The sequence below is a fragment of the Streptomyces sp. SCPE 10 genome (genome assembly GCF_051980735.1).
Taxonomy (GTDB): Bacteria; Actinomycetota; Actinomycetes; order Streptomycetales; family Streptomycetaceae; genus Streptomyces; species Streptomyces misionensis.
This window is the reverse complement of record NZ_CP197069.1, coordinates 7,958,510-8,012,345: the sequence shown is the minus strand read 5'-3', so window position 1 is coordinate 8,012,345 and position 53,836 is coordinate 7,958,510. Positions and strand designations below refer to the sequence as shown.

The 53,836-nt window shown below is 70.8% G+C and carries 39 protein-coding genes and 10 pseudogenes (1 of these 49 only partly in view); 21 read left to right on the top strand and 28 right to left on the bottom strand.

Features of this window, described 5'->3' with window-relative positions:
- The first annotated feature begins 107 nt into the window (after positions 1-107).
- Entirely contained in the window at positions 108-506 is a 399-nt protein-coding gene (gene tpg / locus ACSP97_RS36330; protein WP_355155146.1) for a telomere-protecting terminal protein Tpg, read from the top strand.
- Between the two features lie 30 nt (positions 507-536).
- Here the strand turns inward: tpg and ACSP97_RS36325 are convergent, their stop codons facing one another.
- The 4 genes from ACSP97_RS36325 to ACSP97_RS36310 all read right to left on the bottom strand — a co-directional run bounded on the left by ACSP97_RS36325 (position 537) and on the right by ACSP97_RS36310 (position 5,406).
- Positions 537-1,646 (bottom strand): hypothetical protein, encoded by a 1,110-nt coding sequence (locus ACSP97_RS36325; protein WP_355155132.1) that lies wholly within the window; start codon positions 1,644-1,646, stop codon positions 537-539.
- A 13-nt stretch (positions 1,647-1,659) separates the two neighbouring features.
- Positions 1,660-2,403, bottom strand: a complete 744-nt coding sequence (locus ACSP97_RS36320; protein WP_440555993.1) for an AAA family ATPase — start codon at positions 2,401-2,403, stop codon at positions 1,660-1,662.
- Positions 2,400-4,013: a Mu transposase C-terminal domain-containing protein gene (locus ACSP97_RS36315; RefSeq protein ID WP_435886309.1), complete on the bottom strand. Its 1,614-nt coding sequence runs from the start codon at positions 4,011-4,013 to the stop codon at positions 2,400-2,402. The genes ACSP97_RS36320 and ACSP97_RS36315 overlap by 4 nt, the downstream gene beginning before the upstream one ends.
- Positions 4,014-4,179: 166 nt before the next feature.
- Complete coding sequence (locus tag ACSP97_RS36310; RefSeq protein WP_440555992.1) at positions 4,180-5,406, bottom strand: AAA family ATPase; 1,227 nt, start codon at positions 5,404-5,406, stop codon at positions 4,180-4,182.
- Between the two features lie 302 nt (positions 5,407-5,708).
- On the opposite strand from ACSP97_RS36310, the pseudogene ACSP97_RS36305 reads away from it, so the two are divergent.
- A pseudogene (locus ACSP97_RS36305) lies at positions 5,709-6,266 on the top strand (helicase associated domain-containing protein); the annotation flags it as partial.
- Positions 6,267-6,477: 211 nt separating this feature from the next.
- Here the strand turns inward: ACSP97_RS36305 and ACSP97_RS36300 are convergent.
- The 3 genes and pseudogenes from ACSP97_RS36300 to ACSP97_RS36290 all read right to left on the bottom strand — a co-directional run.
- Positions 6,478-6,592: pseudogene (locus ACSP97_RS36300) on the bottom strand (IS5/IS1182 family transposase); the annotation flags it as partial.
- Between the two features lie 28 nt (positions 6,593-6,620).
- The gene (locus ACSP97_RS36295; protein ID WP_355527338.1) at positions 6,621-7,022 is read right to left on the bottom strand and encodes a hypothetical protein; all 402 of its coding nucleotides are present in this window, start codon (positions 7,020-7,022) and stop codon (positions 6,621-6,623) included.
- Between the two features lie 531 nt (positions 7,023-7,553).
- Positions 7,554-8,494: pseudogene (locus ACSP97_RS36290) on the bottom strand (IS481 family transposase); the annotation flags it as partial.
- Between the two features lie 277 nt (positions 8,495-8,771).
- Here ACSP97_RS36290 and ACSP97_RS36285 point away from each other — a divergent pair.
- Positions 8,772-8,868 (top strand): annotated as a pseudogene (locus ACSP97_RS36285).
- A gap of 90 nt (positions 8,869-8,958) precedes the next feature.
- Here ACSP97_RS36285 and ACSP97_RS36280 read toward each other — a convergent pair.
- Positions 8,959-9,928 (bottom strand): annotated as a pseudogene (locus ACSP97_RS36280) (IS5 family transposase).
- Between the two features lie 177 nt (positions 9,929-10,105).
- On the opposite strand from ACSP97_RS36280, the gene ACSP97_RS36275 reads away from it, so the two are divergent.
- A complete protein-coding gene (locus ACSP97_RS36275) occupies positions 10,106-12,205 on the top strand; it encodes an RICIN domain-containing protein (RefSeq protein WP_440555991.1) in 2,100 nt (699 codons plus the stop codon).
- Positions 12,206-12,288: 83 nt separating this feature from the next.
- Here the strand turns inward: ACSP97_RS36275 and ACSP97_RS36270 are convergent, their stop codons facing one another.
- Positions 12,289-12,873, bottom strand: coding sequence for a TetR/AcrR family transcriptional regulator (locus ACSP97_RS36270; RefSeq protein ID WP_388311767.1), 585 nt, complete (start codon positions 12,871-12,873; stop codon positions 12,289-12,291).
- A 64-nt stretch (positions 12,874-12,937) separates the two neighbouring features.
- Between ACSP97_RS36270 and ACSP97_RS36265 the strand changes: the two genes are divergently transcribed.
- Positions 12,938-13,816: an oxidoreductase gene (locus tag ACSP97_RS36265; protein WP_440555990.1), complete on the top strand. Its 879-nt coding sequence runs from the start codon at positions 12,938-12,940 to the stop codon at positions 13,814-13,816.
- Positions 13,817-14,366: 550 nt separating this feature from the next.
- Here the strand turns inward: ACSP97_RS36265 and ACSP97_RS36260 are convergent.
- Positions 14,367-14,600: a hypothetical protein gene (locus ACSP97_RS36260; RefSeq protein ID WP_440555989.1), complete on the bottom strand. Its 234-nt coding sequence runs from the start codon at positions 14,598-14,600 to the stop codon at positions 14,367-14,369.
- 701 nt (positions 14,601-15,301) lie between these two features.
- Here ACSP97_RS36260 and ACSP97_RS36255 point away from each other — a divergent pair.
- Positions 15,302-16,099, top strand: coding sequence for a nucleotidyltransferase domain-containing protein (locus tag ACSP97_RS36255; RefSeq protein WP_440555988.1), 798 nt, complete (start codon positions 15,302-15,304; stop codon positions 16,097-16,099).
- A gap of 108 nt (positions 16,100-16,207) precedes the next feature.
- On the opposite strand, the pseudogene ACSP97_RS36250 reads toward ACSP97_RS36255, so the two are convergent.
- Positions 16,208-16,799, bottom strand: a pseudogene (locus ACSP97_RS36250) (TetR/AcrR family transcriptional regulator).
- An 89-nt stretch (positions 16,800-16,888) separates the two neighbouring features.
- On the opposite strand from ACSP97_RS36250, the gene ACSP97_RS36245 reads away from it, so the two are divergent.
- Entirely contained in the window at positions 16,889-18,139 is a 1,251-nt protein-coding gene (locus ACSP97_RS36245) for an MFS transporter (RefSeq protein WP_440555987.1), read from the top strand.
- Here ACSP97_RS36245 and ACSP97_RS36240 read toward each other — a convergent pair.
- Positions 18,105-18,868: pseudogene (locus ACSP97_RS36240) on the bottom strand (IS5 family transposase). The gene ACSP97_RS36245 and the pseudogene ACSP97_RS36240 sit on opposite strands and share 35 nt — an antisense overlap.
- Positions 18,869-19,063: 195 nt before the next feature.
- Here ACSP97_RS36240 and ACSP97_RS36235 point away from each other — a divergent pair.
- Positions 19,064-19,997, top strand: a pseudogene (locus ACSP97_RS36235) (alpha/beta fold hydrolase).
- Positions 19,998-20,376: 379 nt separating this feature from the next.
- Here ACSP97_RS36235 and ACSP97_RS36230 read toward each other — a convergent pair.
- Together ACSP97_RS36230 and ACSP97_RS36225 are read right to left on the bottom strand one after the other, a co-directional pair.
- Positions 20,377-21,840 carry an amidase gene (locus ACSP97_RS36230; RefSeq protein WP_440555986.1) on the bottom strand — a complete coding sequence of 488 codons (1,464 nt, stop codon included), beginning with the start codon at positions 21,838-21,840 and terminating at the stop codon, positions 20,377-20,379.
- Between the two features lie 680 nt (positions 21,841-22,520).
- Entirely contained in the window at positions 22,521-23,492 is a 972-nt protein-coding gene (locus ACSP97_RS36225; protein ID WP_440555985.1) for an aldo/keto reductase, read from the bottom strand.
- 148 nt (positions 23,493-23,640) lie between these two features.
- On the opposite strand from ACSP97_RS36225, the gene ACSP97_RS36220 reads away from it, so the two are divergent.
- Together ACSP97_RS36220 and ACSP97_RS36215 are read left to right on the top strand one after the other, a co-directional pair.
- Positions 23,641-24,246 carry a TetR/AcrR family transcriptional regulator gene (locus tag ACSP97_RS36220; RefSeq protein ID WP_355151763.1) on the top strand — a complete coding sequence of 202 codons (606 nt, stop codon included), beginning with the start codon at positions 23,641-23,643 and terminating at the stop codon, positions 24,244-24,246.
- Positions 24,247-24,450: 204 nt separating this feature from the next.
- Positions 24,451-24,843 carry an ester cyclase gene (locus ACSP97_RS36215; RefSeq protein ID WP_355151764.1) on the top strand — a complete coding sequence of 131 codons (393 nt, stop codon included), beginning with the start codon at positions 24,451-24,453 and terminating at the stop codon, positions 24,841-24,843.
- Between the two features lie 148 nt (positions 24,844-24,991).
- Here the strand turns inward: ACSP97_RS36215 and ACSP97_RS36210 are convergent, their stop codons facing one another.
- Positions 24,992-28,222 carry a TIM-barrel domain-containing protein gene (locus ACSP97_RS36210; RefSeq protein WP_440555984.1) on the bottom strand — a complete coding sequence of 1,077 codons (3,231 nt, stop codon included), beginning with the start codon at positions 28,220-28,222 and terminating at the stop codon, positions 24,992-24,994.
- Positions 28,223-28,523: 301 nt separating this feature from the next.
- Here ACSP97_RS36210 and ACSP97_RS36205 point away from each other — a divergent pair, with 301 nt between their 5' ends.
- A complete protein-coding gene (locus ACSP97_RS36205; protein WP_440555983.1) occupies positions 28,524-28,682 on the top strand; it encodes a hypothetical protein in 159 nt (52 codons plus the stop codon).
- A gap of 113 nt (positions 28,683-28,795) precedes the next feature.
- Here the strand turns inward: ACSP97_RS36205 and ACSP97_RS36200 are convergent, their stop codons facing one another.
- The 6 genes from ACSP97_RS36200 to ACSP97_RS36175 form a co-directional block, all read right to left on the bottom strand.
- Entirely contained in the window at positions 28,796-29,938 is a 1,143-nt protein-coding gene (locus ACSP97_RS36200; RefSeq protein WP_355151767.1) for an LLM class flavin-dependent oxidoreductase, read from the bottom strand.
- A gap of 41 nt (positions 29,939-29,979) precedes the next feature.
- Positions 29,980-31,164 (bottom strand): SfnB family sulfur acquisition oxidoreductase, encoded by a 1,185-nt coding sequence (locus ACSP97_RS36195; RefSeq protein WP_440555982.1) that lies wholly within the window; start codon positions 31,162-31,164, stop codon positions 29,980-29,982.
- Positions 31,165-31,169: 5 nt separating this feature from the next.
- Positions 31,170-31,724 carry an NADPH-dependent FMN reductase gene (gene ssuE / locus ACSP97_RS36190; RefSeq protein ID WP_440555981.1) on the bottom strand — a complete coding sequence of 185 codons (555 nt, stop codon included), beginning with the start codon at positions 31,722-31,724 and terminating at the stop codon, positions 31,170-31,172.
- Positions 31,725-31,778: 54 nt separating this feature from the next.
- Entirely contained in the window at positions 31,779-32,996 is a 1,218-nt protein-coding gene (locus tag ACSP97_RS36185) for an acyl-CoA dehydrogenase family protein (RefSeq protein WP_355329062.1), read from the bottom strand.
- 93 nt (positions 32,997-33,089) lie between these two features.
- Positions 33,090-34,208 (bottom strand): dimethylsulfone monooxygenase SfnG, encoded by a 1,119-nt coding sequence (gene sfnG / locus ACSP97_RS36180; RefSeq protein WP_440555980.1) that lies wholly within the window; start codon positions 34,206-34,208, stop codon positions 33,090-33,092.
- 188 nt (positions 34,209-34,396) lie between these two features.
- Complete coding sequence (locus ACSP97_RS36175) at positions 34,397-34,474, bottom strand: putative leader peptide (protein WP_352234107.1); 78 nt, start codon at positions 34,472-34,474, stop codon at positions 34,397-34,399.
- 143 nt (positions 34,475-34,617) lie between these two features.
- On the opposite strand from ACSP97_RS36175, the gene ACSP97_RS36170 reads away from it, so the two are divergent.
- A complete protein-coding gene (locus tag ACSP97_RS36170) occupies positions 34,618-35,562 on the top strand; it encodes a LysR family transcriptional regulator (RefSeq protein ID WP_355527366.1) in 945 nt (314 codons plus the stop codon).
- A gap of 54 nt (positions 35,563-35,616) precedes the next feature.
- Positions 35,617-35,934: pseudogene (locus tag ACSP97_RS36165) on the top strand (hypothetical protein); the annotation flags it as partial.
- A 41-nt stretch (positions 35,935-35,975) separates the two neighbouring features.
- Here the strand turns inward: ACSP97_RS36165 and ACSP97_RS36160 are convergent.
- Positions 35,976-36,569 carry a TetR/AcrR family transcriptional regulator gene (locus tag ACSP97_RS36160; protein ID WP_440555979.1) on the bottom strand — a complete coding sequence of 198 codons (594 nt, stop codon included), beginning with the start codon at positions 36,567-36,569 and terminating at the stop codon, positions 35,976-35,978.
- A 105-nt stretch (positions 36,570-36,674) separates the two neighbouring features.
- Here ACSP97_RS36160 and ACSP97_RS36155 point away from each other — a divergent pair, with 105 nt between their 5' ends.
- From ACSP97_RS36155 to ACSP97_RS36140, 4 genes are all read left to right on the top strand, one after another.
- Positions 36,675-37,520, top strand: coding sequence for an SDR family oxidoreductase (locus ACSP97_RS36155; protein ID WP_440555978.1), 846 nt, complete (start codon positions 36,675-36,677; stop codon positions 37,518-37,520).
- A gap of 1 nt (position 37,521) precedes the next feature.
- Positions 37,522-38,298, top strand: a complete 777-nt coding sequence (locus ACSP97_RS36150) for an SDR family NAD(P)-dependent oxidoreductase (protein WP_440555977.1) — start codon at positions 37,522-37,524, stop codon at positions 38,296-38,298.
- Positions 38,299-38,954: 656 nt separating this feature from the next.
- Positions 38,955-39,284: a hypothetical protein gene (locus ACSP97_RS36145; protein ID WP_440555976.1), complete on the top strand. Its 330-nt coding sequence runs from the start codon at positions 38,955-38,957 to the stop codon at positions 39,282-39,284.
- Complete coding sequence (locus ACSP97_RS36140) at positions 39,281-40,345, top strand: hypothetical protein (RefSeq protein ID WP_440555975.1); 1,065 nt, start codon at positions 39,281-39,283, stop codon at positions 40,343-40,345. The genes ACSP97_RS36145 and ACSP97_RS36140 overlap by 4 nt, the downstream gene beginning before the upstream one ends.
- Before the next feature lie 608 nt (positions 40,346-40,953).
- On the opposite strand, the gene ACSP97_RS36135 is transcribed toward ACSP97_RS36140, so the two are convergent.
- Positions 40,954-41,634: a class I SAM-dependent methyltransferase gene (locus tag ACSP97_RS36135; RefSeq protein WP_355151779.1), complete on the bottom strand. Its 681-nt coding sequence runs from the start codon at positions 41,632-41,634 to the stop codon at positions 40,954-40,956.
- A gap of 252 nt (positions 41,635-41,886) precedes the next feature.
- Between ACSP97_RS36135 and ACSP97_RS36130 the strand changes: the two genes are divergently transcribed.
- A complete protein-coding gene (locus ACSP97_RS36130; RefSeq protein ID WP_440555974.1) occupies positions 41,887-42,711 on the top strand; it encodes an SDR family NAD(P)-dependent oxidoreductase in 825 nt (274 codons plus the stop codon).
- 101 nt (positions 42,712-42,812) lie between these two features.
- A complete protein-coding gene (locus ACSP97_RS36125) occupies positions 42,813-44,417 on the top strand; it encodes a CocE/NonD family hydrolase (protein WP_440555973.1) in 1,605 nt (534 codons plus the stop codon).
- 188 nt (positions 44,418-44,605) lie between these two features.
- Here the strand turns inward: ACSP97_RS36125 and ACSP97_RS36120 are convergent, their stop codons facing one another.
- The 4 genes from ACSP97_RS36120 to ACSP97_RS36105 all read right to left on the bottom strand — a co-directional run bounded on the left by ACSP97_RS36120 (position 44,606) and on the right by ACSP97_RS36105 (position 50,376).
- Positions 44,606-45,694 (bottom strand): DUF1996 domain-containing protein, encoded by a 1,089-nt coding sequence (locus tag ACSP97_RS36120; RefSeq protein ID WP_440555972.1) that lies wholly within the window; start codon positions 45,692-45,694, stop codon positions 44,606-44,608.
- A 163-nt stretch (positions 45,695-45,857) separates the two neighbouring features.
- Positions 45,858-48,035: a discoidin domain-containing protein gene (locus tag ACSP97_RS36115; RefSeq protein WP_440555971.1), complete on the bottom strand. Its 2,178-nt coding sequence runs from the start codon at positions 48,033-48,035 to the stop codon at positions 45,858-45,860.
- A 758-nt stretch (positions 48,036-48,793) separates the two neighbouring features.
- The gene (locus ACSP97_RS36110; RefSeq protein WP_440555970.1) at positions 48,794-49,759 is read right to left on the bottom strand and encodes an amidohydrolase family protein; all 966 of its coding nucleotides are present in this window, start codon (positions 49,757-49,759) and stop codon (positions 48,794-48,796) included.
- Entirely contained in the window at positions 49,759-50,376 is a 618-nt protein-coding gene (locus ACSP97_RS36105) for an NAD(P)-dependent oxidoreductase (RefSeq protein WP_440555969.1), read from the bottom strand. The genes ACSP97_RS36110 and ACSP97_RS36105 overlap by 1 nt, the downstream gene beginning before the upstream one ends.
- Positions 50,377-50,531: 155 nt before the next feature.
- Here ACSP97_RS36105 and ACSP97_RS36100 point away from each other — a divergent pair, with 155 nt between their 5' ends.
- Both ACSP97_RS36100 and ACSP97_RS36095 read left to right on the top strand, forming a co-directional pair.
- On the top strand, positions 50,532-51,227 hold the full coding sequence (locus tag ACSP97_RS36100; RefSeq protein WP_355527390.1) for a TetR/AcrR family transcriptional regulator: 696 nt from the start codon (positions 50,532-50,534) through the stop codon (positions 51,225-51,227).
- A 502-nt stretch (positions 51,228-51,729) separates the two neighbouring features.
- Complete coding sequence (locus ACSP97_RS36095; protein WP_440555968.1) at positions 51,730-53,631, top strand: N-acetylmuramoyl-L-alanine amidase; 1,902 nt, start codon at positions 51,730-51,732, stop codon at positions 53,629-53,631.
- Between the two features lie 203 nt (positions 53,632-53,834).
- Here the strand turns inward: ACSP97_RS36095 and mhpA are convergent.
- A pseudogene (gene mhpA / locus ACSP97_RS36090) lies at positions 53,835-53,836 on the bottom strand (bifunctional 3-(3-hydroxy-phenyl)propionate/3-hydroxycinnamic acid hydroxylase MhpA); it runs 1,581 nt beyond the window's last position.

Below are 53,836 nucleotides of genomic sequence, written 5' to 3'. Positions count from 1 at the left end.
CCCTGAGCACCGACGCTCGCCTGCGGTTTCTGCTGGCGACGCATCGGTATTCCACCCAGAAGGTGGCCGCAGTCCTTGGGGTGTCACAGCGCACCGTGCAGAGGTGGGTGACAAAGAAGCCCGGAGCGCGTCGCCCGCCGGGCCCGCTGCATCTCCGGGCGATCGAGGAAGCAGTCCTGGCTCGGTGGCAGCCCCGAATACGAGCCCGCCGACGCGCCCAGGCCGAAGCGGAGGGCTTCGTCTTCCACACCAGGGCGCGATTCGGGTTCGCTGCTGCGGCCGGCTCCTCGGACGACCCGCGGGTGCGGTGGATCACCCAGTACCTGCCGGGAGAGGTAGCCCGGGAGTTGTTCGCCGCCCGGGACGCCGGCGCGGGCGAGCAGCAGCAGATGGTGATCCTCGCCCGCGCGCTGGGGCATGCCTACTTCCGCGATGGGGGCCGCCGCGCTCACGGCCTGCACATCGCCTTCAGCGACCTCGAGTTCGCTGACTTCTCAATCGGATGAGCGTGCCCTGATCGGACGCGTCAGGGGCCTTCAGCGCCGCGGAAGCTTGGCGCGTACGGCCAGCATCGCTTCGTACCTGTTGGCCTCCTGCCGCTCGCGCCAATCCCACTCAACACGGCCGGCCGGGCCTTGGCGGCGGGCCACAGGCGGCTGGGACGGGCGCAGCCTGGCCGTCTCGGCCACGCGCAGCAGGAGGGCACGGCCTCCTGGCGTGGCGAACAATTCGTGGTCCTCGCCGGATACGAGCCGGGCGAAGCAGGCCGCGGCCCGCAGGAAGACACCCGCCCAGGGCGGTACGGGGTAGGCGGCGCAGCCGTCGGTGTAGCGGGCGCGGTCGTGCAGGGCGAGTGTGGCCGCAGCGTCGTCGTAGTCGCGAGGTCGTGCGGTAGCAAGTTGCTGGAGGGACGCACCGGTGATCAGTGCAGCGGCAACGGTCGCGGCCAGGCGAGGGTGCGCGGTCACCCCATGAAGCCGATGAGCGACTTGCTGGGCAGCGTACGGGGTGAGAGGTGTGGGCGGTGGGCGGTGCCGCCAGACGATCGGCGGCGGCGTGCACGGGGCGGCACAGGGGCTGGGACTGTCGTAGGAGACGAGGCGGTCGAGTGCAGGCAGGGTGAGCCATCGGCTGCTTGGCCGGGCCGGTTGGTCTGCAGGCAGGGGCACGGGGGCGGTCGCGCCGTAGTAGTGGCGGCGGGCGGTCTGAAAGTCGGTAGTGATGATGTGGTCGGCCGCTTGCAGGGCTTGGTGCAGGACGGTGGGCAGGTGGGGGCGGTGGCAGACCAAGATCAGGTGGATACCGGTGAGCGTGCGCAGTTGCAGGAGGCGCATCGCGCGGCGGGCGGTGAGGCGGTGGGCGCGCAGGACGATCAGCCGGGTGACGGGAAGAGCAGTGATCCAGGCCGTGGCGGCTTCCCATGCGGGCTGACGGCCACCAGGGAAACGGCCTGGAAGCAGGGGCGGCTTTTCCAGAGCGGCGAGAAGGTCGTGGGCGAGGCCGGTTTCGCTGGTGGTGCCCGGGCCGGGGTGCAAAGTGATCCGGCCGGACGGCGGATGGTGGGCGGCCAGGGCGGTGTGCGTATGAATCACGTCGTCATGGCGGTCGATGACCACGGTGACGGGCGGTGGCGCGGCGAGCGGCATGGCGGCGTGGTAGTCAGGCGAGGCGGCTGAAGGCCCAGCGCAGCAACTCTTGGTCGACGCGTGGGCGGCCGGTGCGGACCAGGGCGGTGCGGGTGTGGGCGGTCAGCTGGGCCCAGGCGCGGAAGTTGCCGTGTGCGGCGTGGCTGTCGGCGAAGGTGATGTCGTCGAGGTCGGCGTCGGCCCAGATGGGGTGGAACAGGGGGATGGCTTCGAGGACTTCGCTGGGGGTGAGGCGGGTGAAGTGCTGCCAGATGAAGATCCGGGAGGACAGCATCGGCTCGCGACGCAGCACGGTGTGGCAGCCCTCCCCGCCGACGAAGATGATCGCCAGCTGGGTGGCCGGTTCGTCCCACAGATAGCGGAAATATTCGAACGCCTCCCCGTTGAGCCACTGGGCCTCATCCACCAGGAAGGTACGAGGGCGTTCAGCCAGAGCGGTCTTCAGTAGACGATCGAATTCACTGGGGTGGCGCGGCGGTTCACCGGCCAAGTCGAGCGCGGTGAACAACTCGTAGCGCACTGCGCGGGCGGTGGGCCGGGCACGGAAGGTGATCTTGCGGACGTCCTCGTGCGGTTCGAGTCCGCGCAGGCAGGTGTTGACGGCGAGGGTCTTGCCGAAGCCGGCCCCGCCGTGGATGCACATCATGGCCCGCGCGGCGACCGTGTCGGCGATGTTCTCCCGGGCGGTGAGCAGGGCGCGGGTGGTGACCACAGACGCATCGGGCAGGTCGACGTACTGGTAGGTGGCCGTGGTCACGAGGCGTCTCCGTCTTCATCGGTGGTGAGAGGTGTAGCCCGCCCGTCGCGGCCGTCCGGGACGGAAGCGCCACCACGGCCGGACGGGTGCAGGATGGGCGGGCTTGGCGTGGTCAGCGCGGCCAGGGAAGCAGGGGTGCGCCAGTCGGCCGGGGGCGCAGCGTGCGGGATGAGGTCCGGCATCGCGAGCTGCGCGAGGTCGGCGTCGGCAGTCCGGGCGAGTTCGGCCTCGGCCTGCACGGTAGTCAGCGCGCCGAGCCGCTGAGGTGCCTCGGGCTGGTTCACGGCGGCGTAGCGCTCGCGCTGCGAGGCCTCCAGGTCCTTCTTCAGACGGCGTGCACGGGCGGCCCGCGCCCTTCGTACGGCGCCGATCTGTTCGTCGGTGGCCTGATCGGCCAGGTCCGCAGGACCCAGGTAGCGGCCGGTGGCGGCGTGGTAGACCTCGATGCGGTGGTCGTGGTGGGGCATGAAGCGGACCCTGACCTGGATCCCGGCCTGGCCGGTCATCCACGGCCCCACGTAGTCGCGTTTCCTGAAGCGGATGCCGCGGGTGGTCAGCGTGCGGGTGCCGGCGTCCTCCAGGGTGAACGTCCACAGATCCGCGGCCGGCACGTCCCGCAGCGGGGTGGGATCGTCCTGCCACGCCTCAAGCGGAGTCCTGCCCCGCAACGGCGCCGGGCGGTGCTCGGTGTTCCACCAGAGCGTCCAGGCCAGAAGCTGGGTGGTGAAGTCCTCGAAGCCCAGCAGGACTTCGTCCTGCGGACGGGAGGAGCGTTTGCCGGGGCGCGGCTGGCGGGCGTAGCCGGGCAGCGAGGCCAGGAACATGCTCTCCACCGCCCGGTTCAGGCCCTCCACGGTGCCCTTGAGGTGGGGGGTGTAGGCGGGCAGGTCCTCCACGGTGACGTCGAGGAGATCGAACGCGGCGGTCACCGTCCTGGACAGGAAGTCCTTGCCACGGTCGACACGCACTTTCTCGGGCACGCCGCCGAACGGACCGTAGGGGTCATCGCGCAGGACCGCGGAACGCAGCGCGGCCAGCACCGACTCCCGCGACGGATCCCCCGGCGTGACCGCGACGCCGGTGATCGCGTTCGTCGCGCAGTCGGTGAACCAGGTGATCCACGGCCTGCGGGCCCTGCCCTCGACGTCGACCAGCACCGGGACCTGCATGTGGTCCGTCTCCCACACCTGGTTCCGCCAGCCCCGCGGCCGGGCCAGGAACACATCATGCCTGCGCGCCGCCCGCTCCCCACCCGCAAGCCCCGCCCGCTCCCCCAGCGTCAGATCACGGCGGATCGCCCGGTGCAGCGTCGTCAGCGACGGTGCATCCGCAGGCGGAGACCGCCTAGCAGCACGCAGGACCAGTTCGCGGTGGACCGCCCGCACGTTCCCCTTCCACAGCGCCAACAGCCCACGGACCTCGGGCGTGACCGTGAACCTCGCATCGACCCGGGAACGTGCGCCGGGGTTGGCGGCTGCGGTCTCATCGCTCTGAGCCGCGGCCAGCCAGCGCCACACCGTGCGCTCCGACACCCCCAGCGCGTCCGCGGCCACCCGTACATGGACTGCTGTCAGCTTCTTCCCTGCCCGCAGTGCGAGCAGCCGCCGCACGGCCGGACCGCGCAGCGCCGTCCTCGACGCCGCAGGCAGTCCGCCGTCTGGGCGGATGGCGTCGCCGTCCTTCATGTCAGCTCCCCTCACGCGGGCGGGACGTCGTGTGCTTGCCGGTGGCCGGGAGCATGCGATCGCCCTCCCGTCTCTTGCAGGAACGCTCCATTCACAATGGCGGCGCGACCCGCTGGAACAGCCGCCTCAGCAAGGCCCGGTCGACGGATGCGTCAGCGGCGGTGAGCAGCGCATTCTGCAGGTGCGCAGTCAAAGCGGCCCACGTACGGAACGTGCCGTGCGCGCACGACCGATCGATCCACGTCAGATCCGAGGCCGGGACGGTGTGCCACAGCGGATGGAAACCTGTCACCACGGTCGCCACTTCCGCTCCGGTCAAGCGTGGAACCTCCTGCCATGCGCCGATACGCGATGCCAGCTGCGGCAGCCGGGACAGCGCCCGCTCGCTGCCCGCCCCGCACAGCACCAGCGTGATCCGCGTGCCGGGGTGGTCCCACAGGCTCTGCAGGTACTCAAGGCACGGCACGGGCAGGCGCTGAGCCTCATCGACCACCAGCACCCGCGCCTCACTCAAGGCACCCGCGACCGCGGCGTCAGCCAGCGCCGACGTGTGCGGGAAGCGGCCCGCCAGCCCCAGAGCGTCGAACACCGCACGCCTCATGCCGGCCACCGACGGGCGCACCGGCACCGGCACCCACGTCACCTTCCAGCCCGGGGGCACTTCGCCAAGCGCCATCCGCACGGCCGCGGTCTTGCCCCGGCCCGGGTCGCCGAACACACACACCGCACCCTGAACCGCCATCGCCTGACCGACCGCCTCGGCCGCCGCCCGCACCGACGACGACCGCACCAGCTGCGCTCCCGCCGGTAACGCCACACCCGCCAGCGCGCCGCTCTCCCCCACCGGCAAGCTCCCGGTCGCCTCTGATACGCGACGCGGCAGCCGGCGCGCAGCCACTTTCGCCGCGCCGCCCCCCTGCGGCCCGGCCAGGGCGAGGTCAGCCAGTGCCTGCCGCCTTTGCTGCTCATCCCGCTCCCGCCGCACCACCGCACGATCCGGCAGGACCCTGCCGCCCTGAAGGTCCCGGCGCACCACCCGGTGCAACGACGCCAGCGAGGGCACCTCTCCCCCGGCCGCCTTCAGATGCCGGTGCAGCGCCGCCACATTCCCGCCCGCCTGCGCCAGCACCTCCCACATCTGGTCGGACAACTCCAGCCGGGCCCGCGACCTGCGCTCGACACGGCCCTCCGTCCGCGCCGCCTCCAGCCAGCGCCACACCGTGCGCACATTCACCCCGCCGACATGGGCGCCCGCACGCACATGCGCCGTCGTCAACGCCCCAGCCGCATCCAGCTCCAGCAGCCGCGCAACCAGCACCGGTCTGGACACCCTCAACCCCGCCACGACCTCACCCCACGCGCCCGGCTCCCCCACCCCGCCCCCCTCCGCGCGCAAAACCCACACCGACCACCGTGCCGCCGCGCAGCCTCAAAAGGATCAGAAGTGCCGTTCTCAAGACAGTGGAGCGGAGTGGGGTGTACCACCCCACGACAGCCACACCGCTACAGAAACCACTCCACGGCAATGACGCTGTCCGTCCTCAGCACCCCACCAGCGGAAGCACCTCGACCTGACATACCGTCACTGACATCTCCCACCGACACCAAACCGGCACATCGCAGCGCGCGGCGCAGCGCGCCGCGCAGCTTACGGAGATCGACCCGGACTGGAACTGCCCCTGGCCACTTAACTGGCAACGCCGCTACCGCGTCCTCGCCGACCTGGTTGACGACGACGGCAGCCTGCCTCACATCGCGCCCGGCGTGCTGATGGACGGGGATGATCTGGGGCGGTGGCTCCAACAGCAGAAACAACCCGGCACCTGGACACAACTGTCCGCCGAGCAGCAGGAACGGCTGGCCAAGCTGGGCGTGAAGCCCGCCGAGACGCCGCCTCCCGCCACGGTGGCCGCGCGCACGACGAAGGGCCCAAGCAAGGCCGGGAGCAAGGCGCAGCAGGCGTTCCAGCGCGGCCTGAGCGCCCTCGCGCAGTGGGTGGAGAAGGAGGGGCGGCGGCCCGTCCCGCGCAGCACGGTCGTCGAGATCACGGTCGACGGCGAGACGGAGCCGGTACCCGTACGGTTGGGGGTATGGCTCTCGAACACCAAGTCGAGGCGCGACAAGCTCACCCAAGACCAGCAGCACGCACTGCGGGAGCTCGGCATCGAGTGGGCGTAGAGCTGCTACGCGTACGGACTGCGTACGGAAAGCGCACGCATGGCGTACGAGACACCCTCATGCCCCAGCCCACCGACCAGGCGCCCTGCGGACGTCACTCGCCGCTGGGCAAGCAGATCCGCCCCGGGTCTCACCGATCGGGGGCCAATCCCCGCGAGCGCGAGGAGCAGGCGAGCGCCCGCCAAGCCGGGTCCGCTGATCCAGGGACCATCCCCGCGGGTGAGAACGAACGCGAGCGGTCGGCAGCGGGCATCGGCTGCGAGGTGGATCTTTGTGGTCAGTCCGCCGCGGGACTGGCCGAGGGCGTGGTCGGCCGGTTCGCCGGCTGGGGCCCCTTTTCGCGGGCCCCGGTGGTTAGATCCCAGGTCCGTAACCGGGGTCTGGCTGTCGGCGGGGGGTCCACCACTCGGTGAGCCCCCACACCGCAAGCGCGAGCGTGGCCAAGGCTACGAGTGCCGCGCCCCAGGGGCGGTGCACCCATCTGGCGGCCAACGCCCAGGCGAAGAGCGGAACCAGTGCGCCGCCGAGCACGATGAGCGGCAGATCGATGAAGAGTACGCTCAGATCGCGGGCATGGCCCTCGAGTCCTCCGTCGATACTGACCGCGGCGCGCGGTGCCCAGGCAAGCGGCGCGGCTGTCGCACCAAGGCCGGCGAGTAGGCATCCGGCGCCGCCCTCAGTCTTCGGGTTCATACCCGTGGCCCGTTCCGCGGTTCTCTCGCCCATGCCCGTGATAGACGCGGCGGCGTGGTGCACGGTTCCGACAGAGCGGCCGCGTGTTGTAACAGCGAACGTTTGGCGTGTTGTGATGTGACGCGCCGTCCGGGTGCTGTACCGGGTGGCAGGGGGCGGCCACTCGGGCACGGATCCATCCCCGCGGGCGCGGGGAGCAGACTTCCTGACCTGCGGCTTTATCGCTCCACGGACATATTTCCGTGGACTTTTGCAGATTCCGATAAAAGCGTCATACCGGCTCCTCTCCCCTAGCGGGGACAGCAAGCGAGCATCACAGTCCTCACTGTCTCGTACAAAACCTGTCCGGCCACGCCTACGCCGCCATCGCCGTAGACCCACCATGCGTCCTCGGCCATGACACCCCAGCACTGCGCGTAGAAGTCAGTGTTCTTCGGCAGGACGGTCAGCACGCGGGCACGCGCGCCACGATCCGCGCGCAGCCGGACGGCCTGGGTGGTGTGCGGCTGCACGCCGGCCGCCTTCGTGTTGCACGGCACCGCAGCCGGGCAGCCTGACGATCGTCCTGGAAGGTACTTTTCGATACACGCCCCAGGTGTGCTGTTCGGACAGGGTGGTGACGCGGCTGGCTGGTGGTTGGCCGCCGATGCCGGTGTGGGGTCGGTGGTAGCTGTACCAGTCCAGCCAGTCGGGAAACGCCGCTTGGCGTTCGGTGTCTGAGGTGTAGGACCGGATGTAGGCCCATTCGTCGAGCAGGGTGCGGTGGAAGCGTTCGACCTTGCCGTTGGTCTGGGGGGCCTCCAGGGCCTAATCCAGCGGGGGCTGATGCCCAGGTCTCGGCAGGTGTCGCGCCAGGTGTTCTTGGTGTAGGCCCGGGCGTTGTCGGTCAGGACCCGCTCGGTGACGATGCCCTGCCGGCCGAACCAGGCGGTCACCCGTCGCAGGAAGCCGGCGCAGGTGTCGGCCTTCTCGTCGGGCAGGTCTTCGGTGTAGGCCAGGCGGGAGTGGGCGTCCAGGGCGGTGCGCAGGTAGGCGTAGCCGGTGCCGCCCCGGCGGTCCTGGTTGGCCCGGCCGGCCGCGCGGCCCAGGACCTTGTGGCCGCCGCCGTCGGGGATGCGGCCGAGCTTCTTGACGTCGACGTGGATGAGTTCGCCGGGACGGGAGCGTTCGTAGCGGCGGATCGGCTCCCCGGTGGCCCGGTCGGTGGCCGCCAGAGTGGGCAGGTGGTGCCGGACGAGAATGCGGTGGGCGGTGGACGAGGCGATGCCGGTGCGGGCGGCCAGGCGGACGGGTCCGATCCGGTGTTCGTGTCGTAGGCGCACCACCCGCTGTTCGAGGGCGGTAGGCGTCCGGCGCGGGCTGCGGTGCGGGCGGCTGGAGCGGTCCTGCTTCCCGGCCTCGCCCAGCTGCCGGCAGCGGCCGGCCCAGCGTGCGGCGGTGGTGTGGCCGGCCTGGAAGCGCTCCGCGGCCCGCCGCAACGGCCGGCCGTCGTCCACGACACACCGGGCCAGACGCAGCCTCCCGGTCGGCGTCAGCGGGGCATTACGGTGGGAGTCAGCGGGGCATTACGGTGGGACACGAGGGCCTCCTGGACGTCGGTGCAGACTTCGCAATCCACACCGAACCCAGAAGGCCCTCACCTGTTCAAGCACCCAGCACGCATGTCACCAACGTCCCGGGACAGCACACCTAGGTGGACGGGCGGGCCCGCTGGTGCCCTCGGCCCGGACTTGAGATGTCAGTCCCGTGTCAGGGGCCCGTGCCATTCTCTTTCACGTGAACGACCCCGGGAATCACCGGAGTCGGGAGCGAGGAGAGGTGCCCGGAGTGGTTGATCGGGGACCGGCGAGCACGCCTCGAGGTCGGATCCTTTCGGGGGTCCACGCAGGTTCGAATCCTGCCCTCTCCGCAACGATCGGCACGCCGTGAGCGGGCCTGGCGCTGCAACGGCCCGGCACGTCACAGCCATTCTGAGCGGCGCCAGGACTTGTCCGGCCGATCATGCACGAAGCCAGATGACGAGGGCTGCGGCAGTCGCGGTCCCGAGGAGGAAGACGTAGCCGCGTTTGCCGTAGCGGGTGGCCACGGCCCTAGCGTGCTTGAGCCGGTTGATCGCCCGTTCGACGGTGTTGCGTTTCTCGTACCGCTCTTCGTCGAAGCCGGGTGGCCGTCCGCCGCGTGACCCTTTGCGCAGCCGGGCGGCCTGGCTGTCGGTCTTCTCCGGAGTCGTGTACCGGGTGCCCCGGCGCCGCAGGTACTCGCGGCAGGTCCGTAACTGGAAGCCTTGTCCGCCGCGAGGCTTTCAGGCCGCTTGCGCGGCCTGCTCGGCCCGATCCGCGGGACGTGGATCTTCTCCAGGCCCGGCTTGAACTGCGTGCAGTCCGCCTGCTGTCCCGGTGTGACGATCAAGGACAGCGGGCGGCAGCGGCCGTCCGCACTCAGGTGGACCTTGGTGGTGAACCCGCCGCGCGAGCGGCCCAGGCCCTCACCTCCTGCACCACCTCCACCAGGCGGGCGACAAGGCTCTGCCACGGCGCTTCGCCCTGGTGTTCTGCCGGTTCGGCCCCCTTTGAGGCGGGCGCCGGCGGTGGTTCGGTGCGGGCACCGGCAGCATGCCGATGTGCCCGCACCATGGTGGAGCCGACCGAGATGTCCCAGTCGATCTCCTCAGCCGCGCCGGCCTCGGCCCGGACCTGCTGGAGCAGGCCTTCCCACGTTCCGTCGGCCGACCACGGACGGTGACGTTCGTACACCGTCTTCCATGGGCCGAACCGTTCGGGCAGGTCACGCCACTGAACGCCGGTCCGCACCCGGTGCAGAATCCCGTCGATCACCTGCCGGTGATTCCGCCACCTGCCACAACGCCTGTTGCTGACCGGCGGGAACGGCCGCAGCCGTTCCCGCTCGGCATCCGTCGGATCGCCCCGCCCCGTGTCCGCACCAACGGCACGACTGCGGAGTAGACACATGATCGGCCGGACAAGACCCAAGTGCTTCATGAGCCGACCGGGGCGTGGCGTCGAAGAGTTGACGCGTTGACAGGTACACGACCCCTCCGTTACAACGTTGCAGAGATCGGGCCACACGGTGGTCGGCGAACGCCGCGCCGTGGCCGCCGTCAGCACGACTCCCTTCGAGGTGATGCCATGAGGCGCGTCCTGTCGGTGCTGTCCGTCCTGCTCGCCTTCACCGGCCTGGGGATCGCCGCCCCGGCCGCCCACGCCGTGCCGGGCGGCGGTACGCAGATGTGGTCCGGGTACGCGTACTACCCGCGGGTGGTCCGGCTGGAGCACAACGGATCGTCGAACGGCATGGTGGTGGCCGCGGTCGTCACCAACCAGAACGGCGACTGGGTCGGCGCCGTCTTCCACAGCACCGACAACGGCCGGTCGTACACGCAGGTCGGCGCCGTCGACGATCCCGTCAACTCCACCGGCATGTGCTGCCAGACCCTCTACGAACTCCCCAGCGCCGTGGGCGGCATGCCCGCCGGCACACTGCTGTGGGCGGCGTCGTTCGGCGCCGACGCGGGCAGCGGCAGGCGCATGTCGATCCGGGTGTGGCGCAGCAACGACCTGGGCGTGAGCTGGTCGTACCTGTCCACCGTGACCACGGCGCCGAGCGGTCTGGGCCTGTGGGAGCCGGAACTGACCGTCGCGTCCGACGGCCGGCTGGTGGTGTTCTACTCCGACGAGACCGATCCCGCGCACAGCCAGAAACTCGAACGGGCACATTCCGCCGACGGCGTCACCTGGACCGACTTCAGCGACACCGTCGCGCTCGGCGACTCCTCCGCCCGTCCCGGCATGGCCGTCGTGCGCCGCCTGCCCGGCGGTTCGTACCTCATGAGCTACGAGGTGTGCGGCGGCTCGCACGTCTGCGAGGTGTACGTCCGCAGCTCGCCGGACGGCTGGGACTGGGGCACCCCCTCCGACATCGGCACCCGGGTGCTCACCGCCGACGGCCGCTACCCGGCGAGCACCCCCACCATCACGGTCGCCGGCCACACCGTGCTGCTCACCGCGATGCGCCTGCGCAACCCGGACGGCAGCTTCGCCGCCGGTGACGGCAGAACGGTGCTCGGCAACGCCGCGGGCGGCCAGGGACCGTGGTTCGACGTCGCTTCGCCGGTGCCGCTGTCCGACGCCGGCGGCGGCCCGGCACCCACCTGCCCCGGCTACTCCTCGCCGCTGCTCGGTTCGGCGGACGGCAAGTCGTTCCTCCAGGTCACCACCGACCTCGACGCCTCCGGCCAGTGCCGCGCGTACGCGGGCCAGGCGTCGGCGCTGCCCAGCGGCAGCACCGGCTCCACCTGGACCGCCGAGGGCTCACAGGTCTACCTCTCGCCGAACCAGCAGCACTTCACCGACACCAACGCCGGCGGCGCGCTGCGCAACGTCTGGTGGGACGGCTCCACCGGATACGCGGCCGACACCTGGGCAACCGGGGTCACCGGCAACCCCGTCACCTTCGTCGACGGCACCCAGCAGCACGTGTTCGTCCGCGGTTCGAACGGTTCGCTGCAGCACTACTTCCGGGACTCGGCGACCGGCTCGACCACCCACGACACCTGGGCCGGCAGCGGCCTCGCGGGCGACCCGGCCGCGATGACGATCGGCGACGCGCAGCACGTGTGGTGGGTGGACAGTGCCGGCACGCTGGAGCACTCCTGGTGGGACCCGGCCGGCGGCTCCCACCACGACACCTGGGCCACAGGGGTCACCGGCCGGCCCAGCGCCATGCTCGTCGGCGACGTGCAGCACGTGTTCGTCCGCACGCCGACAGGCGCGATCCGGCACGTGTGGTGGGACGCGGCACAGGGCTCCCAGAGCGAGACCGTTCCGGCCGACGCGGCCGGCGACCTCGCGGTCGCCGAGATCGGGGACGCGCAGCACCTGTGGTTCACCGACAGTGCCGGCCGTCTCCAGCACTGGTGGTGGAGCCCCGCGGCAGGCTGGAGCAACGACACCTGGGGCAGCGGGGACACCGGCCGCCCCGCCTTCCTCCAGGACGGCGCCCAGCAGCACGTCTTCGTGCGCGGCAGCGGCGGAACGCTCGAGCACTACTTCTGGCAGCCCTCCGACGGCCTGCATCACGACACCTGGGGCACCGGCATCAGCGGCGACCCCACCGCCCTGCCGATCGGAGACGCCCAGCACGTGTGGGCGACCGACCCGAACGGGACCGTGCAGCACTGGTGGTGGAACCAGGCGGACGGACTGCGCCACGACTCCTGGGGCAGCTGACCACGGCGCCCCCGCCCGCACCACTGGTGCGGGCGGGGGCGGCCCGGCCGTGCACGGGGTGAACGCGCCGGGCCGTCCCTGCCTCATGCCCGCTCGACGGTGAAGAGCGCGGCCGCGCCGGCGACGAGTGCGTCCGTCTGCTCCGGGGGCACCCGGCCCGAGCTGACGAGTGCGGCGATGCCCTGGACCGTGGCGATGAGGAGCAGCCGCAGGCGGTCGGGGTCGTCCGGCGGGAGCAGACCCGCGCGCCGCCCCGCCTCGATCAGGTCCCCCACGGTGGCGAACAGCCGGCCGAAGCCCTCGCCGAGGCCGGCCGTCCCCCCGTCCGCCTTCGAGGCGAACATGAGGTCCAGCAGGGCCGCGTCGTGCACGGAAAAGCGCAGGTACGCGGCCGCCGCCGCACGGAGCTGCTCCCGGTAGTCCTCGCCGGCGCCCGCGACCGCCCCGCGGACCTCGTCGGCCAGACGCAGCGATCCCGCCTCCGCGAGGGCGTCCAGCAGCGCCTGGCGATCGGGGAAGTGATGGCGGGGCGCGGCATGGCTGACCCCGACCCGCCGCGCCAGTTCGCGCAGCGACAGGCTCTCCACGCCGTCCTCCCGCAGGGCGCGCTCGGCTTCGGCAAGCAGGGTGGCCCGCAGTTGGCCGTGGTGGTAGGGGCGCGTCGTCATGGGGATCAGTCTAGCCACCATGTTGCCATTGACAGGATACTTGTCAGTGCCTAGATTCTTGTCCATGACTACATGGAGTGTGCGCGACCTTCCCGGTCTCACCGGAATCACCGCCGTGGTCACCGGCGCGAACAGCGGCGTCGGCCGGTCCACCGCCCGCGCGCTGGCCGCCGCCGGAGCCCGCGTCGTCCTTGCCGTGCGCGACCCGGAAAAGGGCCGAAGGGCAGCCGCCGCCATGCCGGGAACGACCGAGGTACGGCACCTCGACCTCGCCGACCTGGCCTCCGTACGGGCCTTCGCCGCAGCCTGGAACGGCCCGATCGACCTGCTCGTCAACAACGCCGGCATCTCGGCGCACTCGCTCACCCGCACCGCCGACGGCTTCGAGGCGACCTTCGGCGTCAACCACCTCGGCCACTTCGCGCTGACCAACCTGCTGCTCGAACACCTCACCGGCCGGGTCGTGACGGTCGCCTCGCAGGCCGAACGCATGGCCCAGCTCGACCTCGACGACCTCGGCTGGGAGCACCGGCCCTTCCGGCAGTCCCGCGCCTACAACGACTCCAAACTGGCCAACCTGCTGTTCACCGCGGAACTCCAGCGCCGGCTCACCGCCGCCGGCTCCCCCGTCCTGGCGCACGCGGCACACCCCGGCCTGGTCGCCACCGGCATCTACCAGCCCGGCATCCGCCGCCTGGCCGACGTCCCCTGGAAAGCCGCCGTCGCCCTGCTCGCCCAGAAGCCCGACCAGGGAGCACTGCCCGTCCTCTACGCCGCCGTCGAGGACCTCCCCGGCAACAGCTTCACCGGACCGGGCCGCCTCGCCCACATGCGCGGCGCCCCCCGGCTCATCCCCCGCTCCGCCACCGCGCAGGACCCCGAACTCGCCGCCCGCCTCTGGGAGATCTCCGAACGGCTCACGCGAGCGACCAGCCCGGTGTGACCCACCCACGCCGCGACCCCGACCCCCGACAGCCGGCCGGCTCGCGTCGGGGCCCGGGGCCCGGGGCCCGGGCCAGCGGTCTGCGGTCTGCGGTCTGCGGCATCCGCGAGCGGACGGATACCGACGGACGGCTCAGCGCCGGCGCTTCGCCACCCAGGGAGAACCCCGCCCGCTCCTACGCGAGATCACCGTTTCCCTCCGGGGCCTTCCGCCGGGCCCGAGCCGTTCCCACCGGGGACACCGTGGCCTCGCCAGGAGAGAGCCGAGCCGCCGAATCTGCTCCACAACGGCCCCGCCGTGCTGCCGGACCCCCCCGATCAAGGTGAACTCCCGGATCACCAGCAGCGGTCCGCCGGCCCTGACGACGGCCATCACGGCGATGGCAGGCCGGCTGACGGCCTGCCGGACGACGCGCGTGCCGTGCGCGACGCCCGACGGCTCCACCAGTACGCCGAGGCAGCGACGCGGAACGATCCACCGAGCCTCCACAGGCAAATCCATTCACAGCGGCCGGCGGACCGCTGTTCTCCCTTCACCGCATCCCAGATGCTCAGGCGGCCCCGGCCGAAACCAGCCCCGGCCGGGCCGCTTCACACAGCAGCAGGACGGTGGCCACGCTGCCCACTCCGGTCACCGCGATCGCGACACCGACCGGCACGAACCCGGCGAACACACCGAACACCAGAGGGCCGACGCCCTGGATGCTCATGGCGGTGGTGTTCAGCAAAGCGAAGCCCTGGCCCTGGAGTTCGGCGGGAACCCCTTCCAGGAAGCGCCACTGCAAGACCGAACAGGCAGACGGAGCCGGTGCCGGTGACCACACAGGCGGCGGCGACCACCGGACAGGACGGGTCCAGGGCGAGCATGAGCGAGGGGGTGCCCATCACCAGCACCAGCAGCGGCAGCGGCAGCGGCAGCGGCAGCGGCAGCGGCAGGACCAGCCGTTCCCGGACGGCGGGCACGAACACCCGCCCGACAACGACGGCGCCGATCAGCATGCCGACCGAGACGGCGGCCAGCACGACGCCGGTCCGCCGGGGGCTGAACCCGCAGTGCGCGCCGCACGCGATGAGCAAACCGCCCGCCACGGCCAGGCAGACAGCGGACAGGCACCGCACCATGATCAGCTTGAGCACGCCGGGGCCGGCGACCAGCACCGCGTCGCCCCCGCAAAGTCCAGCGCACGATCGACCCGCCGCCCACCGCCGACGCACTCACGCGAGGCACCCGGGCACGCGACAAAAACAGTCCGCTGACCGCCCCGACGACCAAGCGCACCCCGGCAGTGAACAGCATCCTGCGCTCCACGCCCAGCCAGACCACCAGCGTCCCGCCGACAACCACGCCCACCACCCGCACGCACCCCCCATGCCGATCACCTGAACCGCCATCAAGTCGGACAGAACCTTCGAACGACGAAGCCCTGCGGACGGGGGCGATACCCACGTCCGGATACCGGCCGGCGCACGCGGGCATACTGGCCGGATGAGCACCGAACCCGAGCCGTCCCGTGCCGTCCCGTCCGAGGTACGGGCGTACCTGACGGAACTCGTGCGCCGCACGCGCGCGGTCTGCGGTCCCCGGCTGACCGGGATCGCCGCGGTCGGCTCCCTCGCCCTCGGCGACTACCGGCACGGGCGCAGCGACGTCGACGTCACGGTCATGGTGGAGAAGCTGCCGACGGCAGCCCTGCGGGAGTTGGCGCACGCCCTCGCCCACCCGCGGCTGCCGTGCCCGGCGGCGGGTCTTGAACTGGTCGTCTACACGGCCGACTTCGCCCGGACCCCGTCAGGCGAGGCCGGCTACCTGCTGGACCTCAACACCGGGGCGCAGTTGCCGGAACGGGCCGCCTTCGACCCGGCCGGCGGACCGTCGTTCTGGTACGTGATCGACCGCTCGGTGGCCCACCAGGCCGGGATCACCCTGTACGGGCCACCCGCGGCGGAAGTGATCGCGGCGCCCCGGCCGACGGACCTGACAGCCGCGATCCGCACCTCGCTGCGCGAGCACGCCGACGGCAAGGGGCATCTCGCCGACAACCGGGTCCTCAACGGCTGCCGATCCCTCGCGTACTGCCGCACCGGACGCTGGTCGGCCAAACGCGACGCCGCAGCGCAAGTAGCCGCCGCCGAGAAGGAGTTCCGCCCGCTGGTCGAAGCCGCCGTCCGCAGCTTCGAACGCCCCCGCGCGGCCGCGCTGCCACTGCCCGATCCGCAGGTCCGGGCGTTCCTCGCCTGGGTGCGGGGCCGCGTCGAGGAGTACGCCGGAACAGTCGGCGGCTGACCGGTCAGGCCCGGGGCGGGCGAGCCGTGCGGTGCGGGACCAGACCGAAACCAGAACGGACCGGACGGCACCGAGCCCTGACACACACCCTGACCGCCGCCCCTCCTCTCAACCGCTCACACCAACGGCCCGCCCGAGTACACCGAACATCACGTCGACGACAGCGCGCAGCCGCTCCATGCCCGCTCCGACTCTGCCCACGACAGCGAGAAACTGGCCCACGGCCGCGAAGCGAGCCGCGAAGATCTCGGCCCCCTCACCATCCAGCCAGCCAGCCTTCCAGCACAACGCACAGTCGGGTGTGCTGGGCGCCGATCGCCTCCCGTGCGCGCGCCGCGACGCTCGCGCTCAGCACCGGGGCCGCCATGACGGTCTGGGCCACCAGGCATCCGTCGGGCAGGCCGGGGTCCGCGATGCGCTCCAGCGTGACGTCGAAGAACGCCCGCGCGGCTGCCAGGGGCCGGCCGACGGCGCAGGACAGCGCGGCGTCGTACTTGTCTCCGTAGCGCGTGGCGTAGCGCTCCAGGCAACGGACGAAGAGCGTGTCCTTGTCGCCGAGGGAGGAGTAGATGGAGCTGCGGTTCAGTCCCGTCACCCGGGACAGGCCGTCCACGGAGGTGTCCGCGTAGCCGGCCCGCCAGAACTGGATCATCGCGGCATCGACCGCCGTGTCGACGTCGAACTGCTTCCTGCCTGCCATGCCCTGCGCCTCCCTCCTGCTCCGCCTCCCCGGTGGAGACCACCATCCCATCTTGAACCAATCAGTTCAAGATGGGTTAGAGTGCGGGCATGCTCACAGCCCGACACCCCCCAGACCTCACAGCGCGGCGACACGCGCACCGCCTGCTCGCGGTCGGCGCCATCGCGTTCGTCTACACCGTCGTCATGGCCGGCGGGACACTGACGATCCCGCTGTACGTGCTGTGGGCCTCGCGATACGGCTTCGGACCGCTCACCACCGTTGTCGTGTTCATCGCCTACGTCGTCGGAGTCGTCGGCACGCTGCTCGTGGCCGGTTCGCTGTCCGACGCCGTCGGCCGCCGTCCCGTCCTCGCGCTGTCGCTCGCCCTCACAGCGCTCAGCGCGCTGGGCTTCGCGCTGGCGGACGGCCTCACCGTCCTGCTGATCTCGCGGGTGCTGAGCGGCGTGGCGACCGGGCTCGTCACCGCGACGGCGACGTCGGCGATCGCGGAACTCGTGCGCGTGCGCAGGACCGCTGCCATGCTGGGCACCGCGGCCAACGTCGGCGGCCTGAGTCTCGGCGTCGTCGCCGCCGGCGTCCTGGCGCAGTGCGTCCCGGCGCCGACCCACACCGTGTTCTGGTGCTACCTGGCGACGTGCGCCGTCGCCGGCGTCTCCTGGCTGGGCATCCCCGAGACCGCGGACAAGAGCGCGGACAAGGGCGGCGACCGAACGACGCGCTGGCGGCCTCGTATCCGCCGCCCGGTCCTTCCCGACGGAGCAAGCCGGGTGCGCTCGTTCGTCGCCGCCGGTGTGCTCGTCGCGGCATCCTCGGGCGTCAACGGGTTCTTCTCCTCTCTGGCTCCGGCGTTCCTCCGCGACGACCTGGGCGTGTCGAACTTCGCCGTCATCGGCGTGGGTGTCGGTGCCCTGTTCCTCAGCGCCCTGCTGGCGCAGATCGCCATGCCGGCGGCCCTTTTGCGAAGCGACATCGGGACGGCCCTCCTGGCCGTGGGGATGATCGTCGTCGAGGCCGCGCTGTGGACCCGCTCCGCGCCGCTTTTCATCGTCGGCACCGTCTTCGCCGGCGCGGCGGTCGGAACGCTGTTCCGACACGGTCTGGCCGTGACCGCAGCACTGTGCGATCCCGGCAATCGAGCCGAACTCACCGCGACCTACTTCCTGTTCCTCTACTCCGGACTCGTCGTCCCGGTCCTGCTGCTCGGTTTCGCCGATCAGGCCGTCGGGACACGGGACTCCAGCGCCCTCCTCGCCGCTTTCGTCATGTCCACCGCGCTCGTGGGCCTAGGTCGTGTCCGTAAAGTCAGGGCAGCCAGAGCAGGAGGCAGGCGATGGTGACCATGGCCTGGTAGTGGCGGGCGCGTTTGTCGTAGCGGGTGGCCAGGGCCTTGTGGTGTTTGAGCTTGTTGAAGCAGCGCTCGACGACGTTGCGGCGCCGGTAGGCGGCCCGGTCGAGTCGGCAGAGGCTCTCGCCGCGGCGGAGGCGGCCGTTGATCTGGTCGATCCGTTCGGGGATCACGGCCTTGATGCCTCGGCGGCGGAGGTAGGAGCGGATCTTCGCGGACGAGTAGCCCTTGTCGGCGGCGACCCGCTCGGGCCGGGTCCTGGGCCGGCCGGGACCGCACCGCTGGACGCGGATGCGGGCCATGACCTGCTCGAACTGGGTGCAGTCGTTGACGTTCCCGGCCGTGACCGTGAAGGCGAGGGGCCGGCCCTGGCCGTCGCAGGCGAGGTGGATCTTCGTGGTCAGCCCGCCGCGGGACCGGCCGATCGCCTCGCCCGGCCAGGGCCCCCTTTTCGGGCCCCGGCCGCGTGCTGGTGGGCCCGCACGGTGGTGGAGTCGACGCACACGATGGTCCAGTCGACCGTGCCGACGGCATCCGAGTGCTGCTGGACGTGGGCCAGGAGCCGGTCCCAGGTTCCGTCGGCCGACCAGCGGCGGAAGCGCTCGTAGACCGTCTTCCACGGCCCGTACCGCTCGGGCAGGTCCCGCCAGGCCGCACCCGTGGACAGCTTCCACAGAATCCCGTTCACCACCTGACGGCGGTCCCGCACCGGCCTGCCCATCCGCGACGGAGCCAGCAACGGCTCGATCACCGCCCACGACTCATCAGTCAACTCATGACGACGCACCACGAACAGACCAACGAGCCCACCACTTTACGGACACGGCCTAGCCCTGGGCCGACACACCCAACCGACCAGCAACCCCTGACACCTTCGGCAGACCGTCAACACACCGCACACCACTGGAGAAGAACCATGAACGACCCCGCAAGCGCCCCCCCGCATCCCCGGCAACCCGGTCCGCGACCTGCCGCTGCCCGACCTGACCGGCTTCACCCACCGTTGGGTCGATGCGGACGGCGTCCGACTGCACGCGGCGGAAGGCGGCCGGACGGACGGTCAGGCCGTCGTGCTGCTCGCCGGGTTCCCGCAGACCTGGTGGGCATGGCGCAAGGTGATGCCGCGCCTGGCCGACCGGTTCCACGTCATCGCGATCGACCTGCCGGGCCAGGGCCACTCCGAACGCCCGGACATCAGCTACGACACGCACACGGTCGCCGCGCACGTCCACGCCGCGGTCAAGGCGCTCGGGGTCTCGACGTACTGGCTGGTCGCCCACGACATCGGCGCGTGGGTCGCCTTCTCCCTCGCCTTGACGCACCAGAGCCAGCTGCGTGGCCTGGCACTGCTCGACGCCGGCATCCCGGGCATCACACTCCCCGACGCCATTCCGACCAACCCCGAGCAGGCGTGGAAGACCTGGCACTTCGCCTTCCACCTCGTGCCCGACCTGCCCGAGACCCTGCTCGTCGGCCGTGAACGGGAGTACGTCGGCTGGTTCCTGAAGGCCAAGGCCCTCTCCCCCGACACCTTCGACGACGCCGAGATCGAGCACTACGCCGCGTCCGTGGCCGCCGACGGCGGTCTCCACGCGTCCCTGGCCTACTACCGGGACGCCGCCGAGTCGGCGCGGAAGAACCACGAGGCGCTGGCACAACAGCACCTGGACCTCCCGGTCCTCGGGATCTCCAGCAGCCACGGCTCCATCCCCGACATGGCGGCGTCCGTCAAGCCGTGGGCCGACGACACCACCGGCATCGTCGTGCCGGACGCGGGACACTTCATCCCCGACGAACAGCCCGGCACCGTCACCGCCGCGCTGACCGACTTCATCACCGAAGACGACTGAGCCCCCGACAGACCCGCTTCCCGTTCTGCACAAGCCTGTCCAAAAACGATCGCTCTGGCTGGTGTGTTGGTCAGCGGCGGCCGACGGAGAGTCAGCCACCGAAGGCCAAGTCGAAAGCCCGGAGGGCGTCCTTCGTACACCGTGAGGCGCTGTTGATTCGTATGGAGGTGAGAGACCACCATCGCCGGCCCGTCGCAGCAGCCCAGCACGAGCTGAGGACAACCCGTCCCGGCAGACGCCAGGTCGGACGGGAGCAGCCCTGACAAAGGTTCCAGCAGGCCACCCCACAACAAACATGTCTCCCGGACAGCCCTCCCCGGCACAAAGGGCCTGCGCTCACATGACGGAAAACAAAGAACAGCCAATGAGCTGGAAGCCCTCAAGCGGAGAACGGGGGGTGCACGCCTGACCACGGAGCGGCTCGCTCGAGCTGGGAGGCCAGTCGGATCAGCACGTCCTCCCGGCCGTACGCGGCCACGAGCTGCACCCCGATGGGGATTCCGTCGGAGGTGCGGTACAGGGGCAGGGAGACGGCGGGCTGGCCGGTGACATTGAACGGCAGGGTGAAGGCGATACTTCCTGCGACATCGGCCACCAGGTCCATCGGGGCTTTCGCGTCCGGGGCGAGCTCACCGAGGCGCGGCGGGGGGCTGGGCAGCGTCGGCGTGAGCAGGACGTCGACCTCGGTCTCCCACAAGCCGGCCACACCTCGTGCCCACTTCTGCCACGCCTGTATGCCAGAGAGCCACTGCGCGGCCGTGACAGAACGGCCCGCCTCCGCGAGCGCCCCGTTCATCGGCTCCAGGTCGGCGGGTTCGAGCTGTTCACCGAGACGCTGCGACCACTGCTCCAACTCCCAGGCGAGTAGGGCCGAGAAGAGGGTGGGCAGGGCCTGGAACAGCTCGGGTGCGTCCAGCGCCGCCGCCGGTGTCGGCTCGACGTGGTGGCCGAGGCGGTCGAGCAGCCGGGCCGCGTGCTCGACCGCCGCCACACATTCCTTGTGGGCCGGGTCGGTCGCTCCCGGCGGGATCGAGCGGAACCCGATCCGCAGCGCGCCCGGATCGACTCCGACCTCCTCGCGGTAGGGCCGCGTCGGGGGTGCCGCCGCGTACGGGTCACCGACTGCCGCACCGGCTGTCACGTCGAGCACGGCGGCGGTGTCACGCACCGACCGGGTCAGCACGTGCTCGTGCGTCACCCCTCCCCAGTACTCGCCGTACTGGGGCCCCAACGAGGACCGTGCCCGAGTGGGCTTCAGACCGACGACGCCGCAGGCACTGGCGGGCATCCGTATCGAGCCGGCCATGTCGTTGCCGTGCGCCACCGGAACCATGCCGGCGGCGACCGCCGCCGCCGACCCACCGCTCGAGCCGCCAGGCGATCGATCGAGGGCCCACGGGTTGCGCGTCGCCCCGTGGGCCAACGGCTCCGTGGTCACACTGGTAGCCAGCTCGGGAAGGTTCGTCCGGCCGCAGAAGACGAAACCGGCCGACCGGAACCGTGCCGCCAGGGTGGAGTCCTCGTGAGCCCGCCAGCCGCGGTCCCGCAGCGCGCGCATCCCCCCGTAGTACGGATCACCCGCGGTCTGGCACAGGGCATCCTTCAACAGCATCGGCACGCCGCGGAACGGGCCATGGGGCAGCCCGGACGCCTCCGCGTCGGCGAGGGCCTTCTCATGCAGGGGCGTGATGACGGCGTTGAGTGTGCCGTTGAGCCGCTCTATCCGTTCGATGGCGGCCTCGACGAGTTCACGCGGCGTCAGCAGACCGCGCCGCACCAGGTCGGCCTGCGCCGTCGCGTCCAGCCATGCGAGTTCCTCGCTCGACACGGGACTCTCCGTCATGTGCCCACCTTTCCTCGGTTCCGCCTTGGCCACGGAACATCACAAATCACTGTCGTGGCAACCGTGTTCGGAGCCCATTGTTCCTGAACCGGTGGGCAGCAGTCCGTCTTGTCAGCGATCATGTTGGTCCTGCCGGTGGACCGCGGCATGGAGACGCCGGCACCGGGGCTCCGTCCAAGCACAGCGCGCTGGTGTCCTCGGGATTGGAGTCCGGGGAGAAGCTGGGGTCGAGGATTCGGTCGCCGGTGGTGCAGCGCCAGGCGTCCGTGCGCATGGTGGATTCGGCGGTCCCGAAGCAGGAGCCGCCGGCCCGGTCGGTGATGGTGATGCCTCTCGCCGGGGTTCCGTCCCGGGACCAGGGGCTGAGCGTGCCCACCTGTGTCCGTGCCGCCTGCGCCGAGGAGACGGTGGTGGTAGGGGTCCGCGATGGAGGTGCCGGTGGCCGATGCGGCGAACACCGCGGCCGCGACGACGGTGAACCAGGCGCGTCTGCTGGAGTGGCGCATCGCAGGGGTGGGCCAGGCGCGGTCTGACGAAGCCCCCCCCCGGCCGTCGGCGTGTTGAGTGAGATCCCCACACCAACGACGAGGGGCTTCGCCACCTCACCCCCCTGACCAGCCTGTTTCACTCACTTCTCAGATTCCAGCCGGACCGTGGCGGGCATGTTGGTATGTCTTCGGTCAGCGGTTGATGGCGGCCATGTTGTCCGCGTCGTAGCGTTCGCCGGAGGCCCGGGGCAGGTCGTTCAGGCGGGCGAGGTGGCCGGCGGTGAGCTCGATGTGGTCGGCGGCGGCGTTTTCCTCCAGCCGGGTGACTCGCTTGGTGCCGGGGATGGGCGCGATGTCGTCGCCCTGGGCGAGCAGCCAGGCCAGGGCGAGTTGTGCGGGCGTGGTGTCGATTTCGGCGGCTACGGCCCGGACCTCGTCGACGATGCGCAGGTTGCGTTCCAGGTTGCCGTCGGCGAAGCGGTGGTTGGTGCGGCGCCAGTCGTCTGCGTCGAGATCGTTCAGGGACTGGATGCTGCCGGTCAGGAAGCCGCGGCCGAGCGGGGAGTAGGGCACGAAGCCGATACCCAGTTCGCGCAGGACGGGCAGGATCTCGGCCTCGGGGTCGCGGGTCCACAGGGAGTATTCGGACTGGACCGCGGTGATCGGGTGCACGGCGTGGGCGCGGCGGATCGTGGCGGGGCCGGCTTCCGACAGGCCGATGTGGCGGATCTTGCCTTCGGTCACCAGTTCGGCCAGCGCGCCGACGGTCTCTTCGATGGGCGTGCCGGGGTCGACCCGGTGCTGGTAGTAGAGGTCGATGCGGTCGGTGCCCAGGCGTTTGAGTGATCCCTCCACGGCCAGGCGGATGTTGGCCGGGGTGCTGTCCGCGGCCGTGCCACCGGTGTGGGAGATCAGTCCGAACTTGGTCGCCAGTACGACCTCGTCTCGGCGTCCCCGCAGGGCCCGGCCGACCAGTTCCTCGTTGACGAAGGGGCCGTAGGCCTCGGCGGTGTCGATGTGGGTGATCCCGAGGTCCACGGCGCGGTGGATCGTGCGGATGGACTCGTCGTCGAACTGGCCGGCGCCACTGTAGAAGGCGGACATTCCCATGGCTCCGAGGCCGATGCGCGAGACCGTGAGGCCGGCGAGCGAGAGGGTTTTCATGGCGCGGACTTTCCTTCCCAGCGGTTAAGTACCGATCGGTGCAGAACGCTAGCACATCTAGACCGGACGGTACTGAACTGCGTTCACCGCCTTGCGGGGGTGAAACCCCTGGACAACGGGGATCTGTACCGAGTGGTACGCTTATGGCATGGCTGACTCCCGTAGGGCCGTCATGGGCCGGCCTCGAGAATTCGACATCGACCAGGCGCTGGAACGTGCGATGCGGGTGTTCTGGGCCCAGGGGTACGAAGGGGCGAGCCTTGCCGAACTGACCAGCGCCATGGGGATCACCAAGACGAGCATGTACGCGGCCTTCGGCAACAAGGAGCAGTTGTTCCGCAAGGCCCTCCAGCGCTACGGCGCGGGGCCGGCCGCCTACGCCACGCGCGCCCTGGAGGAACCCACCGCACGGGCCGTGGCCTTGGCGTTCCTGCGGGGGGCGGTCCGCACCACGACCCCTCCCGACGGCCCCTGCGGGTGCCTGACCGTGCAGGGTGCGCTGGCGTCGAGCGAGGGGAGCCAGGCCGTCCACGACCTGCTTGTCGACTGGCGCAACGAGGCGGGGGTCCGCCTTGAGGAGCGTTTCCGGCGCGCTGTCAACGAGGGTGACCTTCCGCGCAACGCCGACCCCCGGCGTCTCGCCCGGTTCATCATGACGATGGGTTTCGGCATCGCAGTACAGGCCGCCAACGGCCTCGGTCCTGCCGAGCTCGACGAGATCGTCGACACGGCGTTGCTCGGCTGGCCCGCATAGCGGCTGCACCACCCCTTCACCCGCCCCGGTGGGAGAACTCTCCGCGCACGAGAGCCGTGACGGTGCGGCAAAACTTCGGTACCGTCCGGGACAGAAGTGTGGGGCAGCGGTTCCTCCCTGCCGACGATCACCGCGACGAAACAGTCAAGGGCCGTCGCGAAACACCGAGCATGACCCCCGCTCCGGGGGCCGAAGAAGGGGATCATGTCCGACACCGATCTGCGCGCGTTCTACCTGCGCTACATCGAGGCGCTCAACGCCCACGAGATCTCCCGCATGGACGAGTTCATCCACGACGAGACCACCCTGAACGGCGAGCCGGCCACCCGGGAGCAGGTCATCGCCGTGCTGAACGGCGCTATCGACGCGGTCCCGGACTTCCACTGGGAGCCCCGGGAGACCGCGGTCGATGGTGATCGCCTGGCCGCCCGTCTGACCAACACCGGCACGCCCGCCAAGGAATGGCTCGGCGTGGCTCCCACCGGCGCCTCCTTCGAGATCGTCGAGTACGCCATCTATCAGGTTCATGACGGACGGTTCGCGCACATGACCGCCCTGCACGACGCCGAAACCCTAAGGCGGCAGCTCGGCGCCTGACCCCCGTAAGCCGATCCCAACTGCTGCTCGACGGCTTCCTCTTGGCGGGGCGCCTTGGGCTTCGGCTTCGTCTTGGGCGGGGTGAGGGGCCGGCTGACCGGCCGCGCCGCCGAGCCCCGGCGCTACCGCCGGGGCTCGGCCGTCTGCCTCAGTGGTACCTGACCTCCAGCGGACGGTGCACCGACTGGGCCGGTGCGGTGACGGTCAGGGTCCGCGAGCCCGCGTCGAAGGACCAGTGGGCTGCGGAGACCCGCCGCCCGTTGACGAAGACCTGCTTCGGCGCGTGCGCGTTCATGAAGGAGACCGTCCACGCGCGGCGGGAGATCTGGCCTTCGAACGATCGCGACGCCGGGGCGATCGAGACCGTGTGGTTCGCGCCGTGCTCGGCGTAGCGGATCGCCGTCGTGGCGCTCTGCCTGCTGTCGGCCGTGGTGCCGTTGTCCTCGTACAGGCTCGTGGCCCCCGGCGCGCCCTGTGCGACGGTGACCGTCGCCTTGGTGAGGGGGTTCTGGACATCATTGGCGACGTTGCCGGTGCGCGTCGTCATGATGCCGCCCGACTTGATGAAGACGGGCATGGAGTCCAGACCCGTGGTGATCTTCTGCGTGGTGCCGCCCGCGTACGTCTTACCGGTGAAGTAGTCGGTCCACGAGGAGCCGGCCGGGAACCAGACGGACGTCGTGGCCGATTCGCCGGGCGTGGTCACCGGGGCGACCAGCACGTCGGGGCCGTAGAAGTACTCGCTGCCCGCCGTCGCGTACGCGTCCTGGCTCTCCGGGTACTGCACGTAGGTCGGCCGCACCACGGGGGTTCCTGTGCGGTTGGCCTGCTCGGAGAGGCTGTACGTGTACGGGACGAGGTCCTCCCGCAGGTTCAGGAACTTCTCGGCGGACGCGTCGGAGGCCGGGCCGTACTGCCAGGGCAGCCGGTCGGCGTGGTTGCCGTGCAGGCGGTCCACCGGCTGGAAGGTGCCCAGCTGCACCCAGCGGGCGTACAGGTCGTCGGGCAGCTTCGTGGTCCCGGGTTCCGCGCCCTTGGCCTGGGTGCCGTCGTTGTTGAACCCGCCGATGTCGTGCGACACGTTGGACAGGCCGGTGGACGCCGACTCGCCCGGGGTGTAGCCGACCTCGAACTTGAGGGTGGCCCAACTGGACGTGGAGTCACCCGTGAAGTGTGCGGTGGTGCGCTTGTCGGCCCACGGCCCTGTCGGCAGGCCGTGCGGGTTGTAGTTGCCCTGCGGCAGCGCCCCGAAGGCCCGGGAGAGCGCGAAGGAGCGCTGGCCGTTCTTCGCCGAGTCGTCGGCGTACTGCTGGTTGATCCAGGCGTCAGGCGTCACCCCGCCGAGGGACGAGACGGACGCGTCGCAGCACCAGTCGAGCCACCAGACGTCCGCGCCGGCCTTGTCCATGGGCTCGTGCAGATCGAAGTACGCTTTGAGCTGGTCGGGGTCGCCCCAGTCGAAGGTGTAGGTGTTGTTGCCGCTGTCCTTCAGCTTGCCCTTGGCCGTGGCCTGCGCCTGGGCGAACCTGGGATCGTCACCGGAGATGCTCGGGTGGATGTTGAGCGAGTTGTGCAGCCCCTGCGCGGCCGACCAGTCGAAGAACGCCTTGGGGTCGGGGAACTTCTTCGGGTCCATCTCCCAGCCGTCCCAGGTGCTGGGCGACTTGAAGTCCGTGTCGGTCACCAGGACGTCGAGCGGGACGCCGTCCTTGCGGAACTTGGGCAGGATGGTGTTCTCGTAGTCCGCGGCGCTGCGGTCGTAGTACTCGGAGTACCAGACGCCGTACGCCCAGCGCGGCAGCAGCGCGGAGGGCCCGGTCAGGGTGGCGAGGTCGGCCAGGCCCTGCTGGTAGTCGTGTCCGTAGCCGAACACGTACCCGTCCTGGTAGCCCTTCCCCGCGTGGTCGCCCCGCTGCGTGACCTTCCGGGTGGCGTTGTCGAAGATCGCCGAGGCCGTGTCGTCGAGCAGCGTCCAGCCGTCCTGGTAGAGCAGGCCCGGCGTCATGGGCGCCTCGCCGTTGACGCCGTCGAGGCTGCGGCGGTACCCGCCGAGCGGCGCGTGCGGGGAGAGCAGCGGCGAGGTGCGCGAGGTCACCGCTGCGGTGTCGAGGTTGACGCGGCAGCCGTCCTCCTCCGGGCAGCCGACGGTCACGTCGTCGGCCCCCGCGGCCAGGTGCACCGGCACGGTGACGGTGCGCCAGGCGTCCCAGTCGCTCGTAGCGGGCAGCGAGGCCTTCACGGGGACGCCCGCGCCGGCCTTGACGGAGATGTCACGGGCGGCGCCGCTCGCGTCGCCGTTGGAGTACCGAAGTTGGAGGGCGTAGTCGCCGGCCTTGGGCACGTCGACGACGTGCAGCGTGTCCCGCGCGCCCGAGGACTCGAGACCGGCCACGAACCCGCGGCCCGAGTAGCCGTTGTGGTCGGACTTGAGCGCGGCGGAACCGCCGAGGCCCGCGGTCTCGGCCTGGCAGACGGTGCCGAAGGAGCAGTCCTCGACCGGTGGCGTCACGGGGTCGGGGTAGGGCGCTCCCGGCGTCAGGACGGCAACGTTGTCAAGGTTGACGTTGCCGGAGTCGGCCGCGGAGCGTGCGAAGGTGACGGTGTGGGTGCCGGCCGACAGGTCGAGCGTGACCGACGCCGTGGACCAGGTGTCCCAGCTCGCGGTCTTCGGGAGCGTCAGCGTCTTCGCGGCGCCGCCGTCCGCCGACACGCTCAGGGTGCGGTCCTCGTCACCACCGTCGCCGCCGACGGCGTTCGCGTAGCGGGTGGCGACCTGGTAGGTGCCGGCCTTGGGGACGGTCACGGAGAACGACAGAGAGTTGCCCGTCGACTGGAAGCCCGCCGCGAAGCCGGAGCCGCTGTAACCGGAGTGGTCCGTGGCGACGCCGACGCCGTTGAGGGCCTGGTCCTCTGCCTCGCACCGCGTCCCGACGGCGCAGACCGGCGCGTTGGGCCAGGGAGCGGCGGTGACCGACTGCTTGCCGGCCTTCTCCGTCACCTTAAGGTTGTCCGCGGTGAACTTCCCTGAGCCGACCTTGTACGTCAGCGTCATGGCGCTCGTGCGGATCGTCAGCTCGCCGTGGCGCGTCGACGACGTGAACGGGGTCCTGCCGAACGTGTCGCGGCCGATGGCGTTGAAGGTCGCCGCGTCGACGAACTTCGCGTCCCCCGCGTACTCGGTGCGTATGAGCGTCGGGGAGAGGACCTCGAACCGGGCGTCGCCCGAGACGACCTCAGAACGCGCGGCGCTGTGACCGCGAGCCGCTTGCGCGCTTTGCGCCGCCTGGGCGGGGGACCCGGCGGCCCCCAGGGCCACCAGAACGCCGGTCGCGGCAGCGGCCGCCGTGAGTTTGCGACGTTGTCGCCATCTGTGAGTCATGGAACCCGGTACTCCTTCGGTATCCCCTGGAGGGGGTACTTCGCCTGTGCTGACAACGATGTCAAGAATCGGAGAAGCGGCAGCCGGGGCGCGCGCACCAGGGTGCGGGAAAGGGCGGGGGCGCGTCTCGAAGTGTGAGTACGAGTACGGCGGTTGCCGATGGGACACGTCGTCCGAGCCATCCGCGACCGCCTCTCGACCGGCACCGGTACCTCAGATCATGTTCCTTTCAATATCAACTCACCGCGCCGCACTTCGTCAATGCGTCGGCACGGCCGGGTACCGGGCGGATGACGTTGTCGTGCGGCACCGAGGTGTGGGGCACAACGGCGGCGTCCAGGGTTCCGTCTCGCAGACCATGGCGACGGCGGGCGGTGATCACCTGCTGTCGCTGAACCTCAACGGCGGCCGGAACGTCCACGAACAGCGGGTCGTCAACGGCGAGTTCCGCGGCGCCTGATCCGCGAGAACATCCCTTTCGACCGGATCGGCCGCGGTGGCTGCTTCGCCACCGCGGCCGATCCGGCGGATTCACCGGAGTACAGCGAGACCGGCCGAGGTCCCCGGCCTGCCTCAGCTCGCGAAGGGCACCTGTGCCGCCTGTTGTGGCCGGGGGGTGTGCGGGTGGCGCCACAGTCCCTGGGCCGCGAGCCGCGGCAGCACACCCTCCCCGAACCAGTACGCCTCCTCCAGGTGCGGATAACCGGAGAGCACGAACTCCTCGATGCCGAGGGTGTGGTACTCCCGGATCCGTTCGGCGACCTCCTCGTGGCTGCCCACCAGCGCGGTGCCCGCGCCGCCGCGGACCAGGCCGATGCCGGCCCAGAGATTGGGGTGGATCTCCAGACCGTCCCGGCTCCCTCCGTGCAGGGCGAGCATGCGCCGCTGCCCCTCCGACTCGCTGCGGGCGAGCCCGGCCTGCACGGATCGCACCGTCTGCGGGTCGAAGCCCGCCAGCAGACGGTCCGCCTCGGCCCACGCCTGTGCGGAGGTGTCGCGGGTGATGACGTGCAGGCGGATGCCGAAACGGACGGTACGGCCCTCCTCGGCGGCCAGTTCCCGGATCCAGGCGATCTTCTCGGCGACCTGGGCGGGCGGCTCGCCCCACGTGAGGTACACGTCGGCGTACCGGGCGGCGACCTCGCCCGCCACCGGGGAGGAGCCTCCGAAGTACACCTGCGGCACCGGGTCGGGCACCCGTGCGAGCCGGGCCTCCTCCACCCTCAGATGCTCGCCCGCCAGATCGACCGTCCCGCCCTCCCACAAGGCCCGCACGATGTGCAGGAACTCGCCGGTACGGCGGTAGCGGGCGTCCTTGTCGAGGAAGTCGCCGTAGGCGCGCTGTTCGTGGCTCTCGCCGCCCGTGACGACGTTGAGCAGGAGCCGTCCGCCGCTCTGCCGCTGGAAGGTGGCGGCCATCTGTGCGGCGAGCGTGGGGGAGACGAAGCCGGGGCGGAAGGCGACGAGGAATTTCAGGCGCTCGCTGTGCTGGGACACCATCGCCGTGGTCAGCCACGCGTCCTCGCACCAGGCGCCGGTCGGGGTGAGCGCACCGACGAACCCCAGATCCTCGGCCGCGCGGGCGATCTGGCTCAGGTAGGCCACCGTCGGCGGCCGGTCCCGTCCCGACGGGGTGGCCGGGGTGCCGTGGCCGCCGCCGACGACATGGCGGCTGTCGCCGTTGGTGGGGAGGAACCAGTGGAAGGTGAGGGACACGAAAACTCCGATCTGCAGGTCCGCCGCGGGCAGCCGGCTCGCTAGAGCAGGCCGTGGCGTGGCGGTCGGGTGCCGTTGAGCACGTATCGGCCGATGTGCTGGATCTTCCAGCGCGCCGGGTCGTGCAGGGTGTGGGTGCGGGCGTCGCGCCAGTGGCGGTGGAGGTTGAGCGAGTCGAGGGCGGCCCGGGTGCCGGCCACCTCGAACAGGGCGCCGGCCACTTCCACCGCGGTGTCGGCCGCGTGGGCCTTCGCGGCGGCCACGGCGATCGACGCCTCGGCCGCGGAGTCGTCGGTCAGGCCGGTGCGTGCCGCGTCCACCGTGCGGGCGGCTTCGCGCAGCAGCGCCTCGGACGCCCGCACCCGCAGGGCGAGTTCACCGAACCGCTGGATGAGCAGCAGGTCCTCGGCCGCCGTTTCGGTGCCGCTCTCGAACCAGGGCCGGCTCTTGGTGCGGACGAACGCGGCGGCTTCGGTCAGGGCGCCCCCGGCGATCCCCGTGTCGATCGCGGCGTGCAGCAACTGGGCCACCGCGCCGTGCAGCTGGGGTCCGCGGAAGGTGAGGTGATGGGGCAGGACACGGTCGGCCGGTACGGGCACGGCGTCGAGCCGCACGGTGCCGCTGGCCGTCGTGCGCTGGCCCATGCCGTCCCAGTCGTCGATCACGGTGAGGCCGGGCGCGTCCCGCGGGACGTACGCCACGTGCAGCTCGTCGTCCTCGGCGCGGGCGAGGACCGGGATCCAGTCGGCGAACAGCGCACCGGTGGCGTAGTGCTTGACGCCGGTGAGGACGTAGGAGCCGTCGGGGCGCGGTGTCAGGCGGGTGCGGATGTCCTGGACGTGCCGGGTGCCCGCCTCCGACTGGGCGTTGCCGAAGCGGCGCCCGGCGAGGACCTCGGCGAAGAAGAACTTCCGCTGTCCCTCGGTGCCCTGGCGGCGGACGACGTTGACGTAGACGAAGTGGCTCTGCGGGATCTGGGCGAGGCTGCCGTCGGCCGACGCCAGCAGCCGGAAGATCTCGGCGAGGGTGAGCGCGCCGACGTCGGCGCCGCCGTGTGCGGCGGGGACGGTGACGGCGAGCAGGCCCGACGCGGAGAGCTTGTCCACCTCGGCGCGCGGCAGGCGGCGTTCGGCGTCGCGGGCGGAGGCGCCGGCGCGGAACTCCTTCGCCAGGGCTGCGGCGACGGTGAGGGCTTCGGCGTCGTCGGCGATCACATGCGCGGTCATGGGGCTCAGCCCGCCGCCGCGAGGAGCGGGCTGCGGCCCAGCGCCGCCGAGAACTGGTCGACCACCCGGGCCAGGGCCTCGTCGGCTGGGGCGGCCACGGCGAGGGAGCCGTCGTCGCGGACGGTGATGTCCCGGTCGAGGGTGAACCAGCCCTGCACGATGTGCGCCGCGCCCATGGAGCTGAGGACGGGACGCAGCGCGTAGTCGATGGCCAGGACGTGCGCGGTCGATCCGCCGGTGGCCAGCGGCAGCACGGTCTTGTCGGCGAGGGCGTACTGCGGGAGCAGGTCGAGCAGTGCCTTGAGGACGCCGGAGTACGACGCCTTGTAGACGGGTGTGGCGACGACGACGCCGTCCGCGCGGGCGAACAGCTCGGCGGCCTCGACGATGGCGGGATGCCGGAAGTCGGCGCCCAGCAGGGCCTCGGCGGGAACGGTGCGCACGTCCAGCGCGATCACGTCGTGGCCCTGCGCGAGGAGCCGGTCGTCGAGGTGGCGCAGCAGGCGCTGGGTGCGGGAGGAGACGGAGGGGCTGCCGGAGACGGACAGGACGGTGGCCATGGGTCCTCTTTCTGGGCGGGCGGGGCGCCCGTGCGGCGGGCGCCCCCGGGGCGGTCAGGAGTACCAGGTCGGTTCGGGCAGTTCGCCCTCGAGGACCCAGCGGCCGACCTCGCGGCGCTTGTAGGCGACGGGGTCGTGCAGGGTGTGGGTGCGGACGTTGCGCCAGAAGCGGTCCAGCCCCTCGGCGGTGGTCGTGGAGCGGGCGCCCGTCACCTCGAAGATGCGGCTGGTGACTTCCAGGGCGACGTCGGTGGCGCGCGCCTTGACCGCGGCGACCCGCACCTCGAACTCGCCGCGCGCCTGCTCGGTGACGGCGTCGGGGTCGTCGTGCAGCTTCTGGCCCTCGGCGGCGACGGCGTCGGCGAGCGCCTCGGCCGCCCACAGCTTCGCGGTGAGATCGCCGTAGGTGTCGATGACGTACGGCTCGTCGACCGCCCGCTCGTGGCCGCCGTGCAGCCAGGGCCGGGTCTTGTTCCGGGTGTAGGTGGCCGCCGTCTCCAGCGCGCCCCCCGCGATGCCGAGGTAGAAGTTGACGAAGACGAGCTGGATGGTGGGCACGTTGAGGGTGTTGTAGGTGCGCGCCTGGAACTGCTTGTCGACGTAGCCGGCCGCCGAGGACCACGGGGTGCGCACGCCGTCGATGGTGACGCTTCCGCTCTCGGTCAGCCGCTGGCCGATGTTGTCCCAGTCGTCGTGGAAGGTCAGGCCCTCGCTGTCGGAGGGCACGATCGCGAAGACGTGCTGGTCGGTGCCCTCCAGGACGCCTTCGAGGACGGTGACGTCGGAGACCTTGCTGCCGGTGGAGAAGGTCTTGCGGCCGGTGAAGACGAGGTCGTCGCCGTCTTCCGTGACGACGACGTCGTTGTCGCGCGGGTTGACGGCCCCGCCGAAGAACCAGCGGTTGCGCGCGGCCTCGGCCTCGACGTGCTCCCACTGCTCGCGGGTGCCGACCAGGCGGGCGGCCCAGTTCCACAGGTAGTGGTAGCCGAGGAGCTGGCCGATGGAGCCGTCGGCCTTGGCGACCTCGCGGACGACGCGGTAGGCGGTGGGCCAGTCCTGGCCGGCGCCGCCGTGCTCGACGGGCCCGAGCAGAGTGACCAGGCCCGAGTCCTTCAGCAACTCCACCTCGGCGTACGGGGTGGCTCCGGCGCGGTCCCGGGCGGCGGCGTCGGTGGCGAGGACGGCGGCGACCTCGGCGGCGCGCGTGATCCAGTCCTGGGCGGTCGTCGGGGTGGGGCGGTTCTGCCAGGCGGTGGCCGTGGGGGTGCTCATGCGGGTGACCTCTTTCGTGGTGCGGTGGGGTGCGCGGCGGTGCGGGTGCGGTATCGGGGAAGGGGAGGGGGTGAGGCGGAGCCGGTCAGGAGATCAGGCATGCGCGGGCGCGGGGCGGGGCTCGTCCTCGGGGAGTTGCGCCTCCAGTTCGCGGACGAGGGGCAGCACGCGCTTGCCGAAGTAGGCGACCTCCTCGTGGTAGTGCAGGAAGCCGAGGAGCAGGAGGTCGACGCCGAGGCGGCGGTAGGCGACGATCCGTTCCGCGATCTGTTCGGGGGTGCCGATCAGGCCGGTGCGGAAACCGTCGTTGTACTGGACCAGGTCCTCGAAGGTGGAGTCCTGCCACATGCCCTTGCCGTCGGCGGTGGACCGGCCCGCCTGCCGTACGGCGGCGCCGAAGCCCTCGACGGCTTCGGAGTCGGCCTTGGCGACGATCTCGCGGAGGGTGTCGCGGGCCTCGGCCTCGGCGTCGCGGGCGATGAGGAAGCCGTTGAGGCCGAACCGGGGCGCCGTGCGGCCCGCCTGGTCTGCCGCGGCGCGTACGTCCTGGATCTGCTCGACGACTCCGTCGAAGTCCTTGCCGTTGGAGAAGTACCAGTCGGAGACCCGGCCGGCCATCCGGCGGGCGGCCATGGAGTTGCCGCCCTGGAAGATCTCCGGGTGCGGACGTCCGGGAGAGCTGAGGGGTTTCGGCTTGAGGGTGAAGTCCCGCAACCGGTAGAAGTCCCCGGCGAGTTCGGTGTGGTCCTCGGTCCAGATCTGGCGCAGGGCGCGAATGAACTCCTCGGAGCGGCGGTAGCGTTCGTCGTGCTCCAGCCAGGGCTCGCCGAGTGCGGTGAACTCGTCCTTGAACCAGCCGCTGACGACGTTGACGGCGAAACGACCGCCGGACAGGTGGTCGGCGGTGGCGCCCAGTTTGGCGAGGACGCCCGGGTGCCACAGGCCGGGATGAACGGCGGCGATCACCTTCAGGCGCTCGGTGGCGAGGAGCAGGGCGAGGCTGAAGCTGGTCGACTCGTGCTGGTACTCGGCACCGTAGCTGGCCATGTAGCGAACCTGGCTGAGCGCGTACTCGAAGCCGTTGTTCTCGGCGAGGACGGCGAGTTCGCGGTTGTAGTCGTACCCCCAGTCGGTGCGCTGTTCGATTGTGCTGGTGACCAGTCCCCCGCTGACATTGGGGACCCAATAGGCGAATTTCACGGGCGCGGGCATACGGAACTCCTGTTGCTGAATTCTGTGCGATCTGGGACGCCATATCCCGGTGAAAGGAAACGCCACATCACTCGCATGAGCAGGCGCGTACGAGCACCGCTTTGTCGCGACGGCGCCGACGGGAAAGCGGCAGCGAAGTGTGCGACGAAAGCCGTGGCGTGGACAGGGAGCGGCGGATCCCTCGGGGGTCAGGCCGCTGAGCGACAGGAGGCGCTGGAAACGCGCGCGAGGTCGACATGGCGTCGCCGCGTGAGGTCCAGTCGCATCGTCATGCCGCCGATCGTGGCAGCCGCCGGTCGAGGCCGTTAAGGGAAACCCGACCGGTTTCACGGCGGGCACCACTGAATTTCACGAAGGTGTGACAGGGAAACCCTTGAACAGCTCCTCACGCGAGGGGAATTCTGCTGCCGTGCGAACGGAACAGCTGGAATACATCGCCGCGGTGACCAGGCTGGGCTCGCTGCGCCGGGCCGCGGAGGAACTGCGCCTGTCCCAGCCTGCGTTGAGCGAGACCGTCAGGAACCTGGAACGCGAACTCGGCGTCGTCCTCCTGGAACGCAAACGCTCCGGGGCGACGATGAGCGCGGAGGGCCGCGAACTGCTGCCGCACATCGTCGGCGTCCTGGAGGCGGTGGACCGGCTGCGGGCCGCGGCGGGCGAGCAGCACCGCGTCAGCCGCATGGTGCGGGTGGCAACGGTGAACGCGGCGACCGTGCCGCTGCTCGTTCCGGTGGTGCGTGCCTTCCGCGCCGCACACCGCCTCACCCAGGTCGAGGTGGTCACCGCGCAGCAGACGGAGATCCACCGGGCCCTGACCGAGGGCGGCTTCGACCTCGGCCTGGTCAATCACCTGGAAGGCGACGACATGCCGGCCGCGCTGGAGTCGACGCAGCTCCTGCACGGTCGGCCGGTGGTGTGCGTACGGCCCGACAGCCCGCTCGCCTCCCACCCCGAGGTGACCGTGGACGACCTGCTGAGCCAGCCCCTGATCGCCATGCGCTCCGGTTACGTCATGCACCGGTACGTGCACCGGCTGCTGAACGGCCGTACCCCGTCCTTCTCGTACTCCACCGACGGGGCGGAGATGGGCAAGCTGATGGTGGCGGAGGGACTCGGGGCCACGGTGCTGCCGGACTTCAGCGTCGTCGGGGATCCGCTGGAGCGGCTGGGTCACATCACCTACCGGCCACTGGCGGGCGCCGGGACACGGGTGCTGCTGATGCTGCAACTGCGCAGGGCCGCGTCCGTACCGCGGGCGGCACGCGCACTGCGCGAGGAGTTCCTGCGCCGAGCACAGGAACTGGGCGGCACGCTGAGTCCGCCGGAGGGCCGGCCGTCCGACGGGGCGGACTGAGCGGCCCGTCGCCGCAAGGCGGAGATCTGTCAGACGAGCGGCCCTGTCCGCAGCCACGAGGCCCTCCTCGGCGAGCCCCGCGGCGCGAACGCCCTGGACTTCTCCCGCGTGGCGGTCGGCGGCTCCCATATCCGGGCATCAAAGGGGGAGCCAAGACCGGACGAAGGCCCGTTGACCGGGGCAGGAAGGCCCGTTGACCGGGGTAGGGCGGCCAGCAAGCATCATCTGATCACCGACGCCACGGGCATTGCGCTCGCCGCGACACTGACCAGCGGCAACCGCAATGACGCCACCCGGTCGGCCCCTCTCCCCCAAGCCGTACCGCCCCATGACGACCGCACCTCTACAGCAGCCGCCCCACGACGGTGGCCACACCCTCCTCAACGCCCGCCGGCTTCGGCACGTTGCCGGTGTCAGCCAGTCCGTAGACCGTCGAGGAGAACGGTCAGCACGGATTGGTGGCCGTGTGCGGGATCGGACTCAAGGCCCAGCACGCATCCCTGTACCGCGGGGGCGCCGGTCAGCCGCAGCACTTCCTGCCAGGCCAGATCCCGGCGGAGGCGTCCCTGGTCCTGAGCGCGCTCGATGACGCTGCGGGCGAGGCCGAGGAGTTCCTGGCGCTGCTCGGCGACGGCGGGGCCGCCGTGCTGGTCGAGAGAGCCGGACAGTCCCGCGTTCTGGGCGGTGTGCAGGGCCAGGCCGGTGAACAGCAGGGAGAAGCCCTCCCAGGCGTCATCGCAGTCCAGTGCCCGATGTGCGGTGTCGATCAGTTCGGTGAGGATGTCGCTCAGCACCGCCGCCATGAGCTGGTCGCGTTCGGGGTAGCGCCGGTAGACGGTGCCCACGCCGACGCCGGCTTCCCGCGCGATCTCGTGGTAGCTGACGTCCAGCCCGTGAGAGGCGACGGCACGTCGCGCTGCCGCCAGCACGCGGGCGGCGTTGCGCTGGGCGTCGGCGCGTACGGGCATCGCCGTCCCCTGGGTCGCTGCAGGCTGCTGCATGTTCATCACCCCATCCTATCCGCAAGTGGACAGCCTCTGTCCGCTTCCTCTACGCTCCAAAGAAACGGACAAGATTGGTCCGTTTGCTGGCTCGTGCGAGAGGTGTGTGGCATGGGATCCCGTGTATGGCTGGTCACCGGCGCGTCCGGCGGGCTGGGCCGGGCCGTGGTCGGTGAGGTTCTGAGTGCAGGTGAGCGAGTGATCGCGGTCACGCGTGACGATGGGCCGCTGCGACCGCTGACCGCCGCCTTTCCCGGGCGGCTGCGCACCGTGAGCGTGGACATCACCGACGCCGGTGCGCTGCGTGCGGTACTGGATGACGCGATCACCGGGTTCGGGCGCCTCGACGTCGTCGTCAACAACGCCGGCTACGCGCTGGCGGGTCCGTTCGAGGAACTGGACGACATGGAGCTGCGCGCCCAGTTCGAAGTGAACTTCTTCGCCGCCGCCAATGTCCTGCGTGCTGCTCTGCCCTACCTGCGCGCGGCGAAAGCGGGCCGTGTGCTGCAGATCAGCTCGCTGGCAGGGCAGATCGGCGCCCCGGGGATGAGTGCCTACACGGCCAGCAAGCACGCCCTCGAAGGTCTGAGCGTCTCACTGGCCGCCGAACTCGCGCCGCTGGGCATCCGGGTGACGATCGTGGAGCCCGGAGCAGCCCGCACCGACTTCCGCGCCAACTGGGCGAGCCGGCTGCCCAGCAGCGCCGCCCTCCCGGACTACCTCCCCGTGCACGAAGCACTGGCGCGCTCCGCCGGCGCCGTGGGAGGGCAGGTCGGCGACCCCGCCCGCATGGCCCAGGCCCTCGTCGCCCTCGCCGATATGCCGAGCCCCCCGCTGCGCCTTCCTCTCGGCAGCGATGCCCTCGCCGGCATCGACAACGCCCGCAGCGACCAACTCGAAGAGCTACGCCGGTTCGCGACCCTGAGTGCTTCCACCGACCACACGAAGGCGATCTGACATGTCCGAGCACCACACCACCAGCCGTTTCGCCGTCGTCACCGGCGGCAGCGGGGGCCTTGGCCTGGCCATCGCCGATGCCCTCGCCCACGACGGAGCGGACCTGATTCTTGTCGCCCGCAACCGCGACAGGCTCAAGGCCGCCGCCAAGGAACTCGGCCGGCACAGCACCGTCGTGCACACCGTGCCCGCGGACCTCTCCGCGCCCGATGCCCCCGCCCGGATCGCCGCGCACGTCAGAACCCTGACAGACCGGGTCGACACCCTCGTCAACAACGTCGGCACCGCACACTTCGCCTCCCTCGCCGACACCACGCTCGACGAGATGAACACCATGTGGTACCTCAACGTCCAGGTGCCGCTGCTGCTGAGCCAGCAGCTCCTGCCCGCTCTCCTGAACGCTCGGGGAAACATCATCAACATCAGCAGCTACTGGGCCCGCAAAATGGTCGCCGGCCGTCATTCGGCCGCTTACTCCGCCACCCGCGGAGCGCTCAACTCCATGACCCGGGCACTGGCCAGTGAACTCGGCCCCCGAGGCATCCGGGTCAATGCCATCGCTCCCGGCGCCGTCCGCACTCCCACGTACGAACGCTCCTACCTCTCCCCCATGACCGCAGAGGAACGCACCGCACACGACCAGCGGATCGAGCACTCCTATCCCCTGGGGCGCCTGGGCACTGCCGAGGACGTCGCCACCGCGGCCGCCTACCTGGCCTCCGCCCAGTGGACCACCGGCACCGTCCTCGCCGTCGACGGCGGCCTCACCACCCGCTGACTCCGGCAAGGTTGCTGAGGCCGTGTCAATCCAACGACCGGTCCTGCCTGTCGAGTGGCCAGTCGTCGCCCCGGGGCCAGACGCCCCCGAAGCCCTTCGCGACGATCCCTTTGGCCTGCGCGCCGCGAGCCGGGCGGCCAGGACCGCTGCCCAGCCGACGGGTGCCGGGTTCGCCGCCTTCGGCCCCTTCCACCAGGCGGACCCGGACCGGCTGCGCCGGGAGATCACGGTCGGCGTGACCGCGGTCGCCGACATCAGCTGTGCCTTCATCGGCCAACTGCGTGCCGCGGACCGGGGGGTACTGGTCAACGTGGCGAGCATGGCCGCCCACCCACTGCCGCAAGCGGTGTGGTGGCCACTGCTGGTGGGGTCGGCGCCGTTCATTCCGCAGAGCCATGGACATACTCTCCCGGCGGTTGCCGCGACACCCGGCCTTGCGCGGTGGCTTGTCGACCCAAAGCCCGCGAAGGTACATTCTTTCCGGGCGATCCACAGACATGGCTCCGGTATCGGCCGAAGCGTCGCGGCCCGGCCAGGGGGTCGGAACCGAACGGCCGGATACGGGCGTCGAGGCCACCATGAAGGACCACCCAGACGGCACTGATCTCCCAACGGATCCGCGGAGCAGCGCGGTTCCGCTCAAGGGCCGCGAAGAAATGCCAGCCGGCTGCCGCGGTCCGCTCCGCGCGGACAGCGAGCGCTGCCGGCCCCCGGCCCTCCCGCACAGCATCCTGGCGGGGTACGCGGCCGGACCGCGCGCCCCGCAGCCGGACGCCAACAGGGACGAGATCCATACGGCCACCACCCGCTGTCCCGCACCGGCGGGGACGGCGAGGAACATCGTGGGGACGGCCATCGGCCTGCCGGTCAGCTCCTCCCCCAAGTGGTGGCACCGGACCCACCCGGACCGCTCGCGGGCCTGGTCCACCGCCAACCACGAATCCGTGGAACGGGAACGTGCGGCACGACGAGCGGCAGCCCTGTGATCGGTCCGGACGACCACTGGGCCGGCAACTCCGTCATCGCCGAGGGCCTGAGGATCACCAGGGACAACCGGCGTCCCGTGTTCGGCTCCGCCTGCCTGGCCAGCGCGGCCGCGCTGCTCGTCGGCGGAGGAATCGTCGCAGGCGCGTTCGCCGCGTCATGGGGCCTCTTCCTGGAAGCCGGAAAAGCCGCCGAGCGCTCCATCGACTACGAGGAGTCCTACGTCGCGTACGCCGACCAGTGGGACGACCTCGTCAAGGTCGCGTTGTGCGTGTATCCGCTGCTTGTCCTGGTCGCGTTGGCCTTGATCGCCTGGTTGCTCACCGCCCAGGCCGTCACCGTCGCGCACGCGCGGGAACACCCGGCGGCGGGCACGGCCCCCGGCACGCTCACCCTCCGCACCCTATTGCGCCGCTCCCGCCCGCACCTCAAAGCCGCCCTCCGCATCCAGCTGCTCACCCTGCTGTGCGCCCTCCTGCCGGGGCTGGCGGGCCTGCTCGTCCTGGCCGCCGTCGCCATGGAGAAGGTGCCCGGCGTCGTGTGGCCCACGTACCACGAGCCCGCGACCGTGCAGTTCATCCTGGTGGGCCGGATCCTGCCTGCCGTGATCTGGGCACTCGGGCTCGTCCTCCTCTCCCGGTTCGCACTGGCCACCGCCGTACGGGTGGCGGACAACTCCACCGCGACGGCCGCGATGCGCCGTTCCTGGACGCTGACCCGTACGGCACGTCTCCACACCACCGCGATCTGCCTGCTGAACGCGGTCGCGGTCACCGTCGCCTTCACGCTGCTGAAGTGGCTCGGGACATACGTGGCGCACTGGGCCGGGCTGCTGATGCTGGCCACCACCGGGAACAACGTGTGGGTCACCGGCGTCCTCGTCATCATCACCCCGATCGCGGTCGCACTCGTACTGCTGCCCCTGGTCCTGGCACCGACAGGCGTCGTGCTCGCGTGCCTGCACCAGCGGCTCAACGGCAGCACGGGGAGAACCCGGGTGCCGTCCGGTGCCCCGAGCAGCAGCACAGCATCCCCACCACGGCCTCCGCGAACAAACTACTGACCGGCACGGCGCCTCTGCGGGCGCTACGTCACGCCGACGCGATCAGGGGGTGCGGCGCCGGCGCCGCATGCCCCCCGGGGGGCCGTGGGCAGTTCCTGGTGCCTTCCCCTCGGTGCGGGCGGCGGTCTCCGGTGGCTGCGCCGGCGCGACATCGGCGGGCCCGGCCGGCGCCGCTCCTGCACCGCGACGTCCTGGACCGCCGGGCAGGAGCCGGCGTGCGCAGAGCAGACGCCGCGGCCCGGGCGGAACCGCGACGGGCGGGAGACGCCGGCTGGGCCCGTGGATGTCCGAGGCGGCCACGAGAAGGCCGGGAGCGTCATCGGGCAACCGGCGCCGCGCCGGGTCCACCACCCCACCGGGGAGAGCAGACCACGGCACCCGGGCAGCGCGGAGCCGGAGCACGCCGGCTGACCTGTGACGGTGAGCCTTGACCGTTTGCCATCGGAGGCCGACCACGCCGAGGCGGACTCATCGGCACCCGAGCCGGAACGACTGCGCGATTTCGACGTAGCGAGAACACCCTTGGTCCATGAGAGGCCGCAAGCCCGTTCTCGGTGGCTCGGTCATCCAGCTTGCCCCGATGCCGGGCCTGCTGTGAGCGGAGGGGCTCAGCGCAGCCGTCGCGCACGCAGCACGAGGTCGTCGGTGTGATGCGCGCCGGCGCCGCCGGTGGGTGCCACGCGTGGCCGCTGCTCGTTCACCTCCACCTTCCAGTCGTCGGTGAGCAGGGCGGCGACCATCGAGGGCCAGACGTAGTCAGCCGGGTCGAAGCCGCTGTCGTGCGCCTGCTGGGTGTCCATCCCCGCGTGGTGTACGAGCAGCAGCACGCCGCCGGGCGCGACGGCGGCGAGCAGCGCTCGCTCGGCTGCGGCGTCGGGGGTGCGCAGCAGGGCCGGGTACTGCGCGGAGACCAGGTCGAAGGAGGCCCGCGGGAGCGCCGCTTCCGTCAGCGCGGCGTGTACCCAGCGGACGGCGACGCCTGCGTCCCGCGCGTGCCCGGCCGCCCGCTCAAGCGCCACGCCCGACACCTCGAGCGCGGTCACGTCCCAGCCGCCGCGCGCGAGCCAGACGGCGTCCGCGCCCTCGCCGCAGCCGACGTCGAGCACCCGTCCGGGCGTGAGCCCGGCGACCTCGGCGACGAGCGCACCGTTGGGCCGGCCGCTCCACAGCTGTTGCCGGTCGGCGTATCGGTTGTCCCACTCTGCCCGCACCGCGGGATCTCCCACGTATCCGTCGCCGGGCAAGGACGTGTCAGACGCGGGCGATCCCGCTGCGATGTTGTCGGCCACGGGCCCAACGTCCCTCATCGTGGCCCGGTCACGCCACTCCTGTTGCCGCTCCGGCAAAACGGCGTCCACGGGGCGAGGGACAGCCGGGCATGGTCGCACTGGACGTCATCGAAACAGACCGGCCGCGGCATCCGTGTCCACGTTACAGACCTTCGGTCTTTTGACATCAGACCAGCGGTACCTTAAGTTCCACTGCAAGAGCCCGCTGGTCTGTTAACACCGCGGGAACGTCCCGCAAGAGAGGGAAACCCCATGTCCAAGGTCTGGTTCGTCACCGGCAGCTCGCGTGGTCTGGGCCGCGCCGTCGTCGAGGCGGCGCTTGAGGCCGGCGACCAGGTGATCGCCACCGCCCGTAAGCCCGCCCAGCTCGACGACCTCGTCGCCCGCCACGGCGACCGCATCCGCCCCATCGCCCTCGACGTGACCGACCACGAGAACGTCCTCCAGGCCGTGCGGCAGGGCGCGGAAGCCTTCGGCCGCCTCGACGTCGTGGTCAACAACGCCGGCTACGCCAATCTCGCCGCCGTCGAGGACATCACGTTCGACGACTTCCGCGCCCAGGTCGACACCAACTTCTTCGGCGTCGTGCTGGTCACCAAGGCCGTCCTGCCCATCCTGCGGCAGCAGGGCTCGGGACACATCATCCAGATCTCCTCGGTCGGCGGCAGGATCGGCTCGGTGGGCCTGTCCGCCTACCAGAGCGCGAAGTGGGCCGTCGGTGGCTTCTCCACGGTCCTCTCCCAGGAGGTCGCCCCCCTGGGCATCAAGGTCACCGTCATCGAGCCGGGCGGCATGCGCACCGACTGGGCCGGCTCGTCCATGAGCATCGCGCCGGTCAGCGATCCCTACCAGCCCACCGTCGGCGCCTTCGCGGACATGCTGAGGAACGCCTCTGGCATAGAGGCCTCCGATCCGGCCAAGGTCGCCCAGGTGGTGCACGAGATCGCCGGCCGCGAGGACGCCCCGCTGCGGCTCCTGATCGGCGCGGACGCCTACCAGTACGCCACGGGCTTCGCACAGGCCCTCGCCGACTCCGATGCGCAGTGGCGCAACGTGAGTGAGTCCGTCTCCGCCTAGCCGGAACCGGCAGGCGCAACTCCTCGCCGCCGCACGCGAGGATTTCTCGTCCCACCGGCACGTGGCGATGGCGCCACGGTGGATTCAGGAGCAGCCAACCCATGACCAGCACCGCCCGCGCACCTCGGCTCACGTTCGCCGACCGCGTCACCAATCGTCGTTGGCGTCTTCGCCCGGCCTCCCCGCTGAGCGTCGAACCGATGCGGGTGCCGATGCGCGACGGCGTGACGTTGCGCGCCGACGTCTACCACCCGGCAGCCGAGGCGCACGGCACGATCCTGATCCGGACCCCCTACGGGCCGAAGACGCAGGTCGCAGTGCCCCGCCAGCTCGCCGCCCACGGCTACCGCACCGTCGTCACCTACAGCCGGGGCACCTTCGGTTCGGGCGGCAGCTTCGACCCGATGCGCACCGAAGCCCAGGACGGGCAGGACGTCGTCGCCTGGCTGCGTCTCCAGCCCTGGTACACCGGCAGCTTCGCGACCACCGGCGCCTCCTACATCGGCTACACGCAGTGGGCACTGTTCAACGAGCCGCCGGAGGATCTTCGGGCAGCGGTCATTTTCGTCGGTCCGCACGACTTCGCGGGCCACACCTGGTCGACCGGCACGTTCCGCAACGATCTCATCTCATGGTCGAACCTGATCGACATTCAGGAGACGGCCTCGATGCCCAAGCTCATGATCGACATGCTCGCGGGCAATCCGCGTGCGAAAAGGGCGATGAGGGCCACACCGGTCGTAGAGGGCGTCCGCAAGGAGTATCCGAAGCTTCCATGGCTCGTCGACCGCGTGTCCGACGGCGACCTCGCGTCGTCCCCATGGGCACCGACGCGGTTCGAGTCGGCGATCGAGAAGGTGGACATCCCCATCCTGCTCATCACCGGCTGGCAGGACATCTTCCGCGGGCAGAGCCACCTCCAATACCAGCGTCTCCGTCAGCGAGGAATCGACGTGGCGTTGTCGGTCGGGCCGTGGACGCATCTGCAAGCCGCCGGGAACGCGATGATGCACAACGAGATGCTGCAGTGGTTCGACACGAAGTACGGTCGGCTCGACGTTCCGGCCCGACAGGCGGCCGTCCACCTCGAAGTGACCGGCGGAGGCGGCTGGCGCTGGTTCGCATCGTGGCCCCCCGCCACCCGTACGCTGACCCTGCACCCGAACGCCTCGGGCCGCCTCGGCACAGAGCCGGCGGCCGGAGAGCGGACCTTCGTCTATTCCCCCGATGATCCAACGCCGAGCGTCGGCGGGAACGACTTCACGGCGGGCGGCTACAAGCGCGACGACCGTCTCGCCGCACGCTCCGACGTGCTGACGTTCGATTCTGATCCGATGACGGCCGACACCGAGGTCATGGGCGTGCCCGTGGCGACGATCGACGACCGGACCGAACATGCCGATGCCGACCTCTTCGTCCGGATCAGCGACGTCGCGCCAAACGGGCACTCGACGAATGTCACAGACGGCTACCTGCGCCTGCGGGAGGCGAGCGGCGCGACCACCATCGAGCTGGACGCGGTGGCGCACCGTTTCGCCACCGGTCACCGGATCCGCCTCATCGTCGCCGGCGGAGCCTTCCCGCTCTACGCGATCAACCCGGGCACCGGGGAGAATCCCACGACGGCGACCGTACGGGTCGCGAACCGTCACACCGTCTCGCTCGCCGGAACCAGGATCGACCTGCCCGTCGTCGGTGCGCGGTAGCCGCCTGCGCTCCCCCTTCGTGAGACAGGCGTCCCGAGCACCGTGCCGGCGGATGCGTGAACGGTCCGGCACTTTGCGACCATGCGTCACGCTCTCGTCCATCGCCCGCACGGTGACGGTCAATTGAGGGCCCGGTCGGCGCTGTGCAGGGTGTGGGACGCCGGCCGGGCCGAGCGTGACGAGCCGTGTCAGGGCAGGCGGTAGTCCTCGTTCAGGGCTGCGCCTGCCTCCGGGTGCGTCTGGTCGTACCCACGGGCGTCGCACTGGAGCCCGCCCACGATGCAGTGGTCGACCATGGCCTTGAGCGTGGCATCGTCCCAGCCGTTGAAGAAGTCGTAGTGGAAGGAGTAGCCGCGGCCACTGGCCAGGCGCACCTGGGACATGTCGCCGTTCACCGGGAACGCCATCTTGAACTCGATCATCGGCAGCGCCACCGGATGGTCGGCGGGACAGACGTTGTCGTTGGTGCCCGGCTTGACCACCGGATAGGCCATGTGGCTCTGGTGGTCCGGTGTGTCCAGGTACTTGCCGTCCCAGCAACTGGGCGCCTGGAAGCGGACGTTGAGCTGCACGGAGGCATTTGCCGGGCAGGCGGCCGGGAAGTCGACGTTGAAGTAGCTGTCGCCGCACTCCCAGCCCTCCACGAAGCCGGGGTGGTGGCGGAACTGGTCGGCGCTCTGCATGGGGTCGCCCACGACGAACCGCAGCCCCTTGGGGAAGGGGCGGACGCTCGTGTAGTCGGTGACGCCGGCCTTGTAGTAGATCGTCTGCGGACCGACCGGGAGGATCTTCTGCTCGCCGTTGAACAGCGAGGGCATCCAGTACGCCGAGGCGTCACCGGGCGCCTTGCAGGTGGTGGCGCCGCCGTCGAGGGAGGCCGTGGTGCTGTAGGCGTTGGTCGAGGTGTTGCCCATGAACGTGTGGTCGTGGGACTTGCCGGGCTGACCGGGGAAGACGATCGGGTCGTCCGCGGCGGTGTGCGTGACCGAGCAGTTGGCCTGGAACTCGTGGAAGTAGCGGTGTGGCGGGTCGGCCCAGGACGGCGTGACGCCGGTGACCTGTGGCACGGCCGGTATATAGCCGTCGCCGTCCGGGTCGTCGGCGGATGCCTGGGTGGACACGGCCATCGTGTGTCCCGCCCGGACGGCGCTCACTGCGGCCGGTGCGCTGTCGGCGGTGCCGGTGGCGGCGGAGGCGATGGTGCCGACACCGAGCACGCCGGCGAGGAGGGCGGTGCCGAGGAGGAGTGCGGGGAGCCTTTTCGGACTCGATCTCATGGGGTCTCCTGCCCGTGGGGGGAAGAGGGCCCGCGCACGTGTCCGTGACGCGGGTGGTGCGCTGGCGGCGGTGCCCTCCGCGGGTTCCTTCCTGGTAGGTTTCCGCGGGCCCTGTGCACGGGCGCCGCTTCGGGCTCCGCCACCGTCGTGTGGGGCACAGCGGTCAGCTGTAGACGCCCAGTTCGTGGAGCGAGTAGCCCCAACCGGTGCCGCGTGCGGTCAGTTGCAGACGCACGTACCGCGCGGTGGCCGACACGTCGATGGTGTCCACGTCGCCGTCGCCCGCGGTCGTGGAGTACACCGAGCGCCACGTGCTGCCGTCGTCGGAGACCTGCACCTCGTAGGACTTGGCGTAGGCGGGGTCCCAGACGAGCTGGAGCTTGTGCAGGGCCTTCGACGCGCCGAGGTCCACCTGGAACCACTGCGGGTCGCTCCAGTCGCTGGCCCAGCGGGTGTCGGTGTTGCCGTCGACGGCCAGCTGCGGGGTGCAGGGGCAGTCGCCGTAGGACTGCTGGAACGAGGAGGCGGTCGCGGGCCGGTTCAGCGCGACGTCGGTCCCGCTCACCCGCGGGGCGACGACCTTGACGGACCTGGTCTCGATGCCGGCGTTGCCGTGCCCGTCCTCCGCCTGGAGGTAGACCTTCCACACGCCGAGCTTCTGCGGTGCGGTGACGACGAAGGTGCCGTTGCCGATCGAGCGCCACTGCGCCTCGACGAGCCGCTTGTCGCCGCTGGCGTAGTTGCCGCTGAGGAACACCTTGTACGTGACCGGGTCGCCGTCGGGGTCACGGACGTCGGCGTGCACGGTGAACTCGCCGCCGGCCGGCGCGGAGGAGGCGGGGTCGGCGGTCATGTTGCTGATAACCGGGGGCGTGTTGTCGCCCGCTGTCGACCCCGTGTACGCCTTCTTGACGGCGTAGTAGGACAGCCGTTTCAAGCCGTCGGGCACGAGGTTGAACCACACCCCGCCGAAGTCGTGTTCGGTGCCGTAGTGAAAGAGAGTGGCGCCCAGGGCCACGCCCTGGTGGCCGGTCACACAATTCCACGCCTTGGTGTACCCGTCCGCCTTCTGGACATCGGTCGGCTCGTCGGGAATGCCGTTGACGTCGTCGGGCACCTCCCACTCGCCGGCCGGACCGGTCTCGGTGACGATGTACGGCTTGGTGTAGCCGCCGTCGAGCCAGTCCTGGCGGACCTGGCACACGTTGCTGTACGAGTTCACCGCGTACAGGTCGAGGTCGGGGGCGTTGCGCTTGTAGTACGGCCACGCGCCGGTCCAGGCGTCGGTGGAGGTGACCGGGTGGTCGGGATCGATGCTGTGGATCTTCTTGGCGACATCGTTGACGAAGCTGGTGTAGGCGTTGCGCTCCGCCTCCAACTGGCTGCCGCTGTAGCAGTTCTGCAGACCGAGCACCGACTCGTTGCCCACGTTCCACATCAGCGTCGCCGGATGGCTCTTGTAGGCGTCCACCCACTGGGCGAACTCGGTGAGCATGGCGTTCTTGTACGTGGTGTCGGTGACGTAGTCGACACAGCCGCCGGCTCCCGGCCCGCCGCCTGGCTGGAGCCAGAATCCGTTGATCACACGGATGCCGTTGGCCGCCGCGGCGTCCAGCAGAGCCTTGCTGGAACCGTCGGTGCCCCAGGTGCGGATCGTGTTGGCGCCCATGGCCTTGACACCCGGCAGGTAGGTGGACGCGTCGGAAGCGGCCGGGCCCCAGGTGACCCCCTTGACCGTGTACGGCTGGCCTCCCACGGTCAGGCGCCAGTTGCCCTGGGTTCCCTCGACTTTGACGGCGCCGGAGGCGGGCGGGGGCGTGGTGCCGGCCGGGGAACCGTAGACCTGGAACTCCCACAGCGAGTACCCGTACCCGCTGGAACGGGCCAGCCCCTGCATCCGGACATAGCGGCCGGTGCCGGACACCGCGAGGTCATCGGTGCCGCCGTCGCCGCCGGTCACCGTCTTCAGGACGTGCCAGTCGGTGCCGTTGTCGGACGCCTGTATCTCGTAGTCCTTGCCGTAGGCCGTCTCCCATGTCAGCACGACGCGAGTGAGGTCGGCCTCCTGGCCCAGGTCGACCTGGAGCCACTGCTGGTCGCTCCACTGACTGGCCCACCGGGTGCCGGTGAGGTCGCCGTCCACCGCGGCGGCGGCCGAGTAACCCTCCCCTTCCTGGGAGGAGGCGGTGGCCGTCTTGCCCTGGGACAGCAGGGTGTCGGCCGCGTGCGCGCTCGGTGCGAACGCGAGGGTGATCGAGGACGCGAGGAGGGCGCCGAGGGCGAGAAGAGACACGGCGGCCCGGGGTGCGGCAGGGACGGTCACGGAGGGCGGTCTGGACACGGGTGTGCTCCTGACAGTCGGTTCGGTGGGGGGTGTGGCCCCACCGGCCGGAGCGCTGGGCAGGCTCGGACCGGCCGGGGAGGGAGTCGTCACCGGGGCCGCTCGCGGAAGCGGGACAGCAGCACCGCGACCGTTACGCCGACAGCCCCGCGATTCTCACGGGGTTCGAAGTGTCGGTCGGAGCACCGCGCGGGCCGCGAGGCGCCGCCGCCGGATGGTTGCGCTTCGGACATATCAGTCGGGGACACGAAGTCGTCTCCTTCACAGGGACGTTGCCGACAGACGACGCTGAAGAGCCCTTTCCCGCACCATGCCCGTCCTGCATGTCCCGGTCAAGCGATCCGGCACACTTTTCTTTGACCTTGATTTAAGGACCTTGCTACTCGTTGCGGCACCCCACGAAGTCCCGACTGCGATCCCGGGCGCCGAGGATGATCAGCGGGATACGGCAGGGAATCCCGTGACGATCACGGGGTAACACCATCATCGACCGGCCGCCCTCCCAACGGCATCGAGGCACAGCGGGCGCCGGTAGCCGGGCGGGCCGAGCGGCCCGCCCGTGCGGCGACGCTCCCTTCGTGGTGACGCCTCGGCCCCTCATGCGACGAGAACGCCGCGACGCCCACCCCGCCCGGCTCCGGCACCGGCCATCACCCCCCGGACACACCGCGCCCGCAGGCGAGCCACCCGCGGACCGCGTCCCCGGCCTCACGGGACAGAACACCCGCAGGGCGCCCGGCAGTTGGCCCAGAAGACGGTCAAAGACACAGGAGCCGGCGGGCGTTGCCAGAGGCGATCTTCTGCTTGTCCGCGTCCGGGAGGCGCGTCCGTTCGAGGGCGGCCACGGCCGCACCCGTCCTCTCGTAGGGGTAGTCGACGGCGAACAGCACGCTGTCCGCACCGAGCACGTGCACGAGTGCTTCGATCGCGGCCGGGGACAGCACACCGCTGGTCGTGGCGAGCACGTTCGTCCCGAAGTACTCGGACGGTTTGCGCCGCAGCGGGTGCGGCACGGCGAGGGTCGCGTAGCGCGAGTCGAAGCGGGAGAGCTGGAAGGGAAGGAACTCGCCGGCGTGCCCGAGGATCATCGTCGCCTCCGGATGCCGGTCGAACACCCCGGACATGATCACGCGCATGGCGTGCCCGCCGGTGGCGGCCTGCCAGCTCCACAACGCGCCGTCCAGCTCGGGATGGGCGTCGAGGACGTGCCAGTGGTCGGCGGGTGGCATGCCGGGGTGCAGGTACAGCGGCACACCGAGTTCGCTCAGCGCGGACCAGACCCGGTCGAACGCGGGGTCGTCGAGGTACCGGCCCTGGACGTGGTCGTTGACGAGCACTCCCTTGAAGCCGAGGCGTTCGACGGTCCGGCGCAGCTCCGTGACGGCGGCGGCCGGGTCCTGGAGCGGGAGCGCCGCGAAGGCGGCGAACCGGCCAGGGTGGGCGTCGACGATCTCGGCGAGGTGGTCGTTGACGTACCGGGCGTTGTCCACCGCGCGGGCCGGATCGGTTTCCGCTTCGATGCCCGGGACCGTGAGGGAGAGCACCTGTACGGCGATGCCGTTGGCGTCCATGTCGGGCAGCCGCAACCGCGTGACGTCGGGCAGCCGGGCGGCCATGTCCGCGAGGAAGGCCGGTTCGATGTTGTCCGGCATCGGCATCGGCGGCCGCCGGTCTGCCAGGCCTGGGATCGCGATGGCCTCCTCGACGGCGATGTACCCGCGCATCAGGCGCGTCCCACCGGGACGAGGATCCCCGCCGCGCGGGTCGGCCGCTCGACCTCGTCGAGCATCAGCGCCGCGACGGTGGCCCGGGAGGCGTGCGGCGGCAGAACGGGCTTCGTGTACTCCTCCAGCGGGATGTTGCGGCGCCTGTCGCTGATGCCGCCGGCCCACAGGTCGGGGGCGTGGAAGACGGTCGCGCCGCTGTCGAGGGCGATCGAGTCCGCGGCGGCCTTCTCCGCCAGTTCCCCGCCGACGAAGGACTTCATGACCCATTGGTAGATCCCGCCGCCGGAGCCGACGGAGGAGCCGGAGCCGAGCGCGCCGAGCCACAGCGTGCGCACCGGGACGTCGGCGAGGACCCTCGCGCCGGCGACGAGCGTTCCCTGGCCGTCGCCCTTGCCGATGCCGAGGGCGGAGACGACCACGTCGACGTCCGCCAGGTCCGGGAACGCGGCGGGTGCGGTGACGTCGGCCCGGCGGATCTCGACGGCCGGCCGCCCGGGCACCGGGCGGGTCTCCGGCCGGCGAACCAGCGCGACGACCTCGTGCCCGCGTTGAAGGGCCTGTTCGACGACGAGGCGGCCGACCCTGCCGGTCGCCCCGAGTACGGCGATACGCATGCTTCCTCCCAAGTAACTAAACACCTGTTGGTTATGTAAGTGAACAAGTGTTGGTAACCGGTGTCAAGGCAGGGGGGCGGAGGCGAGGGGGTTGGAGGCCGGCGCACGGCCGGCGGTACAGTGAACGGCTGTTGCCGAACGCCGGGAGTACGACTGTGAGCAGCAAAGAAGCCGCCCGCCGCCGACGGAACCCACGGGGCCAGGGACAGGTCCTCAAGGCCGAACTGGTGGAGGCCGCCGCCCGGCTGCTGGCCACGCTCGAACGGCCCGAGACGCTCACCCTCCGGCAGGTCGCTCGCGAGGTCGGCGTCGCCCCCGCGAGCATCTACGGGCACTTCCCCGACCTCGGCGCGCTCGTCCAGCACGTGCTGCGGCTGCGCTACGACGAACTCGCCGCCGTCATGCGCACGGCCGCGGACGGCGCCGAGGGGCCCCTGGCCGACCTGGTCGCCCGGTGCGCCGCCTACGTGCACTGGGGAGTCGATCACCCCGGGCCGTACCGCACGCTCTTCGGCGGCGGGATGCCGGCCGAGCTCGTGCCCACGAACGCACACGGCGCGGGAGAGGAACTGCTCGGATCCGTCGTCGCTTCGCTGGCCGGCGCCCGGCAGGACCAGCCGGGACACCAGGGCCGTCCCGAACACCAGGACCGTCGCGGCCCCGAGCAGGACTGGCAGGCCGGCCTGCTGCTCTGGACCGCCCTGCACGGCCTGGTCGCGCTGTACAACGCGCACGGGAACATGCCCTGGCCCGACCTCACCGATCTCATCGCGCAGACCCTCGCCCTGCACACCGGAAGGCCCGTCGACGAGATCGTGGAGCTCGCCCGGACGGCGAACCGCCCAACGTAAGCGGCTCACGCCGACAGCTCCGCACGGTCTCGATCAATCCAGGACCCAGTAGACGAGCCCGCGCCAGGCCGCGCCCACGACCGTCCCGCCCGAGGAGACGCGGCCACCGTCCCAGCGTCGTCCTCGTCAGTCCGGCGCGTCCGGGTGGCCCAGCGACGACGTGTCGACTGAACGCCGTAGCCCCGGGCCATGACCCTCCGGTAGAAGGTGCCGAACCGGCGCGGCACCCCGGTTAGGGCGGCCCCCGCCCTCTCCAGCACGGCAACCGTGTCGGCGACCTACGCGATCGCGGCGTCCGCGAACACGAACCCCGCACGGGGAACTCGCCGTGCCCGCCGCGGTGCGGACCGCTCGGGAACCCGGCGCGCTCGATCATCGTCCCATCATGTACAGAGCACCTGATGGGAAGTCAGGCGGTTCCAGGCCGCAAACCGGCCTGGAACCGCCGTAATGGTGGCTTTCGGGGTCCGGATTCGATGCAGGAAAGTCAGGTAACTTACACGTGCATGAGCGCAAGCCGCGCCGGCGGCTGTCACTGATCCTCACGGCAGGGGTGCTGGCGGCCACGGGAGTCACGACCGCCTCTCCGGCCGCCCAGGCGGCGGGAGATCGGACCGCGGCCGACAGCCGTCAGCACGCCTTTGAGCGGGCCGCGGCGGAGTACGACGTTCCGCTTCCCGTCCTGCTCGCCGTGGCGTATCACGAGTCCGCCTGGGACGCCCACGCGGGTGAACGCAGTACCGGCGGCGGCTACGGGCCCATGCACCTGACCGAGGTGACGACCGGAATGCTGGCCGCGGGCGACGCGGGCGCGGTCGGTCGCGCCGACCTCGCCGAACTGGCCTCCGCTCCGTCCCTGCACACCCTCCAGACCGCCGCCAGGCTGACGGGGCTGCCCGAGAAGCGACTGCGTGGGGACGACGCCGCCAACATCCGTGGGGGCGCCGCCCTCCTGGCCTCGTACGCGAAGAACACGGTCGGCGGTACTCCGAAGGACCCCGGCAAGTGGTACGCCGCCGTCGCCCGTTACAGCGGTTCCTCCGGGCAACGGGCGGCAGAAGCATTCGCCGACAGGGTGTTCGCCACCATCGAGAGCGGCGCGGAGGAAACCACCCGGGACGGACAGCACATCGAGCTGCCCCCCTCCCCCAACGTGCGGCCGGCAACCGGGCAACTGTCCGCGCTGCACCTGAAAGCAACGGCCACGACGGGCGACGGCGACACCGAGTGCCCCGCCACCATCGACTGCACCTTCCTGCCGGCCGCGACGGCCAATGGCCAGGTGTCCGACCGGCCCGCCAACGGGATCAGGATCGACTCGATCGTCATTCATGACACCGAGTCGTCCTACGACGCCGCCCTGAACTCCTTCCAGAAGCCGGGCGGCGGGTCGGCGCACTACGTCATACGCTCCTCCGACGGCGCCGTGACCCAGATGGTGCCCACCAAGGACATCTCCTTCCAGGCGGGCAACTACTCGACCAACCTGCACTCGATAGGCATCGAGCACGAGGGGTACGCCGCCGCGGGCGGCAGCTGGTACACAGAGATCGAGTACGAGACCAGCGCGGAACTCGTCCGGTACCTGGCCGGGCGCTTCGGCATACCGCTGGACCGGCAGCACATCATCGGGCATGACAACGTGCCAGGCCCCAGCTCGGCCCTCGTCTCCGGCATGCACTGGGACCCGGGCCCGTCCTGGAACTGGGAGCACTTCATGCGGCTGCTGCACGCCCCGGTGGGCGGCCGACATGGTGTGGGCCCTGTGGGCTCCGTGGTCACCATCACCCCCGGGTACACCCGCAACCAGCAGAACGTGCAGGTCTGCCCGTCCGACGACCCCACGGGCGCCACACCCGAGTGCACCGAGCGGACCCAGCCCTCCGACTTCGTCTACCTGCGCACCGCGCCCAGCGCCACCGCGCCGCTCTTCGGCGACCAGGCCGTCCATCCGGACGGCGTCGGCACCGACCGCATCAGCGACTGGGGCAGCACCGCCGCGGCCGGGCAGCAGTTCGTCGTCGCCGACCGACAGGGTGACTGGACGGCCATCTGGTACAGCGGCACGAAGGTCTGGTTCCTCAACCCGCACGGCTGCAACACCACCCCCGCCCATGATGTGACGGTGGTCGGCGCCGCCGGCACCTCACCGGTGGCGGTGTACGGATCGAGCTACCCGGACGCGAACGAATACCCCGCCGGGCTTTCCCCCTCCACCCAGGCACCGCTGGCCTTCTACAGCATCCCCGTCGGCCAGGCCTACGTCACCACCGCCGCACCCGCTCCAACCGACGACTACTTCCCCTCCACCGGCCGGGTCGTCACCGGAGGGAAGAGCATGTACACCATCCAGTACAACCACCGCACCGCCCTGGTCTACGCTTCCGACGTCACCGCACGGTAGGCCCCGGGGCCGCAGAGCCGCCCCGCTGCCGGTCTCGTCGAGGGCGATGATCGCCAGATCCTCGTCGACCAGGTCGCGCGGGGCGTGGTGGGCGTAATTGGGGGTGGCGCCAGCGCACCATCGGGCGATGTCCTGGAGCCGGGCGAACTCCGCGAGGCGACTGGCGGCCGCCGTCTGCCGATCGGGGGTGAAGAAGGGCGTGCTC

Excerpts from the sequence above, each read along its gene's own strand:
- ACSP97_RS36245 (WP_440555987.1), top strand. The coding sequence starts at position 16,889 with ATGCTCACAGCCCGACACCCCCCAGACCTCACAGCGCGGCGACACGCG.
- ACSP97_RS36215 (WP_355151764.1), top strand. The coding sequence starts at position 24,451 with ATGTCCGACACCGATCTGCGCGCGTTCTACCTGCGCTACATCGAGGCG.
- ACSP97_RS36225 (WP_440555985.1), bottom strand. The coding sequence starts at position 23,492 with ATGAAAACCCTCTCGCTCGCCGGCCTCACGGTCTCGCGCATCGGCCTC.
- ACSP97_RS36175 (WP_352234107.1), bottom strand. The coding sequence starts at position 34,474 with ATGCGACTGGACCTCACGCGGCGACGCCATGTCGACCTCGCGCGCGTT.
- ACSP97_RS36105 (WP_440555969.1), bottom strand. The coding sequence starts at position 50,376 with ATGCGTATCGCCGTACTCGGGGCGACCGGCAGGGTCGGCCGCCTCGTC.
- ACSP97_RS36130 (WP_440555974.1), top strand. The coding sequence starts at position 41,887 with ATGTCCAAGGTCTGGTTCGTCACCGGCAGCTCGCGTGGTCTGGGCCGC.
- ACSP97_RS36270 (WP_388311767.1), bottom strand. The coding sequence starts at position 12,873 with ATGACGACGCGCCCCTACCACCACGGCCAACTGCGGGCCACCCTGCTT.
- ACSP97_RS36195 (WP_440555982.1), bottom strand. The coding sequence starts at position 31,164 with ATGACCGCGCATGTGATCGCCGACGACGCCGAAGCCCTCACCGTCGCC.
- ACSP97_RS36120 (WP_440555972.1), bottom strand. The coding sequence starts at position 45,694 with ATGAGATCGAGTCCGAAAAGGCTCCCCGCACTCCTCCTCGGCACCGCC.
- ACSP97_RS36125 (WP_440555973.1), top strand. The coding sequence starts at position 42,813 with ATGACCAGCACCGCCCGCGCACCTCGGCTCACGTTCGCCGACCGCGTC.
- ACSP97_RS36255 (WP_440555988.1), top strand. The coding sequence starts at position 15,302 with ATGAGCACCGAACCCGAGCCGTCCCGTGCCGTCCCGTCCGAGGTACGG.
- ACSP97_RS36220 (WP_355151763.1), top strand. The coding sequence starts at position 23,641 with ATGGCTGACTCCCGTAGGGCCGTCATGGGCCGGCCTCGAGAATTCGAC.
- ACSP97_RS36160 (WP_440555979.1), bottom strand. The coding sequence starts at position 36,569 with ATGAACATGCAGCAGCCTGCAGCGACCCAGGGGACGGCGATGCCCGTA.
- ACSP97_RS36275 (WP_440555991.1), top strand. The coding sequence starts at position 10,106 with ATGAGGCGCGTCCTGTCGGTGCTGTCCGTCCTGCTCGCCTTCACCGGC.
- ACSP97_RS36325 (WP_355155132.1), bottom strand. The coding sequence starts at position 1,646 with ATGCCGCTCGCCGCGCCACCGCCCGTCACCGTGGTCATCGACCGCCAT.
- ACSP97_RS36155 (WP_440555978.1), top strand. The coding sequence starts at position 36,675 with ATGGGATCCCGTGTATGGCTGGTCACCGGCGCGTCCGGCGGGCTGGGC.
- ACSP97_RS36185 (WP_355329062.1), bottom strand. The coding sequence starts at position 32,996 with ATGAGCACCCCCACGGCCACCGCCTGGCAGAACCGCCCCACCCCGACG.
- sfnG (WP_440555980.1), bottom strand. The coding sequence starts at position 34,208 with ATGCCCGCGCCCGTGAAATTCGCCTATTGGGTCCCCAATGTCAGCGGG.
- ssuE (WP_440555981.1), bottom strand. The coding sequence starts at position 31,724 with ATGGCCACCGTCCTGTCCGTCTCCGGCAGCCCCTCCGTCTCCTCCCGC.
- ACSP97_RS36145 (WP_440555976.1), top strand. The coding sequence starts at position 38,955 with ATGCCAGCCGGCTGCCGCGGTCCGCTCCGCGCGGACAGCGAGCGCTGC.
- ACSP97_RS36110 (WP_440555970.1), bottom strand. The coding sequence starts at position 49,759 with ATGCGCGGGTACATCGCCGTCGAGGAGGCCATCGCGATCCCAGGCCTG.
- ACSP97_RS36210 (WP_440555984.1), bottom strand. The coding sequence starts at position 28,222 with ATGACTCACAGATGGCGACAACGTCGCAAACTCACGGCGGCCGCTGCC.
- ACSP97_RS36230 (WP_440555986.1), bottom strand. The coding sequence starts at position 21,840 with ATGACGGAGAGTCCCGTGTCGAGCGAGGAACTCGCATGGCTGGACGCG.
- ACSP97_RS36265 (WP_440555990.1), top strand. The coding sequence starts at position 12,938 with ATGACTACATGGAGTGTGCGCGACCTTCCCGGTCTCACCGGAATCACC.
- ACSP97_RS36150 (WP_440555977.1), top strand. The coding sequence starts at position 37,522 with ATGTCCGAGCACCACACCACCAGCCGTTTCGCCGTCGTCACCGGCGGC.